The sequence below is a fragment of the Methanoculleus chikugoensis genome (assembly GCF_900095385.1).
GTDB lineage: Archaea > Halobacteriota > Methanomicrobia > Methanomicrobiales > Methanoculleaceae > Methanoculleus > Methanoculleus chikugoensis_A.
In genome coordinates, this window is record NZ_FMID01000041.1 from 1 (window position 1) to 56,662 (window position 56,662).

56 protein-coding genes and 3 tRNA genes (1 of these 59 cut by a window edge) are annotated in these 56,662 nt (G+C 60.9%); 36 read left to right on the forward strand and 23 right to left on the reverse strand.

The genetic code is table 11. The annotated features are described in order from the left end of the window. Window positions 1-126: 126 nt before the first annotated feature. The 3 genes from L21_RS08180 to L21_RS08190 all read right to left on the reverse strand — a co-directional run bounded on the left by L21_RS08180 (window position 127) and on the right by L21_RS08190 (window position 3,730). On the reverse strand, window positions 127-1,347 hold the full coding sequence (locus tag L21_RS08180; protein WP_083608892.1) for a tyrosine-type recombinase/integrase: 1,221 nt from the start codon (window positions 1,345-1,347) through the stop codon (window positions 127-129). 74 nt (window positions 1,348-1,421) lie between these two features. Next, entirely contained in the window at window positions 1,422-2,879 is a 1,458-nt protein-coding gene (locus L21_RS08185; RefSeq protein WP_074369993.1) for a preprotein translocase subunit SecD, read from the reverse strand. Beyond that, complete coding sequence (locus L21_RS08190) at window positions 2,876-3,730, reverse strand: protein translocase subunit SecF (protein WP_074369994.1); 855 nt, start codon at window positions 3,728-3,730, stop codon at window positions 2,876-2,878. The genes L21_RS08185 and L21_RS08190 overlap by 4 nt, the downstream gene beginning before the upstream one ends. Window positions 3,731-4,196: 466 nt before the next feature. Between L21_RS08190 and L21_RS08195 the strand changes: the two genes are divergently transcribed. The 14 genes from L21_RS08195 (at window position 4,197) to L21_RS08260 (ending at window position 14,755) form a co-directional block, all read left to right on the forward strand. After that, entirely contained in the window at window positions 4,197-4,511 is a 315-nt protein-coding gene (locus L21_RS08195; RefSeq protein WP_074369995.1) for a DUF2551 domain-containing protein, read from the forward strand. A gap of 150 nt (window positions 4,512-4,661) precedes the next feature. Then, entirely contained in the window at window positions 4,662-4,835 is a 174-nt protein-coding gene (locus L21_RS14535) for a hypothetical protein (protein ID WP_305954480.1), read from the forward strand. A gap of 3 nt (window positions 4,836-4,838) precedes the next feature. Next, window positions 4,839-5,246 (forward strand): archease, encoded by a 408-nt coding sequence (locus tag L21_RS08205; protein ID WP_074369997.1) that lies wholly within the window; start codon window positions 4,839-4,841, stop codon window positions 5,244-5,246. A gap of 9 nt (window positions 5,247-5,255) precedes the next feature. Next, entirely contained in the window at window positions 5,256-6,692 is a 1,437-nt protein-coding gene (locus L21_RS08210; RefSeq protein ID WP_074369998.1) for an RtcB family protein, read from the forward strand. After that, window positions 6,689-7,267: a hypothetical protein gene (locus L21_RS08215; RefSeq protein ID WP_074369999.1), complete on the forward strand. Its 579-nt coding sequence runs from the start codon at window positions 6,689-6,691 to the stop codon at window positions 7,265-7,267. The genes L21_RS08210 and L21_RS08215 overlap by 4 nt, the downstream gene beginning before the upstream one ends. A 19-nt stretch (window positions 7,268-7,286) precedes the next feature. Next, the gene (locus L21_RS08220) at window positions 7,287-7,721 is read left to right on the forward strand and encodes a DUF2111 domain-containing protein (RefSeq protein ID WP_083608893.1); all 435 of its coding nucleotides are present in this window, start codon (window positions 7,287-7,289) and stop codon (window positions 7,719-7,721) included. A gap of 5 nt (window positions 7,722-7,726) precedes the next feature. Then, complete coding sequence (locus tag L21_RS08225; protein ID WP_074370051.1) at window positions 7,727-8,707, forward strand: biotin--[acetyl-CoA-carboxylase] ligase; 981 nt, start codon at window positions 7,727-7,729, stop codon at window positions 8,705-8,707. Window positions 8,708-8,773: 66 nt separating this feature from the next. Next, window positions 8,774-9,283 (forward strand): biotin transporter BioY, encoded by a 510-nt coding sequence (locus L21_RS08230; RefSeq protein ID WP_074370000.1) that lies wholly within the window; start codon window positions 8,774-8,776, stop codon window positions 9,281-9,283. Beyond that, window positions 9,280-9,951, forward strand: coding sequence for an ATP-binding cassette domain-containing protein (locus L21_RS08235; RefSeq protein ID WP_074370001.1), 672 nt, complete (start codon window positions 9,280-9,282; stop codon window positions 9,949-9,951). Before L21_RS08230 ends, L21_RS08235 begins: the two co-directional genes overlap by 4 nt. Continuing rightward, window positions 9,948-10,646 (forward strand): ATP-binding cassette domain-containing protein, encoded by a 699-nt coding sequence (locus L21_RS08240; RefSeq protein ID WP_074370002.1) that lies wholly within the window; start codon window positions 9,948-9,950, stop codon window positions 10,644-10,646. The genes L21_RS08235 and L21_RS08240 overlap by 4 nt, the downstream gene beginning before the upstream one ends. Beyond that, window positions 10,628-11,281 carry an energy-coupling factor transporter transmembrane component T family protein gene (locus tag L21_RS08245; protein ID WP_074370003.1) on the forward strand — a complete coding sequence of 218 codons (654 nt, stop codon included), beginning with the start codon at window positions 10,628-10,630 and terminating at the stop codon, window positions 11,279-11,281. The genes L21_RS08240 and L21_RS08245 overlap by 19 nt, the downstream gene beginning before the upstream one ends. Window positions 11,282-11,334: 53 nt before the next feature. Continuing rightward, window positions 11,335-13,083, forward strand: a complete 1,749-nt coding sequence (locus L21_RS08250; protein ID WP_074370004.1) for a pyruvate/oxaloacetate carboxyltransferase — start codon at window positions 11,335-11,337, stop codon at window positions 13,081-13,083. 13 nt (window positions 13,084-13,096) lie between these two features. Beyond that, the gene (locus L21_RS08255) at window positions 13,097-14,572 is read left to right on the forward strand and encodes an acetyl-CoA carboxylase biotin carboxylase subunit (RefSeq protein WP_074370005.1); all 1,476 of its coding nucleotides are present in this window, start codon (window positions 13,097-13,099) and stop codon (window positions 14,570-14,572) included. A 73-nt stretch (window positions 14,573-14,645) separates the two neighbouring features. Next, window positions 14,646-14,755 (forward strand) — tRNA-Met (locus L21_RS08260). 230 nt (window positions 14,756-14,985) lie between these two features. Here the strand turns inward: L21_RS08260 and L21_RS13840 are convergent. Together L21_RS13840 and L21_RS14125 are read right to left on the reverse strand one after the other, a co-directional pair. After that, on the reverse strand, window positions 14,986-15,405 hold the full coding sequence (locus L21_RS13840; protein WP_143727246.1) for a GIY-YIG nuclease family protein: 420 nt from the start codon (window positions 15,403-15,405) through the stop codon (window positions 14,986-14,988). Between the two features lie 260 nt (window positions 15,406-15,665). Further along, window positions 15,666-15,824, reverse strand: coding sequence for a hypothetical protein (locus tag L21_RS14125; RefSeq protein WP_178377703.1), 159 nt, complete (start codon window positions 15,822-15,824; stop codon window positions 15,666-15,668). 530 nt (window positions 15,825-16,354) lie between these two features. Here L21_RS14125 and L21_RS08270 point away from each other — a divergent pair. The 3 genes from L21_RS08270 (at window position 16,355) to L21_RS08280 (ending at window position 18,496) form a co-directional block, all read left to right on the forward strand. Beyond that, window positions 16,355-17,203, forward strand: a complete 849-nt coding sequence (locus L21_RS08270; protein WP_178377704.1) for a hypothetical protein — start codon at window positions 16,355-16,357, stop codon at window positions 17,201-17,203. A 168-nt stretch (window positions 17,204-17,371) separates the two neighbouring features. Further along, window positions 17,372-17,917, forward strand: a complete 546-nt coding sequence (locus tag L21_RS08275) for an antitoxin VapB family protein (RefSeq protein ID WP_074370008.1) — start codon at window positions 17,372-17,374, stop codon at window positions 17,915-17,917. A gap of 306 nt (window positions 17,918-18,223) precedes the next feature. Continuing rightward, the gene (locus tag L21_RS08280; protein ID WP_074370009.1) at window positions 18,224-18,496 is read left to right on the forward strand and encodes a hypothetical protein; all 273 of its coding nucleotides are present in this window, start codon (window positions 18,224-18,226) and stop codon (window positions 18,494-18,496) included. Here L21_RS08280 and L21_RS08285 read toward each other — a convergent pair. Both L21_RS08285 and L21_RS08290 read right to left on the reverse strand, forming a co-directional pair. Beyond that, on the reverse strand, window positions 18,453-19,235 hold the full coding sequence (locus L21_RS08285) for a 4Fe-4S binding protein (protein WP_256712779.1): 783 nt from the start codon (window positions 19,233-19,235) through the stop codon (window positions 18,453-18,455). The two genes, L21_RS08280 and L21_RS08285, sit on opposite strands and share 44 nt — an antisense overlap. Before the next feature lie 177 nt (window positions 19,236-19,412). Next, on the reverse strand, window positions 19,413-19,784 hold the full coding sequence (locus L21_RS08290; protein WP_074370010.1) for a tetratricopeptide repeat protein: 372 nt from the start codon (window positions 19,782-19,784) through the stop codon (window positions 19,413-19,415). 120 nt (window positions 19,785-19,904) lie between these two features. Here L21_RS08290 and L21_RS08295 point away from each other — a divergent pair, with 120 nt between their 5' ends. Both L21_RS08295 and L21_RS08300 read left to right on the forward strand, forming a co-directional pair. After that, a complete protein-coding gene (locus tag L21_RS08295) occupies window positions 19,905-20,351 on the forward strand; it encodes a hypothetical protein (RefSeq protein WP_074370011.1) in 447 nt (148 codons plus the stop codon). Between the two features lie 347 nt (window positions 20,352-20,698). Then, window positions 20,699-20,783, forward strand: a tRNA-Leu gene (locus tag L21_RS08300). Between the two features lie 39 nt (window positions 20,784-20,822). On the opposite strand, the gene L21_RS08305 is transcribed toward L21_RS08300, so the two are convergent. Further along, entirely contained in the window at window positions 20,823-21,341 is a 519-nt protein-coding gene (locus L21_RS08305; protein WP_074370012.1) for a flavodoxin domain-containing protein, read from the reverse strand. Window positions 21,342-21,501: 160 nt separating this feature from the next. Beyond that, the gene (locus L21_RS08310) at window positions 21,502-21,693 is read right to left on the reverse strand and encodes a hypothetical protein (RefSeq protein WP_074370013.1); all 192 of its coding nucleotides are present in this window, start codon (window positions 21,691-21,693) and stop codon (window positions 21,502-21,504) included. A gap of 206 nt (window positions 21,694-21,899) precedes the next feature. Here L21_RS08310 and L21_RS08315 point away from each other — a divergent pair, with 206 nt between their 5' ends. Continuing rightward, the gene (locus L21_RS08315) at window positions 21,900-22,580 is read left to right on the forward strand and encodes a diphthine--ammonia ligase (protein WP_074370014.1); all 681 of its coding nucleotides are present in this window, start codon (window positions 21,900-21,902) and stop codon (window positions 22,578-22,580) included. After that, complete coding sequence (locus L21_RS08320; protein ID WP_074370015.1) at window positions 22,577-23,140, forward strand: type 1 glutamine amidotransferase; 564 nt, start codon at window positions 22,577-22,579, stop codon at window positions 23,138-23,140. The genes L21_RS08315 and L21_RS08320 overlap by 4 nt, the downstream gene beginning before the upstream one ends. Here the strand turns inward: L21_RS08320 and mmp10 are convergent. Beyond that, a complete protein-coding gene (gene mmp10 / locus L21_RS08325) occupies window positions 23,128-24,354 on the reverse strand; it encodes a methyl coenzyme M reductase-arginine methyltransferase Mmp10 (RefSeq protein ID WP_074370016.1) in 1,227 nt (408 codons plus the stop codon). The two genes, L21_RS08320 and mmp10, sit on opposite strands and share 13 nt — an antisense overlap. Before the next feature lie 137 nt (window positions 24,355-24,491). Here mmp10 and L21_RS08330 point away from each other — a divergent pair, with 137 nt between their 5' ends. Both L21_RS08330 and L21_RS08335 read left to right on the forward strand, forming a co-directional pair. After that, window positions 24,492-24,752 carry a DUF504 domain-containing protein gene (locus tag L21_RS08330; RefSeq protein WP_074370017.1) on the forward strand — a complete coding sequence of 87 codons (261 nt, stop codon included), beginning with the start codon at window positions 24,492-24,494 and terminating at the stop codon, window positions 24,750-24,752. Window positions 24,753-24,840: 88 nt separating this feature from the next. Beyond that, a tRNA-Thr gene (locus L21_RS08335) sits at window positions 24,841-24,913 on the forward strand. A gap of 330 nt (window positions 24,914-25,243) precedes the next feature. On the opposite strand, the gene L21_RS13845 is transcribed toward L21_RS08335, so the two are convergent. After that, the gene (locus L21_RS13845) at window positions 25,244-25,801 is read right to left on the reverse strand and encodes a hypothetical protein (RefSeq protein ID WP_143727248.1); all 558 of its coding nucleotides are present in this window, start codon (window positions 25,799-25,801) and stop codon (window positions 25,244-25,246) included. 640 nt (window positions 25,802-26,441) lie between these two features. Here L21_RS13845 and L21_RS08345 point away from each other — a divergent pair. Together L21_RS08345 and L21_RS08350 are read left to right on the forward strand one after the other, a co-directional pair. Next, window positions 26,442-29,387 (forward strand): phosphoribosylformylglycinamidine synthase subunit PurL, encoded by a 2,946-nt coding sequence (locus tag L21_RS08345; RefSeq protein ID WP_074370019.1) that lies wholly within the window; start codon window positions 26,442-26,444, stop codon window positions 29,385-29,387. Window positions 29,388-29,389: 2 nt separating this feature from the next. Continuing rightward, a complete protein-coding gene (locus L21_RS08350; RefSeq protein WP_074370020.1) occupies window positions 29,390-30,202 on the forward strand; it encodes a phosphoribosylformylglycinamidine synthase subunit PurQ in 813 nt (270 codons plus the stop codon). Between the two features lie 81 nt (window positions 30,203-30,283). Here the strand turns inward: L21_RS08350 and L21_RS08355 are convergent, their stop codons facing one another. Next, complete coding sequence (locus tag L21_RS08355; protein ID WP_074370021.1) at window positions 30,284-31,486, reverse strand: C45 family autoproteolytic acyltransferase/hydrolase; 1,203 nt, start codon at window positions 31,484-31,486, stop codon at window positions 30,284-30,286. A 45-nt stretch (window positions 31,487-31,531) separates the two neighbouring features. On the opposite strand from L21_RS08355, the gene L21_RS08360 reads away from it, so the two are divergent. Both L21_RS08360 and L21_RS08365 read left to right on the forward strand, forming a co-directional pair. Next, window positions 31,532-32,047 (forward strand): hypothetical protein, encoded by a 516-nt coding sequence (locus L21_RS08360; protein WP_074370022.1) that lies wholly within the window; start codon window positions 31,532-31,534, stop codon window positions 32,045-32,047. A gap of 46 nt (window positions 32,048-32,093) precedes the next feature. Then, window positions 32,094-32,963 carry a DNA-methyltransferase gene (locus L21_RS08365; protein WP_256712788.1) on the forward strand — a complete coding sequence of 290 codons (870 nt, stop codon included), beginning with the start codon at window positions 32,094-32,096 and terminating at the stop codon, window positions 32,961-32,963. Window positions 32,964-33,041: 78 nt separating this feature from the next. Here L21_RS08365 and L21_RS08370 read toward each other — a convergent pair whose 3' ends face one another. Then, the gene (locus L21_RS08370; RefSeq protein ID WP_074370023.1) at window positions 33,042-33,281 is read right to left on the reverse strand and encodes a hypothetical protein; all 240 of its coding nucleotides are present in this window, start codon (window positions 33,279-33,281) and stop codon (window positions 33,042-33,044) included. A 70-nt stretch (window positions 33,282-33,351) separates the two neighbouring features. On the opposite strand from L21_RS08370, the gene fdhF reads away from it, so the two are divergent. Both fdhF and L21_RS08380 read left to right on the forward strand, forming a co-directional pair. Then, a complete protein-coding gene (gene fdhF, locus L21_RS08375) occupies window positions 33,352-35,415 on the forward strand; it encodes a formate dehydrogenase subunit alpha (RefSeq protein WP_074370053.1) in 2,064 nt (687 codons plus the stop codon). Window positions 35,416-35,417: 2 nt separating this feature from the next. Then, window positions 35,418-36,683 (forward strand): Coenzyme F420 hydrogenase/dehydrogenase, beta subunit C-terminal domain, encoded by a 1,266-nt coding sequence (locus L21_RS08380; RefSeq protein WP_074370024.1) that lies wholly within the window; start codon window positions 35,418-35,420, stop codon window positions 36,681-36,683. Window positions 36,684-36,700: 17 nt separating this feature from the next. Here L21_RS08380 and L21_RS08385 read toward each other — a convergent pair whose 3' ends face one another. Next, complete coding sequence (locus tag L21_RS08385) at window positions 36,701-38,584, reverse strand: chloride channel protein (protein WP_074370025.1); 1,884 nt, start codon at window positions 38,582-38,584, stop codon at window positions 36,701-36,703. A 929-nt stretch (window positions 38,585-39,513) separates the two neighbouring features. On the opposite strand from L21_RS08385, the gene L21_RS08390 reads away from it, so the two are divergent. Continuing rightward, a complete protein-coding gene (locus L21_RS08390; protein WP_074370026.1) occupies window positions 39,514-40,386 on the forward strand; it encodes a formate/nitrite transporter family protein in 873 nt (290 codons plus the stop codon). 12 nt (window positions 40,387-40,398) lie between these two features. Then, entirely contained in the window at window positions 40,399-40,902 is a 504-nt protein-coding gene (locus L21_RS08395) for an OB-fold nucleic acid binding domain-containing protein (RefSeq protein ID WP_074370027.1), read from the forward strand. Window positions 40,903-40,990: 88 nt separating this feature from the next. Here L21_RS08395 and L21_RS08400 read toward each other — a convergent pair whose 3' ends face one another. The 4 genes from L21_RS08400 to L21_RS08415 are packed head-to-tail and all read right to left on the reverse strand — an operon-like array spanning window position 40,991 to window position 47,924. Beyond that, the gene (locus L21_RS08400; protein ID WP_074370028.1) at window positions 40,991-42,589 is read right to left on the reverse strand and encodes an ATP-binding protein; all 1,599 of its coding nucleotides are present in this window, start codon (window positions 42,587-42,589) and stop codon (window positions 40,991-40,993) included. After that, window positions 42,567-43,607, reverse strand: a complete 1,041-nt coding sequence (locus tag L21_RS08405; RefSeq protein WP_074370029.1) for a DNA double-strand break repair nuclease NurA — start codon at window positions 43,605-43,607, stop codon at window positions 42,567-42,569. Before L21_RS08405 ends, L21_RS08400 begins: the two co-directional genes overlap by 23 nt. Further along, the gene (locus L21_RS08410; RefSeq protein WP_074370030.1) at window positions 43,604-46,777 is read right to left on the reverse strand and encodes an AAA family ATPase; all 3,174 of its coding nucleotides are present in this window, start codon (window positions 46,775-46,777) and stop codon (window positions 43,604-43,606) included. The genes L21_RS08405 and L21_RS08410 overlap by 4 nt, the downstream gene beginning before the upstream one ends. Next, on the reverse strand, window positions 46,764-47,924 hold the full coding sequence (locus tag L21_RS08415) for a metallophosphoesterase family protein (RefSeq protein WP_074370031.1): 1,161 nt from the start codon (window positions 47,922-47,924) through the stop codon (window positions 46,764-46,766). Before L21_RS08415 ends, L21_RS08410 begins: the two co-directional genes overlap by 14 nt. 130 nt (window positions 47,925-48,054) lie before the next feature. On the opposite strand from L21_RS08415, the gene L21_RS08420 reads away from it, so the two are divergent. Continuing rightward, on the forward strand, window positions 48,055-48,237 hold the full coding sequence (locus L21_RS08420) for a hypothetical protein (protein WP_074370032.1): 183 nt from the start codon (window positions 48,055-48,057) through the stop codon (window positions 48,235-48,237). Continuing rightward, on the forward strand, window positions 48,234-49,412 hold the full coding sequence (pscS, locus tag L21_RS08425; protein WP_074370033.1) for an O-phospho-L-seryl-tRNA:Cys-tRNA synthase: 1,179 nt from the start codon (window positions 48,234-48,236) through the stop codon (window positions 49,410-49,412). Before L21_RS08420 ends, pscS begins: the two co-directional genes overlap by 4 nt. Window positions 49,413-50,060: 648 nt before the next feature. Here the strand turns inward: pscS and thiI are convergent. Next, window positions 50,061-51,239 carry a tRNA uracil 4-sulfurtransferase ThiI gene (gene thiI / locus L21_RS08430; protein ID WP_074370034.1) on the reverse strand — a complete coding sequence of 393 codons (1,179 nt, stop codon included), beginning with the start codon at window positions 51,237-51,239 and terminating at the stop codon, window positions 50,061-50,063. Next, entirely contained in the window at window positions 51,227-52,000 is a 774-nt protein-coding gene (larE, locus tag L21_RS08435) for an ATP-dependent sacrificial sulfur transferase LarE (RefSeq protein ID WP_074370035.1), read from the reverse strand. The genes thiI and larE overlap by 13 nt, the downstream gene beginning before the upstream one ends. Before the next feature lie 114 nt (window positions 52,001-52,114). On the opposite strand from larE, the gene L21_RS08440 reads away from it, so the two are divergent. Together L21_RS08440 and L21_RS08445 are read left to right on the forward strand one after the other, a co-directional pair. Continuing rightward, window positions 52,115-52,741 (forward strand): DUF2150 family protein, encoded by a 627-nt coding sequence (locus L21_RS08440; protein ID WP_074370036.1) that lies wholly within the window; start codon window positions 52,115-52,117, stop codon window positions 52,739-52,741. Further along, the gene (locus tag L21_RS08445; protein ID WP_074370037.1) at window positions 52,738-53,190 is read left to right on the forward strand and encodes a DUF5814 domain-containing protein; all 453 of its coding nucleotides are present in this window, start codon (window positions 52,738-52,740) and stop codon (window positions 53,188-53,190) included. Before L21_RS08440 ends, L21_RS08445 begins: the two co-directional genes overlap by 4 nt. Window positions 53,191-53,214: 24 nt before the next feature. Here the strand turns inward: L21_RS08445 and L21_RS08450 are convergent, their stop codons facing one another. From L21_RS08450 to L21_RS08460, 3 genes are all read right to left on the reverse strand, one after another. Next, window positions 53,215-54,003: a glycosyltransferase family 2 protein gene (locus L21_RS08450; protein ID WP_074370038.1), complete on the reverse strand. Its 789-nt coding sequence runs from the start codon at window positions 54,001-54,003 to the stop codon at window positions 53,215-53,217. Window positions 54,004-54,173: 170 nt separating this feature from the next. Next, a complete protein-coding gene (locus tag L21_RS08455; RefSeq protein WP_074370039.1) occupies window positions 54,174-54,611 on the reverse strand; it encodes a GNAT family N-acetyltransferase in 438 nt (145 codons plus the stop codon). An 86-nt stretch (window positions 54,612-54,697) separates the two neighbouring features. Then, entirely contained in the window at window positions 54,698-56,182 is a 1,485-nt protein-coding gene (locus L21_RS08460; protein WP_074370040.1) for a flippase, read from the reverse strand. A gap of 198 nt (window positions 56,183-56,380) precedes the next feature. Here L21_RS08460 and L21_RS08465 point away from each other — a divergent pair, with 198 nt between their 5' ends. Next, on the forward strand, window positions 56,381-56,662 hold the 5' end (the start) of the coding sequence (locus L21_RS08465) for a Gfo/Idh/MocA family protein (RefSeq protein ID WP_074370041.1). 633 nt of this gene lie beyond the right edge of the window; the window shows 282 of its 915 coding nt (coding positions 1-282); it begins with the start codon at window positions 56,381-56,383; its stop codon lies off the right edge, out of view.

Below are 56,662 nucleotides of genomic sequence, written 5' to 3' on the forward strand. Positions count from 1 at the left end.
TGGAACCGCCGGGCGTCTTCCCCCTCCAGGACAAGCCCAAGTTCTATCGGTTTTGCCATCTTCTTTCCCTCCTGATACGATATAATATCCCGGCGTACATAAAATAAGTTTCTCTTGCCCTCAGGGTTAAATCTCCCCACTATTCTTCATCGCCCGGATCCGTGCATCCACCAACCGCTGCAGCGCCTCCGGGGTAGCGCCCACATCGGCCTGCATCGCGTTCATTGCCACGAGCTGCCGCTGGATCTGGTTGAGCTCTCCTCGTAGGGCGGCGTTCTCTTCCTGGAGCACGTCAAGGCGTCCACCCACGACCGCCGCCGCCACTTCGTCCGCGACCCCGACACAGACGGCCCCCTCTGCCTGCAGGTAGTATTGCCGGAGCTCGTTCTCCGTATACCGGACATAGGCGTCCGTCAGGTAACCGTCGTGTCCCATCATCAGCTCCACCGCATCCAGAGGGATCCGCTGCGCCATGACGGTCCGGAAGTATTTCCGGCACATATGGAGATGGATCTTAAACCGGTTCGTCTTCGGATCCTTCTCATCCAGGCCGACCTTCTCCAGGGCGCCGACGAACCCCTCCCGGACCGTGCTCGCCTGCACCGGGAAGAGCCGGTCGTCTCCCTCGATCTGCTTCTGCATATACTCTTTCCCGTAATGCTTGAGCAGACCGCGGTTCCGGTTCGCTGCAGACAGCATCCAGTCTTCCCGGACGACCAACCAGTCCCGGACCGCCGCCGCAGCCTCCCGGGAGATGAAGGTGGTGCGGGGCTCGCCGTTCTTAGGGATGTGGCCCGGGATCGCGATCCGGGCCGGCTCCTCGTCGAGGTGGAAGTCCGCGAGCGACAACTGCAGGCACTCACCAACCCGCATCCCCGAGCTGATCAGCGTCAGGAAGACCGCCTTCGCCAGGAGAGGCATGTGCGGTAGAATCTTCTGGATCGTCTCCTTGTCGAACGTCGCCTCCTGAGTCCGTGCCCGGCGGCCTTTCGGGCCTCGCCGCTTCACCGTCCGCCACAGGTCGTCGTCCACCGGCACGCCGGAAAACTTGAAGAACTCCTTGACGATGGAGAGCCAGAAGATCGCCGACTTCGGCGGGGTTCTCGATGCATTGAGGGATGCCGCGAACCGCTGCAGATCGATCGCGGGGTTGTGATCCCCGGTGAAGTACTCCTCTGCAAGTTCCTCGTACCGCTGTGCCTCCTCAGGCGTGGCGATCTTGCCTTCCCGCACCGGACCGTAAATAAAATCGAGGTAGCGCCGCACAGCGCTACGATAGTTGGACGCGGATCGAGGGTTGCCCAGGAGAGAAGTGAACTCCTCGATCCGACCGACTCCAGTTCCCATAGATAACAGAGGGGGCAGGGTTATAATACCCTTTTCGATCTGTTATCCGCACTACAGAGGTTGTTGTAGGGTTGTTATTTTGAGAGTATCGCCATGATTATCTTTCCGTACGCGGGCCTGGTGACCAGGATGCCGATCAGGACACCGAGTATGGTGATGATGGCGAAGCCTCTGAGGGTGGAGAGATCCATCAGCGCCAGCGGGAGCATGGCGATGACGACCGTCGCGGCGGCAACGGCGATGATACCGAGCGCCCGCCCGTAGCGTTTCATGTAAAGGTTCGGCGACGGAACACGCCCTTCGTGGAGAACCTCATCGGTGATGATGACAAGCTGGTCGATGCCGGTACCCACCACTGCTATCAGACCGGCGATGGTGGCGAGATCGAGCTGGATGATGAACCGGGCGATTCCGAGCAGGATGATGATCTCCGCAAGGTTGGTCGCGACCATCGGGAGAACGATCGAAGGCTCGCGGTAGCGGTAGTAGACGACGACTCCCACCGTGAGCAGTGCGAGCAGCCCGGCAAGGGCGACCGTCGTTTTGAACTGCTCGCCGAGCGCCGCGGGAACGGAGCCGGAGCCGACGATCTCCACCTTCACCGGCAGTGCGCCGGCCCGCAGGTGGATCTGGAGCGTCATCGCATCTTCAAGCCCGGCGTCGCCGGTGCCGGTGCTCGCGGAGAGCGACCTGACCGGGCCCGACCGGAGCTGTGCCGGAAGGTCCCCGCCGAGGGGAGCACTGTAGACGGTCTCGTTGTCGAGGATCATCACGAGGTTGTGAGCGTTCGGGTTGTTGACCGCTCCGGATTCGATGGCAGCCTCCCGGAAGGCCTCCGCACCCGCATCGGTGAGCGAGAACCCGACGCCCCAGCGGCCATCGTAGTCCTTCTGCGGCACGCCGACGCTGGTGATCTGGTCGCCGTAGAGGACGTGCTCGGTCTCGTTCCCGGTTGTCTGGACCCGTATCTCAAAGAGGCCCTGGGTGCCGACAATCTCCTGTGCCGTCGTCATATCCACGCCGGCGAGCTCTATCCGCACGTACTGCGGGTACTCACTCCCCGTCGGGGTGAGCAGGTTGATCCTCGCATCCTGCATCCCGAGAGCGTTCACCTTCTCGTTCAGGATCCGTTTCACTTCGTCTGCGGTGAACGGCGATACGCCCTTCTGGTAGCCGACGATCGAGGCGCCCGATTGCGCGAAGATCGGTTCGAGGTCGGCACGGGTGACGCTCTTCCGGATCTCGAGATGGTTCGCGTCGATCTGGATGACCTCGGTCTCAAGACCTGTACGCAGGTTCTCAATGAGGTCGCCGACCGATCCGTCGGTCGAGTAGGCCACGACCACGGACTGGAACTCCATCTGCAGCCATGAGCCGCCCTGGAGATCGAGGCCGAACTGGAGGTTCCCTTCAAGCCCTCTCTCCGGGTTCGGGGGGGCGAGGTAGATACCGACGAGCGAGCCGACGACCAGCAGGAGCACCAGGGCGACCCGCCAGTCTTTGACGAGAGTCTTGATGGTTTCGCCGTTCATCTCTTATTCCCCCGGAGGATGTACTCTTTCAGAATTCCGGCGTTCAGCATCCAGGTGTTCATCAGGTCAACAAAGAGCCCGATGAGGAGGACGCTCGCGATCTCGCTGATGATCTGGATCTGTCCCGCCGTGGCGACGACCCACATCGCGGCGATGGCCGCAAGCGTCGTGGTCGTCATGATGATCCCGGTCCTGAACGCGCCGGCGAGTTTTTCTTCGAGTTTCCCCTTGCGCTTCAGGAGGCGCGTCGTCAGCAGGATGTCGCTGTCGACGGAGTAACCTATCAGCATCAGCAGGGCCGCCGTTGTCCCGAGGGAGAGCGGGATGCCGATGATCTGCATGACCCCGGCGGTGATGGCGATGTCGGCGAAGGCCGCGAGGACGACCGCACCCGCCGGCACCACGCTACGGAACGCGATAAGTACCACGACGGCCATGCCGATGAATGAGAAGATCATGGCGAGAAAGGCCTGGCCCTGGAGCGTCTTTCCAAATGTCTCGCCGATCTGGTCTACCTTTGCATCGGGATACCTCTCGTTGATGAGCGCGGTGAGGCTCTGGAACCGGTCATCGCCCATCGGGCCGAACTGGATGTATTTCCCATTGCCGACACCCTCACCCACCGATAGGAGCGGATACCCGGCGAACGTTGCCTCGATCGTCTCTCTGCTGTCGGATGTGAAGACCGTGACCGCCGTTCCTCCCGCAAAGTCGATGCCCGGTGTCAGGGGCAGGCCGGTGGTGAGCATGGTGTAGCCAAGCAAGACCCCGGCAAGGAGGAGAAGGACGAGGGGCAGCGCTACCATCTGCCGCGGAGAGTATTTGTTGATGTCATATCCGGAAAATTCCATGCTGTATAATTGTACGAGTGTGATAGGTTAAAGGGTTACTCCATGGATATACGGTGGAACCCGAGATTCGTCCGGATATTACTGAAATACCCGGTAGGAATGAGTTCCCGGCCGGGCACCGCAGGGGATACTTTATCGGGAGCGTTCCCTCACGCGGTATCGCTCCGACGCATGCACATCCCCGGTCGCACCGGCGACGTTCACGCTTCGGGCGTCTCGTCCACCTCAAGAAGGGGGTGCGGCATATGCGCGCCGTGGAGGCGGGCGGGGAACGGCGGCGGCGCTTAATCGCGATTATTTCCCGTTAAAAGCAGATCAAACCAATAATATCCGAAATCGCGGGAAACGGCGTCACGCGAAACGACATGGCATCATTTCGTCAGACAATTGTCGTCCTCCTGGCAGAATGCCCGATTTAACGAATGAAAAGAAAAGATATATATAAAATCCCGAATCACAAGCACATATGAGATCGCCCGGTGAGCTCAAAAAAGAGATAGAATCTCGACTCAAAGGTTATCTCTCACGTGACCGGGATGGAATCCGGCATGAACTGCTCAACCTCTTCGTCAAAGTAAAATCTCTCACCATACCCCAGATCTACGAGAAATTGCAGGAGCGGTTCTCGGTCAGTTACCACTCCATTGCGTCGATGGTAGGCATCATCGCATCCCGTATCGGCATCCTGCACGTGAGGCGGAACGCGGAGGGGACGAACTCCATCTACGAGTTGAAGGATCAGTACGTGGACGTGGTGGCGAATATCCTCGTGGCGACATAGTTCCCGGAAACCCTACCTCTTTTTTTAGCCCCAGCACCAATATGAGAGACTACCATGCAGAGCGATGTTGGGGAGCCAGGTCGATCACAGGGCATATACGTCACGGAGGATGTTCGATCGTATATCCTCCAGAGGAAACGCGACTTCCGGGTGAGCACATCCTGCAGCGGACCCATTCTCCTGCCGGTATCGGTCAAACCCCCGAAGGCGACCGACCTGCAGGTTTCGATCGGTGACTATACCGTCTACATCTCAAAGTATCAGGCCCGCTACATCGATTCCATCCACAGAGGAATGATTCCTATATTCTACGAAGACTTCTAGATCATGAGCTTCGAAGAACTGGAGCACACCGCCGACGTCCTCATGCGGGTGCGGGGCGCGGACCTGGCCGAACTCTTTGCCGAGGCAGGCCGCGCGATGTTCCACGTGATGTACGGCCCCTGCGAGGAGAGGGGTGTCGAGCGGAGGATCGAGATCGAGGCGGAGAACCTCGAATCGCTTCTCATCGACTACCTCTCGGAACTGCTCTTCGTCACCGAGGTCGAGAACACCGTCTTCTGCACCTTTGACGTCGATCTCCGGGGCACCCGGCTCTCCGCCGTCCTCAGGGGCGAGCCGTTCGACCCCGCGCGGCACTCGGCGGGAGCGCTCATCAAGGGCATATCCTACTTCGGGCTCGAAATCGTTAAAGAAGAAGAGGGCTACGTGGTGGAGATCATCTTCGACATCTGAGTGATTGCCATGCTTACCGGAATCAATAAGATCGGGGACCTCGAATGGGAGGTTCCTATCGGATACGTTCCCGATATGCGGGTGCCGGGGCGTTTTTTCCTCTCCCGGAGACTGGCGGAGACGCTCGAAGAGGGAGCCGTCCGCCAGCTCGCGAACGTCGCGACGCTCCCCGGGATCGTGAAGCACTCGCTTGCCATGCCCGACATCCATTGGGGATACGGGTTTCCCATCGGCGGCGTCGCCGCGTTCGATATGACCGAAGGGGTCATCTCCCCCGGGGGGGTCGGGTTCGACATCAACTGCGGCGTCCGGTTGATCACGACACCCCTGATCGAGGCCGATCTCGCCGGCAAGAAACGGGAACTGATCGAACGGCTCTTCGACGCCGTGCCGACCGGCGTGGGCGCAAAGAGCGCCATGCGGATCTCGAACAAGGACCTCTCCGCGGTCATGGTCGACGGCGCCCGGTGGGCGGTCGAGCGCGGGCTCGGCACCGAAGTCGACCTCGTCCGGTGCGAGGGCGAGGGAGCGATGCCGGGTGCCGACCCCGACGCGGTCAGCGCCAAAGCGCGCCAGCGGGGTTTGCCGCAGCTCGGGACGCTCGGCGCCGGCAACCACTTCCTGGAGGTCCAGGTGGCGAGGGAGATCGTCGACCCCGAAGCGGCGAAAGCCTTCGGGATCGCCGAAGGGCAGGTCTGCTTCATGGTGCACTGCGGCTCACGCGGCCTCGGCCACCAGGTCGCGACCGATCACCTGCGGACGCTTGAGGGCGCGCTTCCGAAGTACGGGATACGTCTCCCCGACCGGCAGCTCGCCTGTGCCCCGATCGACTCCCCGGAAGGCCGTGCCTACTACGGGGGCATGGTCTCGGCCGCAAACTACGCCTGGGCAAACCGGCAGGTCATCATGCACGAAGCGAGGAAGGTCTTCGCACACCTCTTCGGGATCGATTACGACGAGATGCGGCTCATCTACGACGTCGCGCACAACGTCGCGAAGTTCGAGCGCCACGACGTCGACGGGGTCTCGATGGAGGTCTGCGTCCACCGCAAAGGCGCGACGCGGGCGTTCGGCCCGGGAGCGGAGGGCGTTCCCCGGCAGTATGCCGCGGTCGGGCAGCCGGTGATCATCCCCGGGAGCATGGGGACATCATCCTACCTCCTCCACGGCACGACGGCCGCGATGCAGAAGACGTGGGGGAGCACCTGCCACGGCGCGGGGAGAGTGCTCAGCCGGTCGAAGGCCAAGAAAGAGATCCGCGGCAAGGAACTCCGTGAACGCCTCGCGGGAGAGGGCATCCTGGTGCGTGCCCACAGCGACTCCGTCCTTGCAGAGGAGGCCCCTGATGTCTACAAGCCAAGCGGGGAGGTCGTCCGCGTCGTGCACGAGGCAGGCCTCTCGAAGATCGTTGCAAGGCTCGACCCGCTCGGGGTGATCAAGGGGTGACCGGCAGGACGGGGCTGCTCTGGGACAACCCCCTGATCTTCTCGCGCCTCATCGAGGACTGCGGCGGCGCTTGCGAGTCGGTCAACCCGAACATGCTCGCATCTCCCTTCTGGCGCGGGAGGTTTGGTGCGCTCATCATACCGACGGGGTTTGCGAATCCGGCCTACTCGAACCTTCTCCCCGCTCTCCGGGCGGCAGAAGGCCGTATCCGGCGGTTCGTCGAGAACGGCGGCCGGCTGCTGGTCTTCGGCGCGGGATGCTCGCGCACGGACGCTTACGACTGGCTCCCGTTCCCGGTGACCTACTCGTTCGCCTACGGTCCGCGTGCCGTCCGGTTTGCCGGGGAGGGGCCCTTCAACTCCCTTTTTTCGGGGTACGACCTCGACGCCGTCGAGTGCGACGGCTCGTTTCCGTCACACGGCGGCGAGACGCTTGCCGCCACCCCCGATGGCGAGCCGCTCCTCGTCGGGAAGCCGCTCGGCAGCGGGATGATCCTGGTCACCAGTATCCATGAGTACCCGTCGCGTGAATTCCTGAAGGAATTCTCCTGCGATGATAGGGAAACATTATTTTAGATAAACCGTGATGAACAGTATGGATACGGCCATGGATCAATACATCGTCTCTGCGTCTTCGAGCGCGCGCGATCTCATTCCGATCGTGGTATGTATCCACGATCTACTTGGTCGGCTGCCCGTTACGGCACGGTCCCGCGAACGCCCCGGAGTCAGGGTCGAGGACGGAGAGGTGATCGACGAGGCCTACACCGGCCCGATCCTCGAGGAAGTCCTGGCGGAGAATGTAACGAAGAGGGTCAGGCCGCCGAGCGGCCCGTACAAAGGCATCCCGGTGGTGGTGGCGCCGGTAAGGGACGAAGACGGCAGCGCAATCGGCGCAATCGGCATCGTCGATCTGACCGGCATCTTTGATCTGGCGGGTTTTATGGAGCAGAGCACGGTGATCCGGAGACAGGTCTGCGGCGAGGACCCGTGTCCGCTCCCGACCGAGTCGCCTGCAGCGAAAAGGTAATGGACATGAAGGATACGGCAATCAACGTACTGAAGATTCTCGAAGAATCGCCCGGCCCGGTATCGGGGGAACGGATTGCAGAGCAGCTGGGCATCACCCGGTCGGCTGTCTGGAAGCAGATACGCGAACTCCGGAGACTGGGGTATGAGATATCGTCGTCCCGGGCGGAAGGCTACCGCCTCGAGGAGAAGACCAACCGGCTCCTTCCCTACGAGATCAACAAGATGCTCCGCACACGGGTCATCGGGCGGCAGATCCGTCACTTCGAGAGCACCGCCTCCACGGGCTGGATCGCGAAGAAACTTGCCGCCGAGACCGATCCTGAAAAACTGCACGGCATGGTGATCATCGCCGAGGAGCAGACCGGAGGGGTAGGAAGGCTCGGACGCGCCTGGGTCTCGCCTGCCGGCGGCATCTGGATTACCATTCTTCTGAAACCGAAGATCCCGCTCGACCACCTCTTCATGATCACCATGGCCGGGTCGGTCGCGATTGCCCGTGCCATCCGCAAGGAGTACGGCATCAGTGCGCTCATCAAGTGGCCCAACGACATCTTTATCGGGGACAAGAAGATCGCCGGCCTGCTCCTGGAACTTACTGCCGAGGCGGATACCGTGCACTACGCCCTCCTGGGGATCGGGATCGACGCGAACATATCGCTCACCGATCTCTCGCCTCCCCTGAAGGATATCCTGACCTCGCTCCAAGCGGAGGTCGGCCACGAGGTCGATCGCGTGGCGCTGCTTGCCCGGGTTCTCCGGGAGCTCGAACTGCGCTATCAGCAGCTCGAGGACGGCGAATACGACTCCATCATCCGCGAGTGGAAGAGCCTCTCCATGACGATCGACCAGCGGGTGGTCATCAAGACGATCAATAAGACCTTCGCGGGAGAGGCGATCGATATCGACGCCCACGGCGCCCTGATCATCCGGAAGGACAACGGGAAGGTTGAGCGGGTCATTGCCGGGGACTGTTTCCAGTTCTAGCACCTTTGTCAACCACCACATATTTTTTTGGTTGACAGGGTTTTTATCGTCGGCCGTTCAATTAAAATGGTCGATATGATTCACCGGGCCCGTATTCTCGCCTACAGCGGTACATTCATCGCGCTGATCGCCGCCGGGAGCTGGATCTCCATACCACTCCCCCCGGTTCCGCTCACGCTCCAGACCCTTTTCGTCCTGTTATCCGGGATCGTCATGAAACGGTACGGGGCGATCCCCGTCGCTCTCTACGTCCTCCTCGGGGCGGCAGGTCTCCCGGTCTACCACAACGGCACGGCGGGCCTCGGAGTGCTTCTCGGGCCCACGGGCGGGTTCCTGATCGGTTTCATCCCCGCCGCCCTCGTCGCCGGGCTCGCCTACGAACATAAGTCGCCGGCGGCACGGATCGCGGGGCTGATCGCGGCGACCGTTCTCACCTACGCCTTCGGCGTCGCATGGCTCGCCTGCTCGGCATCGCTCTCCCTCTACCAGGCCATCCTGGTCGGCGTCGCGCCATTCGCCGTCGGCGAGGTCGTGAAGGTCGCGGCCGCCTATACCATAGGAAAACGGGTGGCATGATCCGTATCACCGATCTCCGGCACCGGCTGCTCGACGTCCCCGACCTCACAACAGATGCGCGCCATATCGCCGTCATCGGGCCGAACGGGAGCGGCAAGACGACGCTGCTTTCGGTCTGCTCCGGCATCGAGGAGCCCGAAGCAGGATCGGTCCGGCTCCTCGGCCGTCCTCCGTCCGCCGTGAAGGTCGGGTGGGTGGGGGAGTTCCCCGACCGGACGCTCCTCTTCTCCCGGGTCTACGACGAGATCGCGGCGATGCCCCGGTTCCGCCATCTCCCCTGCCCCGAGACGGACAGGATGGTCCGGGCGGCCGCGGGGCAGGTCGGCATCCCGCACCTCCTCGGCAAGAAGATCCCGGCCCTCTCCGGGGGGGAGAAGGCGCTCGTCGCGCTGGCCGCCGCCTGCGCCGGCGACCCCGAGGTGCTCGTCCTGGACGAGGCCGACTCGCACCTGGACGGTATGACGGCGGAGCGCGTCCGGCGCGTGGTGCAGGAGAGCGCCGTAGCCCACGTGCTCTGGTGCACGCAGTCGATGGACGTTGCGGCTACCGCAGACTACGTCCTCTTCATGGAGAACGGCCGCGTCCGGCACCACGGCACGCCGGAGGAGGTCTTCGCCGCGCTCGAGGAGACGTGCTTTTATCCCACGATCTGGAGGGTCTGCCGGTGAGGGTCGAACTTGCGGACCTCGTCTTCGCGCGGGACTCGTTCACCCTCCGGGGCAGCGGCACATTCGACGAAGGCGTGCACCTGGTCAGCGGGCCGGTGGGGAGCGGGAAGTCGACGCTTGCTCTTCTGCTTGCGGGGCTCCTCCGGCCCGAGAGCGGGGCTGTCCGGCGGCACGACGTTCTGTCGACGCAGCTCCTGCTGCAGTTCCCCGAACACCACGTCACCTCTCCGACGGTTGCCGGGGAGGCCGCGTCCTGGGGTCTTATCCCGGATGACGCGCTCAGGCTCGCGGAGTTGTCGGCGCGTGCGGACGACGACCCGTTCCACCTCTCCCGCGGCGAACTCAAACGGCTGACCCTGGCATGCGCGATCCTGCGAGACCCGGATCTGCTGCTCCTGGACGAACCGTTCGCCTCGCTCGACTGCACCGCGAAGAGGAAGGCCTGCAGGATGCTCGAAGAGCGGGATGCCGGCATCACGATTGTCTTCTCGCACGAGCGCGCGGTTCTTCCCCGGGTGGACGCCATCTGGGAGATGGAGGAAGGCGTTCTTGCGGCCCGCGGCAGCGTGCCCGGCGCGATCCCCTCCTGGCGGCACGCTCCGCCGTATCTACGATATGCTCTGGAACAGGGCGCCCGGCCGATGAACATCAGGCTCTCCGACGCCCGGGAGGCGCTATGCAGGATCCGCGGCTGAGGCTTCTTTCCGTCGCCGTCCTCTCGCTCGCCGCGTTCGCGAGCACCGTGGGAGCCGCCGCCGCACTCGTCTGGTGGCTGCTCTTTACGCCGCGTACAGGATCACTCCCCCGGCCGGGGGTGCTGCTGCCGCTCGTTGGGATGGTCGCCGCAACGGCGCTCGTCTCCGCGTGGGGCGGCGGCGCGGGGCTCTCCTACTTCTTCCGGATGACCGTGATCCTTCTCCTCGCGGCGTGGGCATATACGGAGACGGAGGATGGAGAAGTGCTTGCCGTGGCGGTCTGGGCTCTCGGGAACCGTGTGGGGTTCGAGGTCGGGCTCGTCGCCGAGATGGGAATTTCCGGCATTTCCGTGCTCCGTCAGGAGATCGAACAGGTGCGGACGGCGATGGCACTGAAAGGTATCCGGCCGGGCGTCCGTTCTATCGTACCGCTCGCCGTCACCCTCATCGTCACAGAGATCCGGCGGGCCGACGAGACTGCACGGCTGCTTGTGGTACGGGGGTACACGACCGGGGGGAAGATATGTCCCCGCTTCAGGACGGATCCTCTGGACGTCCCCGCCACAATAATGGCCATAATGCCCGCCTTTTTATCGGCTCTACCTCTTCGTGACGTTTTTATATTAGTAGGATGAATTTTTGAGAGGCTTTATCGATATCTTCTCAGCCCTTCGAGGTGTACAATTCGATGTGTGCTGCCAAATCAGATTCACTCAATATCACCGATACCACGCTTAGGGACGCGCATCAGTCGCTCATCGCCACTCGCCTCCGGACTGAGGATATGCTCTCTCTTGCCCGGGCCATCGACGAAGTGGGCTTCTTCTCCGTCGAGGCATGGGGCGGGGCGACCTTTGACAGCTGCATCAGGTTCCTCAACGACGATCCCTGGGAACGTCTTCGGGTGCTGAAGGCAGAGCTCGAGCGCACCCCGATCCAGATGCTTCTGCGCGGTCAGAACCTCGTGGGCTACCGGCACTACCCTGATGACGTGGTGGAAAAGTTCGTAGAGGCGTCGGCGCGAAACGGGGTCGACATATTCCGGGTCTTCGATGCACTGAACGATATCCGGAACATGAAGAAAGCGATGGCGGAGGTCAAGAACGTCGGGGCGCACCTGCAGGGTGCGATCTCCTATACGACGAGCCCCGTCCATTCCGTCGCGACGTTCGTCGATATGGCGGAAGAACTCTACTCGCTCGGCTGCGACTCGATCTGCATCAAGGATATGGCCGGCCTGATCATGCCGCACGATGCCCGCGACCTCATCACGGGGATCAAGAAGAAAGCGGATGTCAAGGTCTGCCTCCACTCCCACTGCACGAGCGGCGTCGCGCCCCTGAGTTACCAGGCAGCGATCGATGCGGGCGTGGATATCCTGGATACGGCGATGTCGCCGTTTGCCCTCGGCACCTCCCAGCCTCCGACGGAGAGCGTCGTTGCAAGCGTCGCCGGGACGGCGCGCGACACGGGCATCGATCTTCTCCCGCTCCGGAAGGTCAGGAACGTCTGCCTGGACCTGCGGGAGAAGTACGACTCTCTCTGCGATGCCATCACGGGAAGGGTCGATTCCGATGTGCTGATCTACCAGCTCCCGGGCGGGATGATCTCGAACCTCGTCTCGCAACTCAAGGAGCAGGACGCGCTCGACCGTCTTGACGAGGTGTTCCACGAGGTTCCCCGCGTGAGGGAGGATCTCGGCTACCCGCCGCTCGTTACGCCGACGAGCCAGATCGTGGGCACCCAGGCGGTCTTCAACGTCCTCATGAACGGGGAGCGCTACCGGAACGTGACGAATGAGGTGAAGGACTACGTCCTCGGCCTCTACGGTCGTCCTCCCGCCCCGATCAGTCCGGAGATCCGGAAGATGATCATCGGCAACGAGTTGCCGATTACGGTTCGTCCGGCGGATCAACTCGCGCCCATCTACGAGCAGATGAAGAAGGAGGCGACGGAACAGGGTCTCGTCAACCGGGAAGAGGATGTCCTCACCTACATCCTCTACCCGAGCATCGCGCCGTCGTTCCTCCGGGGCGAACGCCAGCCCGAGGCGATCCCTGAGAAGGCGGCCGCCGCACCGGCCGGGGTTGCGGAGATCCCCCGCTCCATGGAGGTGGAGGTAGACGGCGAGATCTTCTCGGTCCGAATCGTCACTGTGGAGGGGGGCTCGGTCACGGCTCCGTCGGCCGCCGCCTCGTCGGCCAGGGCTCCCCGCGGGGATGTCGCCGGCGGCGTCAAGAGCAACATGCAGGGCATGGTCCTGAAGTTGATGGTCGAGCGCGGAGGCGCCGTCAGGAAGGGCGATACGCTCATCGTTCTCGAGGCGATGAAGATGGAGAATCCCATCCCCAGCCCCCGCGACGGCACGGTCTCGGAGATCTTCGTGGACGCCGGGGACGTCGTACAGAACGGCGACGTGCTGATGGTCATTGAGTGAGGCTACCAGGGCGATGAAATACTTTGATAAGATCCTGATCGCCAATCGCGGCGAGATTGCCATCCGGGTCATGCGCGCCTGCCGGGAACTGGGCATCGACACGGTCGCGATCTACTCCGAGCCGGACAGCAACGCGCTTCACGTCAAGTATGCCGACGAGGCGTTCTGCGTCGGGGAGGCGCACCCGTCGAAGAGTTACCTCAACAAGGAGCGGATCTGCGATGTGGCTCTGAAGACCGGGGCCGAGGCGATCCACCCGGGCTACGGGTTCCTCGCGGAGAACGCCGGGTTCGCGAAACTGGTCGAGGAAGAGGGGCTGACGTTCATCGGGCCGTCGTGGAAGACGATCGAGGCGCTGGGCTCGAAGATCGGGTCGAAGCGGATGATGCGCGAGGCCGGCGTCCCGGTTCTTCCGGGCACGCCGGAGGGCGTGACGAGCGTCGAGGAGGCGAAGAAGGTCGCCGCCGAGATCGGCTACCCGGTGATTGTGAAGGCGAGCGCGGGCGGCGGCGGTATCGGGATGCACATCGCCGAGAACGAGGGAGAACTCGAAGAGGCGATTGATGCGGGGATGCGGATTGCCCAGTCGGCCTTCGGCGATCCGACGATCTTCGTGGAGAAATACCTCACGAAGCCGCGCCACATCGAGATCCAGGTTCTTGCCGACGCGAACGGGCACACCGTTCACCTCTACGACCGCGAGTGCTCGATCCAGCGCCGGCACCAGAAACTGCTGGAGGAGGCGCCCTGCCCAATCATGACGCCCGCTCTCCGGGAGGAGATGACTGCGTCGGCCATCGCGGCCGCAAAGGCGGCGAACTACAAGAACGTCGGCACGGTGGAGTTCCTGTACGCGAACGGGAAGCACTACTTCATGGAGGTGAACACCCGGCTGCAGGTGGAGCACACGGTGACGGAGTTCATCACGGGGATCGATATGGTGAAGCAGCAGATCGCGATCGCGGCCGGGGAAGACCTCGCGATGGACCAGGAGGATATCGGCATCCGGGGGCATGCGATCGAGTGCCGGATCAACGCGGAAGACCCGCTGAACAACTTCGCCGCGGATCCGGGCAAGATCGTCCGCTACCGCTCTCCCGGCGGCCCGGGGATACGGGTCGACTCCGGCATCCACATGGGCTACACCATCCCGGCGCACTACGACTCGATGATCTCGAAACTCTGTGCTCTGGGCTCCAACCGCGAGGAGGCAATCCAGCGGATGCGGCGGGCGATCTACGAGTACGTCATCCTGGGCGTGAAGACGACGCTCCCGCTCCACTACGCGATCATGCACAACGCCCACTTCATCGCCGGCGACACCCACACGCACTTCCTGCAGGAGGAGCACATCGCGACGAGCCTGCGCCGCTACCTCCACGAGGAGGAGGCGCGGATGCAGACGCTGGCCGCCTCGCTTCGCCATGGGAAACACGTGGCGGCGATCACTGCGGCGGTCGATGTGTATATCCAGAGAAACTCGAAGTAACCCTCCATCCAATTTTTCCGGTGAGCCATAAGGTTTATTTGTCAATACAGCATTGTTATACTGCACTTTGTATGCTGCGGTGGCCTAGTCGGTTAGGGCGCCAGACTCATAGGGTTTTCGAGAGAACGGTGCGTCCAAGCCTGGGACATCTGGAAATCGTGGGTTCGGATCCCACCCGCAGCATTGATTTTTGAACGGTTTGCGGTTCTGAGTTTTGAAAATGTGTTTTTGTTTGAGGTTGTTCCTCTCTCTGGCGACAGACTGAAGACTGCCCCCAAGAAAAGAAACAAATGGAAATAGAATTTTCCGTCACTAAAATCTATAGCATCAAAAAGATGGTTAAAGCAAGCATGATTATTGTCCTGATAGAAGAACCCAACAGAGATGAACCCAACCTCTTCAGAAAAATAAAATTAAAACAGTTTCCCAAATCCGAAGTCGTTGTTTTTCTTCGAACCTCGTTTTGAGGGGCGACCAAATAATCCGAGTGGATCAGGATCTGGATCTTTTACCTTCGCTTTGTTATATCGGGGAGGGGTTCCAAAGATGTTATTGTCCTGATACTGGTGAATTGCTTTCGTTTCGTCACTATCTGCTCTCATCCTAGATCTTGCTGATGACACTCGGGCACCATTGAACGTTTTTCCACTGCGTGCGTGCTCTTGGATTCGTCGATCAGGATCATTTGTTATCCCATGATAGACGGTTTCCCCAAACATCCCCGTTAATTCATAATTATAAGTGTCACGAGGAGCTCTTTTTGTCTTTCTCGGTGCCATCTTTACGCCTAAATAATTCCTAAAGTAGTAATGAGGCATAAAGCTATCCTTCATTAGTGAGAGGAGATAAATGGCACCGCGGATATTTTGTGGAATTTAATGCATCGATGGACTACAAAATAGAACACTTGAACTCCACTCTCTTGGAGTGTCGTATATTACCACGGGGAACAAAGTTGCTGCAAGAGCGGAGTTTGAAAGGGTCTACGGTATTCGAATGGGTGCCCCCTTCCGGCAGAGGTGTTTAGGGATAACCACCAAGATGACCGCTCTCAATCGTATTTCGAATACTGAGAATTTCAATGATAATGTTTTTACTCTCGTGAAACGCCCTTATACTTCCCACCGCTCTTTTTTCCGCTTACAATGCGCCCAGTATCACCATCGCGCTTATAATACGTACCAGAGTGCTCGAATTGAGATTTACCTTTGACCGCTCCCTTCCTGTACCCCTCACCGGTGTTCTTTGCCATGAATACCACCTCATTGGAGGAATTATTTTTGCGCATGATAAATTTTACTATTTTTTCGATATTGAAAATTGTATGAGCTTCTTGACTAATAGAACCTCACACATGATATGGTCTGTATGAGCCTCATCCACTATAAATCGCGAGCGATAGCGAACAACGCAATCATCATGCCGCGAATCGCGATTTCTGGTAAGGCAGGAGTTCGCGTCCGGGCGGGGCCCGCGATGTAAGAGATTAAACGCACCCCAAAGTTCTCTCTACTGTGCGGCGTGCTCAACGGCGCTCGTCAAGATAGCCTACCGGATCACGCAGGCACTCTCCGGCAGTGCGACGCCTACGACTCCAGGAAAGGCGGTCTCTTACCCCCGAAGGTGCAGACGAATGTCTGTGAGTGGTGTCGGACGGAACCTGCCAGAGCGTGAGCACCTATGGGCTGCGATGGCGTTATGTGCGGAACTGATTACGCCTCTAACGCCACTTGAAGCCGCTTTCAGGAAATATTTATCTTTGAAAGGGTGGATTTTTCAATTGTGAACCAATGCTCAAATATCCACGTCTCACTACTGGTAATACTGTTAGTGGCAGCCACAATTGTTACAACAGGCTGCGTGTCCGATATTCAGGTGGATACTTTTGATCCGAGTAATGTTCTCAACCCCTCGAACTTTGATCCAATAAATGATCAAGTGTGTGAATTAGCGAATCGAACTGGGTTTGACGCGGAGATTCTTTTAGAACTGGGCGAGCATTATCCCGAAAGCGAATCTTTTCGGCAGCTCCTTGATTTTCATATTATTGCACTGTTCGAAGAGAAAAACATTGATGACTGCTATAAAGGAACAGCAGACAGTCTAGCCGGCTACATACAGCAGATAGGAACAATAAACGACACATTTTTTGAAGATTACGAGACTTTCCGTGAGAAGGGAGTTCAATTTAACCATGTTGTCCGAACTACAAACGAGCACTTCTCCACTGCAATTCCAGAAATAGACCTGTCTATTGAAAATCACCGGAGTTTACATGGAGTCAAGACGGTAATGACGTATGCACCTGTCATCGACTCATATAACAAGTTATATGAGGCCTCATCAAAGTTGCATAGCGAAGTCGATGAGGACTATCAAAACTTCTATACAAATCTATTTCTTTTTGGTGCAGATATTGCATTTGTCCAACAAAAAGCAGGGTATCACGCCGCTTTCAAATCAACGGGATCGCTTGCAAACACCGTTGGTCTATCTGGGTCACGAGCGGTGCTGGGAGATAAGGGCTATGGACTTTTACTAAGTCAGATCCACTGGATGATACGGGGTGAGTTGCATAAAGGGTGGGAAGATTTGCTCGATATGCTCCGACAGGAGAATCTCATTGCATGATAGTCTACCTGTCCCGCCGTTTTCTCTGGGCTCATACCACAGCACGATCTCACTCATCCGCCCAATCGAACATAATCAAAGTAGAACAGGAAACCATGTATATCATGTATATCATGTATACACAGTATACAAAATGTGCACGTTGGGTGCTGCGTGGTGGTGAGATAAATGGAAACCAAAGTTGAAGAAATGGTGAAGAACTTGTTTGACTGGAAAAATGTTCGGATAAGGGAAGACACCTATACTCGTCTCTCTGCTCTTGGATCGATGAAAGATAGCTTTGATGACGTTATTAACAGATTACTGGACTTCTATGAATTCCCACCGTCAAAGTCTATCGATGACCTTCGGAAGTACGCGGCGCTGCCGGAAGACGCGGAGCATGCAGAAGCCGCTTTCAAACTGCTCGAGGCCATTGCCAGCCTGGGTGATGACATTTCGTTTACATTGGTGATCGACCGACATGACACCTCAGATCTGCCCCTTGATGAAAAAAGGAAAAACATGGCAATTTTCCACAGAAACAAGACTCGGTTTGCGATTGTAAAAACGGCGAGATTGGGGCAGGCCTATGTCTACGTGCCTACTAGATACCCAGATGCGGTGTCTCCTTATCCAGAATGGAAATATCTCGGTAACGTATACGACAAAGACTCATTGGCGAGGGTAATAAAAAATCTCCAGAATTATTATGATACAATGATCATTGAGTAAATCGAAGGGGTCCCACCGGAACAGAGCTCGACAAGCACGTCGATACCGCTGCCCTATTCCAATCCATCGCAGGCATACGATCCGAAAAGGGCGATCCCCTCGACGTGATACCGATCTCTGGGTTTGTCTTTCAGCCACGGTTCGCTGTTGTTCCCACTCCGGAAACACTTTGTTTCCAAGCTGGAAATATCACGGACGGGAGAGAATCCTCGCCGGGAAGAGCCGCTTCATTCTCTTGGCAGCCGCAGCCGTTCCGCCACATCCGGATCAACTTGTTATATATAATTATACAACAACCCTGAGATCATGTCTGCAAGCGCCGGATCCGCCCATTCACCCACACTCGATACGATCAGAATGGTCGAAGACTTCATCCGGGAGCACAGCGGCGAATACCGCCGCCGGGCACTCTGGGAGCGCCTGCCGCGGAAGGTCATGTACCAGACGTTCAAGACGATCATCGAGTACCTCCTGGAGTCGAGTAAGATCGCCATCGATGCACAGGGCAAGGTCTGCTGGATCTACGATCCGGAGTTTACCCGGTGGTACCTGGCCCGTGAAGACCTGCGGATCCGATGAAAGCAGAGCTCTTGCCGACACGAAAGTGAAGGAAGCCTTCGAGAATCACACCCTCACTTCGGGCATACCCTGACACAGAGGCTGCACCGGAGCTTCCGAGCGGTTGAAACATATACTCGGCGCACCGCTCCCGGCGGATCTCGCCGTCGGCGGTGAACGCCGCGGCCGGGCAGGCCTCGACGCACTTCATACAGTTCTTGCAGTCTTCATTCAGGAGAGGGCGCAGGGGGCCTTCCGGTCCCTTGAGAGGGGCGTCCGTGACGATGGCGGTCATGCGGACCCGCGGGCCGAACTCGTCCGTGATCAGGAGGTGGTTTATCCCGTAGTTCCCGAGACCCGCACAGTACGCCGCGTACTTGATTGACATATCAGCCATGAGCGTCTCGCGGTCTGCGTACCAGTACCCGAACTCGCTGCCCTCTGTTGGGACGATCGTGGCCTTGTATCCCTCCTTCTCGATCAGGCGTGCCAGGCGGAACGCAATGACCCGGAGCGTCGCCGTGCCCGCCATCAGGGTATTGGTATACTCGGCCCTGCCCCTCGGCAGGCTCTCGATCGAGCCTCGCGGGACCGCCACGCCGAGAACAATCACCGAGCGTGCATCCTCCATGATCTCCCGCGGGTTGTTGCCCGCGTATTCCGGATCTTCGAAGTTCCGCACGTCGGCAACCCCGAAGAGATCCGCACCCATCACGACGGCGATCTGGTGTAGCTGATTGGTGTATGCGTTCTCGGTCATTCTGGTATTCACCTGTGGTTTCAGGTTTGGCGGCGATTTTGCATATGGGTGCGGGAAGCGAACGGGTAGACCGGAGCATCCTCTACGATGGGCACCCGGTGCTCGAACCGAAGGTACAACCCCCGAACACCGCGGCCGGGAAGGACGGTGCACCCGGTACCGCCCCACGGATTCGTATCACGCATCGCCGACGATGGACTGCACATCCTGCTTCAGCCCGGGATCGTACCTCGTCGCGTTCTCAAAACACGCCGCCGCCTCGTCGGTCTTATTCATGTTCGTCAGGATGACTCCTTTCAGGTACCAGGCCAGCCCGTATTCCGGGTCCAGTTCAAGCGCCCTGTTGCAGCTCTCCATCGCCTCGGCATACTGGTTGTAGTGGTTGTTGTAGTACATCCCCCGGATACACCACGCCTCGGCGTTGTTCGGCTCCGCTGCAACCCGGTTATCGTAATACTCCTGGCTTCCGGCATAGGTGATGCAGCCGCTGGAAAAGAGAATAAGTATCAGCACACAGCAGAGGCCTGCGGCCGGGAACAGGGCCTTCATAGAGCCATATTGAATCCGGCGGCTAATGAACGCTATGCCGTTGCCGGGAGCGAGGGTATCTTCGTGGCCGCCGGCAGCCGGACGGTTACGTTTAAATGAGGAGCCTGAGCCTTATCCTGTATGGAGAGAGGCTCGATAGAGAAGATAGGCGCGGTGTTCGCGGAGATGAACCGCTACTTCGAGGAGAGGTACCGGGAGACGTTCGCGATACCTGAGGATGCCCTGCAGGAGAGGAAGAGCGGGTCGATGCGGATTGCAACCTTTCGGTTCAACTGGGTCTTCGGGGAGGCCGACGGTTACGAATACATGGAATTCTACCGCTTTCATCGTTTTGGAGACGAACATGCCCGGATATGGGAAGACGGCACCGTCGAAGATCTCGATATCCTCGAAACTATGTATGCCTACGATCCGAAGATCCCCGGGGACGAGGAACGAAAGAGGGAGGAGTCGGCGCGAAGGTATGAGAGCCTGCTTGAGGAACTCTCGGAAGCCGGCCTTCTGGAGAAGGTGCCCGGTCACACGGCCATAAACACGTTCCTGATGTTACAAAAGGATGAGGAATAGGATTTCAAACCTCGATCTTCCATCTTCACGGGCGAAGGGAGCACCCAAAGGACGATGCATGCCGTCGTCGGCAACATCCTCGGCGCGTTTGTCGGATACGGCTGGGCCCGGATCTATATCGCCCGCCTCATTGCCGTGAACCGGAAACAGGGCGCAGCGGCCGCCTGAACGGCGGGTCGGCCTCGCCTTTCACTCCCGATATCGGGCGGCGAACCCCTCTTCGCTGCCTTCCGGCAGGAAATACCCGCACCCTCCGCACAAAGGTATTTTATGTATGACAACAGATTAAATGAGGTAAACGGGGCGTGAGAACGCAACCGATGCACCTTCCGTTCGTGCACACCCGTGCGAGGGTTGCCAAGCCAGGTCAAAGGCGCTAGGTTGAGGGCCTAGTCTCGTAGGAGTTCGTGAGTTCGAATCTCACCCCTCGCATTCGTTTTTACGGAATCAGTTTCTTTACCTCCCAATGCGTTAAGGAGTTCCCAGCGCCTGCGCAATACCGCCGGCCCAGGTCTCGACGTCGTCCCAGTTGCGGAAATCGCCCTCGGGGAGGAGCGCACGCCCGGCCGGCAGTTTCCGGATCAGCCGGTGCTGGAGTCCGAGCCTCTCCGGGTCCAGCGCACCGAAGAAGACGTGATGGTCCCGGGGGTGGATGAGCTCCCGGAACTCGCTGATCTCCTTGGGCTCCAGTTCCGGGTCGTCCGGGCTCGTTTTCGACTCCAGTTCAAGCGGGCCGCTGCTGAACAGCCACACCGGCCGTCCGGCAAGGACTGTTCGATCCCGCCGCACGAACTCCGCCGCCTCCTTCATCCAGTGTCCCATATATACGGCACTCCCGACCACGACGGCATCGTAATCCCCGGGATCCGGGGCCGCGTCGACGCTCCGGGCCTCCGTCTGCATGCCGTGCTCCCGCAACTTTTCGGCAATGAACTCCGCAATCTCTTTAGTAGATCCGTACTTGCTTGCGTAGACGACGATAACGTTCATGTGCGCCTGCTCCTGAAGATATCCGAACCCATCCCTCACCTCATAAGCATCGTTACCCGTTCAGACGATTGATGCTCCGGCGATGTGACGGCTCTCCCGCGGTCTTTACTTCCAGAGGAGGGGAGGAGAGAAGAGGAACCTATACCCAATACCCGGGGGCCTACGCCAGCACTTCGTGCCGCTGCTGGCAGCGTTCCTGCAGTTCGTTCCACTCGTCCGGGTGCTCCTCCGCCCACTCGAGGATCGCATGGACAATCCTGCCCCGCGACTCGGAATCCCCCCGGTAGTTTACCAGGATGCAATCAACCACCACTTCGATCTGTTCTTCCTGATGCTGGACGACTTCCGCCATAGTGAAACCTCCCGATACACCCCCGGTGCTCACACCCGGTGAAGATTCGACAGCATATAATCCTGATCCCCCGGGGTGGCGACGGCTGGTAATCGTGCGATTGGCCCGGGAGGCGTGCCGGAACCCGTCTTTTGCCGTCCGGCCGCTTTCGGCACCGCCGCCGCAGGGGTTATCGTGCCCTGAAGGAGAACAATACGGGAATAACCATGAAACTCGGCGTGCTCTTCTCCGGTGGGAAGGACTCCCTCTTCGCCTGCTGGAAGGCGATGCAGAAGGAAGAGGTGGTCTGCCTGATCACGGTCGTCTCCAGGAACCCGGAGAGTTACATGTTCCACACCCCGAACATCCGTCTCGCCGCACTGCAGGCCGAAGCGGCGGGGCTCCCCCTCGTGGAGGTGGAGACGGCGGGGGAGGAGGAGACGGAACTCCTTGACCTTGAACGGGCTCTCCTCGCCGCCAGGGAGCGCTACGGGATCGAAGGGGTCGTCACCGGGGCGATCCTCTCGGTCTACCAGGCGACAAGGGTCCAGCGGATCTGCCGGGAACTGGGGCTCTGGTGCTTCAACCCGCTCTGGCTCGCCGACCAGGAGGCATACATGGAGGAACTCATCGACGCTGGCTTTACAGTCGTCATCCAGGGCGTCTTCTCCTCCCCCTTCGACGACTCCTGGCTCGGGAGGGAGATCGACCGTTCCACCCTCGACGAACTCCGGGCGATCGCCCGGAAGTACCAGGTCACCCTCACCGGCGAAGGGGGGGAGTTCGAGACGTTCGTCACCGACGCCCCCTTCTTTGCTCAAAGGATCGCGATAGAAGAGACATCGAAGGTCTACCGAAACCACAACGGCGTTCTGCGGATCGAGCGTGCGAGGCTGGTGGCGAAGTGATCCTGCTGATCGATCTCTGCTGCCGGGACGGCTCACTCTCCCGGGACGAGTTCGTCGCGCCTGTCGAACGACTGCTCTGCCGGATCGGCGTGCCGTTTGCGACCCGCCACTACACCGCCGTCGGTGCACCGGATCTCGAGGCCGCGGATGCGGCGATCCTCTGCGGCACGACGCTGATGGACACCGGATTCATCGAGCATTCGTTCCGGTGGCTCACGACGTTCGAGCGGCCGGTGCTCGGCATATCCTCCGGCATGCGGGCGCTCGCGGCGGCATTTGGCGGCGGCACCGGGCCGTGCTGCGAGATCGGTATGGTCAACGTCCGGGTGCTCGCGCCCGACCCCCTCTTTGCCGGGCGAGAGGTGTTTTCCGCATATACGGTGCACGAGGACGCCGTGCAGGTGCCCGGAGAGTTCTTACCGCTCGCCGCCTCCGACCGCTGCGTCCAGGCGATCCGGCACCGCTCGCTCCCTCTCTACGGGCTCCTCTTCCACCCCGAGGTCAGGAACGAGTGGATCGTCGAGCGGTTCGTCGGGCTGACCGGCCGTCAGAGCCCGTAGCGGTTGATGGTGTTGATCAGGGCCGCGAACCCCTCCATCTCCTTCTCGAGGACGTCTGTTCGGGTCATGCCCATGCTCGTCTCCGCGTCGGCGGTCAGCATATCAGGGCCGCGCACCACCTCGCGGTCGACGCCGTCGGCGGAGAGGATCTTTCTCGCCTCGGCGTCGTGGACAAACGCCCGGCCGGGGAGGATCACGACGTCTTCGAGCCTTCGGAGGTTCACCCCGGCGAGGTCGTCGGCGGTGATGAGGCAGGCGATCTCCTTTCTGACCGCAACGACCCTTGCGATCGAGCCGCGGATCGAGAGGACCCTCTGGATGAATGGGGCGGCGACGCTCCCGGTGATCACCGTCGCACGCTTCCGGACGCGGGGGAGTTTCTTCAAGAGGTCGGGCTCGTGGAGGATCGCGAACGGCGAACCGATCGAGGGGTCGCCGAGCGGTGTCCCGCTGATCTTCATCGAGAATCGATCGTTGAGGTTGGTGACGAGCTCGTGGAACTCGTCGACGGTGTGGACCTGCTGCCCCTCGATGATGGGCGCGTTCCCGAGGATCAGCCCCTGGTCGGTCCGGTTCGCGAACCGCATCAGGATCAGCCCTTTTGCGCCGCGCTCCTCGAGCCACGCGCAGGTCTCTTCGAGCACCTCACCGTCGTTGACGCCCGGGATGACGACCGCCGCGGCGTAGACGTCGATTGCCCCGCAGAGCCGGTCGAGGACCGCGAGCGAGGCCTCCGGCGTCGGGTCGTGCATCCACTGCCGCCGGAGTTCCGGGTCGGCGGCGAAGACGGTGTAGGAGACCTCGGCAAGGCCGTTCTCGATGAGGTGGTCGGCGATGGCCGGGTCGTCGAACCCCTTGCCACTCGTGTAGCCGATGTGGAGCGGCACCTCCATGCTACCGAGGAGTTCGACGAGGTCGCTGAACTCCGGGTAGCAGCTCGGGTCGCCGCCGCCGCTGATGGTGATCCGGTCGACGTCGTCGCTCATCATCTGGAGGTTTGCGAGCGTCTCGTCGGCGACTGTCCGGAGGCTCTTGAACGCATCATAGCCTTCCCGCACCCCCCGGGTGCAGTAGTCGCAGCCCTTCTGGAAGGGGAGGCAGTATTTGCAGCCGAACGACGTCGTGTCCTTGACGTGTTTGAAGTAGCAGTACGAACAGAATCCCCGGCAGTCGAGGCCGGGCCGGCCCCCGAGATCGACGGTGAGATGCGACATCCTGCTGGTACTTCTGTGCTCCTCTGTTATGAACGTTGCAGACCTCTCCCTCACGGCGCGGGTTCGCGGGGAGAACGGGCGCTGCTCCGGGCGGGCGGCGGCACCTTTATGGCCCGCCGGGGCGACGGAGTCGCGGTATGCGGACGAGCCACCGGCTGCTGCTCCGGTTCTATCATGACCCCGGCTACGACTTCTCCCGGGTCGAGGTCGAGTACGTCGACCGGGGGGCGCCCGGCGACCGCTCGACGGTCCGGGGCGACCGGGTCGTCGCGCTCGATGCGCAGTACCTGGAGGTGGACGCCGGGACGCACATGGCGTGTATTCCGTATCATAGGGTCCGGCGGATACTGTATGACGGTGATGTCATCTGGGAACGCGACTGGCGCGAGCACCGCTAGGTGCGAGTGACGACGCTCCGTCAGGAGCGGAGCGTGAGGAGAATCGGCGCCACCTTTTTTACCGCAGACCGCCCACGATATAAGGTATGCCCCAGTGGCTTAGCTGGCAGAGCGGCTGACTTGTAATCAGCAGGTCCCGAGTTCAAATCTCGGCTGGGGCTCTAAAAAACCAAGATTCTAAGCATTTTCTCAAAAGGAGCTCAGGCCTTTGAGATTTGTTCCCCGATATAACCCGAGGACATTCTGCTGCGCGCTCGAAAAACTGCGCAGTATCGTGTTGATTACTTGTGCGAAAATGTGGTGAAAAGAGAACATCTACCTCGGAGTTAAACGTCATTCCACGGGGAGAACTAATCTTCATATCCAGATGTATAAACCGGATGAATTGAATATATAAATATTCTTAATATCTCCAAAGACAACAACCATTTCTCATTAAACTCTGATTTACTCCGAAATCGACAATCTGATTATAAATGATTTCGAGTCATCTAAAGGATAAAATTGGCTATTCCGTTTAACAGAAGTTGTATTTTTTCATCTGGAATTGTCGCAAGCAACATCCCATCAAAAAATAGCCCTATTCCCAATGTCATTGCGATAAGGTGCCATTTTATGTATTTGTCTAAATAGCTCTCATCGTGAAGTGGGTTTCGCATACCTAAAATGGCTGATTTATAGTCCTTTGGTCTATCGCCCTTATTTATCGGAAAGTCCCCCATTAAAGACGGATAACATCTCTTGAAAAATTCATTATAGGGAATTAAATCGATCGATCTTGCAGTAACAGAAGAATATGCGACGAATAACGCAAGAATTACAGATAAGAGCAAGAGACCTGAAGATAATAAAATGAGCGTTTTTGCGATAATATTGCCAAACGAATTAATATTGGTACCTATCCATAACGAGGCGCCGAAAGATATTGTTGAAGTCCACTTTATATAACTAATAACCTCTGTCCAGTACTTGTCAATATTATCTCTATGTTCCCTCTTGAATTCTTCAACAACTCTAATGTCTTCCTCATGTGGGTCGGTTCGTTCCATACATGTAACATGCAAAAAGTGTCTTTAACATCTAAAAAATCTTTTTAAATACTCTTTGAGGAGGTATCGACGCCCTGAATGAAAAAAGAGAGAGTATCGTTTTGCCGCTTTGCAGAGCGGGACGCCATGTCCACGTACGTCTCGAGAGCAGTCACGAACCTCTCCGACTAATTCTCCCTCATATGCTCGACGAACTCAGAGATCTTCCCTGCAGAGAGTCTGCTTCAACCCGCTCTGGATCCTCATTCGGTCTTTCAATGAATTCTATCGTCGAACTCCTAAACTGTTCGTATTCTTCTTGTTTCATAGATATTCCCAATGTGCAAACTCTCTCCTCACCCTATACAGGCGCCACCGGGTTCGGTGCCAGGCCATTAGAAACAACTATTGAAGCACGTGTTATATAATCACGTATGCTTAAGACAGCCCTCTAAAAACCGCTTTTCGTTATTTGCATTACGTTACTGTTGATCTTTCGCAATCCCTTCTTCTTACACAATCATTTGGTAGAGCGCGTCCTTGGTAAGGATGAGGTCGCGAGTTCGAATCTCCCCTGAGACACGCCATTCTACCTGGTCACACACTCTCCCACCCCCACCCCATCGTAGCTCTTTTCACCAGATCCAACCCATATTTATACATGGCCTCGTACGTCCACCGGATAGAGGTACAATATTCCCGCGATCCACGGCTGCCGACGCGTACCGAGAGGTTCCGCTCACTGGGCTTCCCCCTGCGCGAGCTGCATCTCGTCGATGTCTATACCATAGCGACCGCTCAGAGGGACTTCTCCCCCGAGGAACTCTCGCAGATCGGCGCGCAGCTCAGCAACCCCGTCGTCCAGCGGTACTCCGTAGACCAGCCGACCGAGGCTGAGTTCGACTACGCCATCGAGGTCGGGTTCCTGCCCGGGGTCACCGACAACGCCGGAACGACGGCAAGACAGACCATCGAGGACTACTTCGGGTTCCGGTTCGGCGAGGGGGAGGCGGTCTTCTCGTCGCAGCTCTACCTCGTCTGCGGCGACCTCACGCCCGAATCCCTGGAGAGGCTCACCGCCGCCCTCGCAAACCCGCTCGTCAACCGCGTGCACGTCAGGAGCCGCGAGGAGTACGCCGGGAAGGGGATGGATGCGATCACCCCCTTCGTCCATCTCCACGACCTGCAGGCCGCCGGAACCGTCGACCTCGACCTCCCCGACGCGGAACTCGCTCGCATCGGAAAAGAGGGGATCCTCGACCCCGCAACAGGGGAGCGGCGCGGGCCGCTCGCCCTCGACCTCGCCCAGCTCCACGCAATCCGCGACTACTTCCGGAGGCTCGGGCGGAAGCCGACGGACGTCGAACTCGAGTCGCTCGCCCAGACCTGGAGCGAGCACTGCAAGCACACGATCTTTGCCTCGGCGATGGACGACGACGTCCCGCGGGGGCTTTATAAGACCTGCATCCAGGCGGCCACCAACACCGTCCGCGAGGCGAAGGGCGATGACGACATCTGCGTCTCGGTCTTCACCGACAACTCCGGCGCCATCGTCTTCGACGACGAGAACCTCGTGACCTGCAAGGTCGAGACGCACAACTCCCCCTCCGCCCTCGACCCCTTCGGCGGCGCTCTCACCGGGATCGTCGGGGTGAACCGCGACACCATCGGGTTCGGCCTCGGCGCCAAGCCCTGCATCAACATCTACGGCTACTGCGTCGGCGACCCCGACACCGAACCGGCCCTCTTCCGCGGCAAGAACCGGACGAACCCCATCCTCCCTCCCCGGAGGATCTTCGAGGGCGTCGTCCGCGGCGTCGACGTCGGCGGCAACTGCTCGGGCATCCCGACGCCGCAGGGATGGTGCTACTTCCACGACCGCTACGTCGGTAAACCCCTCGTCTTCGCGGGCACGGTCGGCGTGATGCCGCGCGCCAACAACGGGAGACCGCTCCATGAGAAGCAGGCCCTGCCCGGCGACCTCATCGTCATGGTCGGCGGCAGGGTCGGCAAGGACGGGATCCACGGGGCCACCTTCTCTTCAGAAGCCCTCGACCCCGCGAGCCCCGTGACCGCGGTCCAGATCGGCGACCCGATCACCCAGAAGAAGTTCTCCGACGTCATCGTCAAGGAAGCCCGCGACCTCGACCTCTACCGGAGCATCACCGACAACGGGGCGGGAGGAATATCCTGCTCCGTCGCGGAGATGGCACGGGAATCGGGCGGGTGCCATGTCCTCCTCGACCGCGTCCCGCTGAAGTACCCCGGCATGGCGCCGTGGGAGATCTGGATCTCCGAGTCGCAGGAGCGGATGACGCTCGCCGTCCCGGAGGAGAAGATCGAGGCGTTCATGAACCTGATGAAGAGGAGGGAGGTCGAGGCGACCGTCATCGGGACGTTCACCGATACGGGGAGATGCGTCGTGGAGTACGGCGGAGAGACCGTCATGGACGTCGACCTCGACTTCCTCCACGACGGCCTCCCGAAGAAGCACCTCCTGACAGAGCCCGTGAAGACGGCCTATCCCGAGCCCGACGTCCCGTGCCCCGACCGGCTCGACGACCTCCTCCTCGCGATGCTCAAAAGGAAGAACATCTGCTCCAAAGAGTTCATCTCGACCCGGTACGACCACACCGTCCAGGGCGGCCACGTCCTCGGGCCGGTGCAGGGAGCCGGGCGCGTCCAGACCTGCGCTACGCTGACGAAGGTCGTGCCCGGTTCGATGAAGGGTGTCGGGCTCTCGCAGGGCCTCTTCCCGATGTACTCGGAGCTCGACCCCTATCGCATGGCGCTCGCCGCGATCGATGCGGCGGTCCGGGGGCTGATCGCGATCGGCGTCCCGATGGATACCATCGCGCTCCTCGACAACTTCTGCTGGTGCTCCTCCGACGAGCCCGGGAGGCTCTGGCAGCTCAAGCGTGCCGCGTTCGGGTGCTATGACGGCGCGGTCGGGTTCGAGACGCCATATATCTCCGGGAAAGACAGCATGTTCAACGACTTCTCCGGGTTCGACGCCGACTCGAACCCCGTGAAGGTCTCCGTGCCGCCGACGCTCCTCATCACCTCGATAGGCGTCCACCCCGACGTCATGACCGCGGTATCGATGGACGCGAAGTTCGACGGCGACCTCGTCTACGTCGTGGGGGAGACCGGGGAAGAACTCGGCGGGTCGGAGTACCTCGCGCACCTCGGTATCGAGGGGGGTGCGGTCCCGTCCCTCGATATCGAGACGGCAAAGGTGCGCTACGGCAGGATGACCGACGCCATCACAAAAGGGCTTCTCGCCTCCGCCTTCCCCGTCACCCACGGGGGGCTCCTCGTCGCCCTCGCCAAAGTCGCGATCGCCGGGAGAGTCGGCATGGACCTCGCCGTACCCGGCGGGATGCGCCCGGACACCTACCTCCTCTCGGAGTCGCTCGGGCGGCTCATTGTCACGGTCGCCCCCGGCGACCGCGAAGCCTTCGAGGAGATCTTCGGCAGCGACGCGCACCTCATCGGCCGTGTCGGCGGCGAAACGTTCCGGGTATCGGCAGGAGAAAGAACCCTCATCGAGCAGGCGGTGACGGCAATGGAAACTGCGTACAAAGCGCCTTTCGGGGGGTACTGAGCATGGCTCGCGCAAACAATCCAGGGGCCCTCATCATGAGCGGCTACGGGCTCAACTCCGAGATGGAGACGGCGGAAGCCCTGATGCGGGCGGGCATGGCGTCCGATATCGTCCACATCAACGACCTCATCGCGGGGGAGAAAACCCTCTCCGACTACCGGCTGATGGTCTTCCCCGGCGGGTTCTCCTACGGCGACGACACCGGCGCCGGCAACGCCTACGCAAACCGCGTGAGAAACAACCTCTGGAGCGACGTAAAGGAGTTCCTCGCGGGCGACAACCTCGTCCTCGGGATCTGCAACGGGTTCCAGATCCTCGCGAACCTCGGCCTCGTTCCGGCGTTCGACCGGGACCGTCCCCGCGAGATCGCCCTGATGCCGAACAGGAAGGGCGTGCTGGAGTGCCGGTTCGTCACCCTGAAGCCTGCGGCGGATAACCTCTGGACGAAGGGTATCTCGCACCTCTACTGCCCCGTCTCCCACGGCGAGGGGAACTTCTCCTGTTCGGAGGAGACCTTAAAGCGGATCGAGCGGGAGGGGATGGTTGCGTTCCGGTACTCGCGTGACGACCTCTCCCCCGCCGGAGGGGAGTACCCCTACAACCCGAACGGGGCGCTCGCGGACATCGCCGGAGTGACGTCGGCGGACGGCAAAGTTCTCGGGCTGATGCCGCACCCCGAGCGGGCGATGGAGTTCGTGAACCTCTACGACTGGCCGGTGAGAAAAGAGCGGCTGAAACGCGAGAAAAAACCCCTCCCCACCGAGTCGATGAACATGCAGTTCTTCCGTAATATCGTCGAGTATTTCGGAAAATAACCCAATTGAAAGTCTATCCCGGAGCCTCGATGAGACCCCGGTAAAGGGGTGGAGACGGACCGGGCTCCTTTTCTGCCCTTCTCACACCGAGAACAACCGACCGAGTTCCACCTTCTGCCAGTCCCGGTCCACGACCTTCATCCAGAGCGTGCGGGTCGCCGGGGCAAAGACCACCTGATGATCCGAGGAGTACGGCATGCCCTCGAGCATGCTGTGCCGGAATGTCGCGCCCCCGTTCTCTACCAGCACATCACGGATCTCGACCATCCGTTCGCCGTCGATCGATCCCTTGCTCTCCCCGGCGAGGCGCAGGAGATTGTCGTACCGCGAGGTCGAGTGCTCTGCCGGAGGCGCCGCAAGCCGCCACGACGGGTCCACGAAGTGGTTTGCGGCCGCGATCACGCCCGTACCCTCGCGGCGCTTGATGTCGTAGACGGTCTCCTCGTAGGAGTAGGCCCGGTCCGGTCCTGCCGCGTTCACGATCCAGGCGCAGTTCGCACGGGTGGTCATGATCCCGGCATCGAGCCCGTCCATATCGGAGTAGTCGAGCATCAGCCGGAAGAACTCCCCGATCAGGTCGGGCCTCCCGGCGATCTCGAGGTCACCGCCGGAGTCGACAGCGTTATCGTCGGCGACAAAAAGCCCGGCGCTGTTCATCAGGGTCTCGGGGCGTGCCCCTGCCGGGCCGAACGTCGCGACGCCGTTGCTCCCGTCGGTCGGGTTATAGACCGCGAGGGTGTAGTAGGGGTAGAAGACCGAGAAGACGTCGGGCAGGTCGTAGTTCCGGGAGAGGACCACCGAGCCGTCAGGGGTGTAGTCTCCCCATACCGCCATGAACGAACACCCCCCCTTCGCGCCGTAGGTCACGAGGTAGACGATCGGGCCTTCGTAGAGGATATCTACCTCTGCCGGGGAGAGATCGGACGTCTCCGCGATGCCGGCCCGGATCTCCTTCATGCGCTTTGGCTGGAGCGCCGTTGCCTCCCGGGCGAGCTCGCCGACTTCCTCCTCGGTATACCCCGACGCCGTGAAGTGCGACCGGAGCATCGCGTACTCCGCCTGGAGTTCGTCTTTCATCAGGGCGCCGTACTGCCGTCCCATCTCCCGGTAGGTGCCGGAGAGGACGACGACGTGGTACGATCCCGCCTCGTAGCGTGTGCCGTTGCCGAACGCGGCAACCTGCTTCAGGCCGGTATCGGCAGCCCCCGCATTATCCGAAGAGAGGACGACCGCCGTCGCGGGAACCACGAGCACCAGTGCGATAAGAAGATACAGTAATTTCACGAAGAGGAATCTTCACCCGAGCGAATAAGTCTGCCGAAGTTGTACATGCCTGCTTTTTCGTGCTGCGAGCCGCTCGCCGGCCGCATCGTATACCCTAGCATCCCGGCACGCGATGCCGGCGAAAAGTCTCCCGAATTCCGGTGGCGAAGACCTCCCCTTCCCCGGCATAAAACTATATCATTCCCCCGGGAGAATATCGGCCGGAACCGGGGAGGAGTCGCCACGAAGATCAGGGTCGCCCGCTGTTTTGCAGAGGAGAGCGCCGATACGCCTGCGGTCCTGGAGGTCGAGGTCGACCAGGCGGACGTTCCCTCCGCGGACGAGATTCTCTCGTTTGCCTCCGTTCACGGGAACTTCGTCTGCATCTCCGACCGCATCTTCCGCCGGTTCGAGATCGTCCTCCCGCTGGAGAGCCGCCTTGAGATCCTCAAGGACGCGCTCCTCGAGGTCATACGCCTCGAACCTGAAAGCTCGGAGGGGCTCAACCCCTACGAGGTCGAGGACTTCATCGACGCACTCGAGCGGACGCGGCAGAAAGTGCTCGCCGACGACAACGCCTGACATCGTGTTTCGTTCATCTTTTTTGCCCTGGACCGCGAACCTGAAAGTGATCGGAGTGACAAACAAGGAGAGAGGGGTGGGCGGGCTTGCCGTCAACACCATCCATACCATGGACTGCATCGAGGGTATGCGGCGCCTGGCGGTGGGGTCCGTCGAGATCATCGTCACGTCGCCGCCCTACAACATCGGGAAGGACTACAACTCCTACGACGACAAAAAACCCCGCGAGGACTACCTCGACTGGATCGGGGAGGTCGCCGCCGGAGCGGTGCGGGTCCTCGCCGACGACGGTTCGTTCTTCCTCAACATCGGCGGCAAACCCCGCGACCCCTGGATCCCCTTCGACGTCGTCCAGCGGTTCCGCGCTCACTTCGAACTGCAGAACGTCATCCACTGGGTCAAATCGATCGCGATCGAAAAGGAGGACGTGGGCGACTACGAAAAGATCGCCGGTGATATTGCCGTCGGCCACTACCAGCCGGTGAACAGCACCCGCTACCTGAGCCAGTGCCACGAGCACATCTTCCACTTCACGAAGAAGGGCGACGTGGCGCTCGACAAACTGGCGGTCGGCGTGCCCTACCAGGACAAGAGCAACATCGGCCGCTGGAAGGCAGCGGAGCGCGACCTCCGGGACCGGGGGAACACCTGGTTTATCCCCTACCGGACGATCCGCTCCTCCCGGCCGCACCCGACCAGTTTCCCGGAGAAACTCCCCGAGATGTGTATACGGCTCCACGGGTGCCGGCCCGGGACGCTCGTCATGGATCCGTTCATGGGCATCGGGAGCACGGCGCTTGCGGCCATCGCCCTCGGCGCGGACTACATCGGGTTCGAGATCGACCCCGAGTACCGGGCGATCGCGGAGAGCCGGATCGCCGAAGCACGCCGTGGAAGAGATCAGGGCGAAAACTGACGGACGGCATATCCCCAAAACCCCAACGCGAGACTGATGGAGACCCGCATCGCCTTCGCGCCGACTCCGTCGCGTCACTCAGGTGCCGCCGTTCCCCGCCCGGGTAGGCGCATCTCTCCTCTTCGCCCTCCTTTCCCGCATGCCGCCGGTGACGATCGCTTCGGGCGGCGCCGGCCGGATCTTATCCAGCCCCGGGATCATCGTCTTCTCCTCCGTCGGCGACCCCTTCTTCTCAAACGGACGACCGGCGACAACTTCTCCGCGGCCCGGATCGTCGCGCTGTGGCGAAATCCACCGTCGGCTCCCACCGATATTCATCAAAAAAGTGGCCGCGACCATGTGTATTATATAATCCGGGCGGTATGTAGCCCCTGCCAGAGGGAGAATGATGGAAATCAAGTACGTATCGACGACATGCCCGTACTGTGGCACCGGGTGCGGGTTCAACTTAGTCGTCCGTGACGGCAGGGTCTTTGACGTGGCGCACTGGCAGCGCGCGCCCGTCAACGGCGGCAAACTCTGCCCCAAAGGACGCTATGCCCACGAATTCATCAACAGCCCCGACCGCCTCACGAAACCGTTGATCAAGAAGGACGGCGAATTTGTGGAGACGACCTGGGATGAAGCCTACGACCTGATCGCGGAGAAGTTCGGGTCCTACAACCCCGACGAGATAGCCTGCCTCTCCTCCGCCCGGACATCGAACGAGGAGAACTACCTGATGCAGAAGTTCGCCCGGGTGGTCCTCAAGACCCCGCACGTCGACCACTGCGCCCGGCTCTGCCACGCATCCACCGTCGCGGGCCTCGCGGCGGTCTTCGGGTCGGGGGCGATGACCAACTCGATCAAGGACATCGCCGATTCGAAGTGCGTCTTCGTCCTCGGGTCCAACACCTTCGAGCAGCACCCGCTCATCGGGCGAAGCATCATCCGTGCGAAAGAGAACGGCGGAAAGGTGATCGTGGCCGACCCGCGCTACACCCCGACCGCCCGGCAGGCCGACCTCTACATGCCGTTCATATCGGGCACCGACGTCGCGATCTTAAACGGGCTGATGCAGGAGATCATCAAAAACGGCCGGGAAGATAAAGAGTTCATCCAGAGGCGCACGAAGGACTTCGAGAACCTCAAGGTGGCCGTCATGAAGGATGACTACAGCCTTGAGAACGTCTCGAAAGTCTCCGGCACCCCCGTCGAGAGCCTCAGGACCGCAGCCGAGTGGATCGCGACCGCCGACGTCGCCACGCTCATCTACTCGATGGGCATCACCCAGCACACCGTCGGCGTCGACAACGTCAAATCGACCGCCAACCTGATGATGCTCACCGGCAACCTGGGCAAACCGGGAGCCGGCGTCAACCCGCTTCGCGGCCAGAACAACGTCCAGGGCGCCTGCGACATGGGAGCCCTCCCGAACGTCTACTCGGGCTACCAGAAGGTCACCGACGAAGCGGCGCAGAAGAAGATGAAAGAGATGTGGGGCGTCGAGGATATCGCCGAGGGCAAAGTCGGCTACACCGTCACCGAGATGGTGAACATCCTCGCCGAGAGTCCCGGCGAACTCAAGGCGATGTACATCATGGGCGAGAACCCGATGCTCTCCGACCCCGACCTCAGCCACGTCGAGGAGGGGCTCAAGAACCTCGAGTTCCTGGTCGTCCAGGACATCTTCATGACCGAGACCGCCGAACTCGCCGACGTCGTTCTGCCTGCGGCATGCTACGCCGAGAAGGACGGCACCCAGACGAACACCGAGCGGCGCGTCCAGCGCTGGAAGAAAGCGCAGGATCCCCCGGGCGAGGCGAAGCCCGACTGGCAGATCCTCTGCGAACTCGGGAGCAAACTGGGCTATCCGGAGCAGTTTGCGTTCGAGAGCCCCGAGGCGATCTTCGACGAGGTCGCCGCCGTCACGCCCTCCTACCACGGCATGTCCTACGCCCGCCTCGATCCCGACGGCCTGCACTGGCCCTGTCCGACCGAGGAGCACCCGGGAACCCCCATCCTCCACCGGGAGACGTTCGCCATGCCCGACGGGCTCGGGGTCTTCTCTCCCATCGAGTGGAAACCGCCGGCGGAAGTTCCCGACGCCGAGTATCCGTTCGTCCTCACGACCGGCCGCACGATCTGGCAGTGGCACACCGGCACCATGACCCGGCGGTCGTGGAGCCTCGAGAAGGAGGCACCCATCGGCTGGATCGAGATCAACCCGGAAGACGCGAAACAACTCGGGATCAAGGACGAAGAGGTCGTCCGGGCAAGTACCCGGCGGGGCTCGGTCGATATCCCCGCGAAAGTGACGCCCGAGATCATCAAGGGTGTCATGTTCATCCCGTTCCACTACAAGGAGCATCCGGCGAACAGATTGACTCACAACGCGCTCGATCCCATAGCAAAGATCCCCGAGTTCAAGGCCTGTGCCGTGAAGGTCGAGAAGATTCCAGAGGAGGCCTGAAGATGGCAGAAAAAGGCGATTTGCTCTATGCATGGACGACGGACGACGAACTCCGCGAGAAGGCCGAGACCGGTGGGGCGGTCACCGCGCTGCTGCGCCACGCCCTCGAGAGCGGCATGGTCGACGCGGTCTTTGCGGTCAGGAAGGGCGCGGACGTCTACGACGCGCTGCCGGCCATGATCACCGATCCCGCCGAGATCGGGGGGATCGCGGGATCGCTCCACTGCGGCACCCTGCTCCTCCCCAAGCAGATGCGGCGGTGTCTTCTCGCCACCGAGCCGAACATGAGGATCGCAACCGTACTTAAAGGCTGCGACGTCAAGGCGCTCTACGAGATGGCGAAGCGCAACCAGGTCAACCTGGACAACATTATCATCATCGGCCTCAACTGCGGCGGCACCATCCGGCCGGAGACCGCCCGGATCATCGTCCGGGAGAAACTCGGCCTCGAACCCGACGACGTCGTCAAGGAAGAGATCGACAAAGGAAAGTTCATCGTCGTCACAAAGGACGGCGAGCACGCCTCGGTCTCGATCGACGAACTCGAAGAGGGGGCGGAAGACCTCCTCGGAAAAGAAGGCCTCGGCCGCCGGTCGAACTGCCGCCGCTGCAAGATCAAGATCCCGCGCCAGGCGGACCTCGCCTGCGGCAACTGGGGCGTTATTGGGGATAAAGCCGGGAACGCCACGTTCGTCGAGGTCTGCTCCGAGAAGGGGGCAAACCTTCTCGACGGCGCCCTGAAGGCGGGTGCGGTCGCCACCGAGCCCGCGAACCCGAAGGGCATCGAGATCCGCGGCAAGGTCGAGAACGCGATGCTGAAACTCGGCGACAGGTGGAGGGAACGCTACTTCGGGGCGCTCGGCGAGGGAACGGAGCGCCTGAACAAGATCCGGGAGCAGACGAGCCGGTGCATCAAGTGCTACTCCTGCATCGAGAACTGCCCGATCTGCTACTGTATCGACTGCAGCACGAAGAAGGACTACCTGGTCGAGCCCGGCGTCATCCCGCCGCCGTTCATGTTCCACCTGATCCGGTTCGCGCACATCTCCGACTCCTGCGTCAACTGCGGCCAGTGCGAGGAACTCTGTCCCGTGGAGATCTCGAACTCGGTCTTCCTCCATGCCATCCAGACCGATCTCGAGAAACTCTTCGGGTTCCACCCGGGCGAGGACATGACCCCGCCGGTTCTGGCCCTGGTCGAGGAGACGACGGAGAGAAAGCGCCTCGATGCGACGGGAAGCGACCAGATCTTCGACATCTTCAGGTGACCCGGCTGAAATCTCAACTATCCGCCCTTTTTTTCGTCGCCGGAACTCTTTCCTGCTGCCGTATCCGATTCGATCAGGGTAACGGAACCGGTACGGTGGCGCCTTCCTGCCGACCCTGATGCCTTCTGGGTATAGGCCTTCATAATATCCGTCCGGGTGATGAACCCGGAGAGTTCTCTTGGGTCGTCTGCCGGGACGACGGGCAGGTGATGAATGTCGTGTTCGGTCATCAGATCCAGGGCCTCGCGGAGCGTACAGGCGTGATGCACGGTGAACACACGTGAACTCATGACACCCTCCACCAGCTCGTCATGCTCGCCGTTTATCCGGTTGTCTCTGACATCGTCGAGAGCGATCATGCCGACGAGGCTCCCTTCCTTATCGAGCACCGGAAACCCGGAATGCAGCGTCTCGTCAATCAGGTGAAGCACCCGTCCGGCGGTATCTTCGGGCGACACGGCCACAATCCGGTCGCGGGGCACCATAACATCGCCCACGTGAATATCCTGAAGGATCTCAATCATATACTCGTCGCGATGAGCGGGCGACTGCGAACGGTTCAGCACCTGTTCGCGGAAGATGGTGGACTGGCCGATGAGAATGACCGCCACAGACACGGCGCCCATCGCCGGCACGAGCAGGGAGAAGTCGCCGGTCATCTCCACGACCATGATCATGACCGCGATGGGTGCATGGGAGATCGCACCGAAGAGAGCGATCATCCCGACGATGAAGAAGACCGGCACCGATTCGGCGGGTATGAGCCCGGGAAGGGCGAGGTGCAGCAGGGAACCGAAGGCGCCTCCCGTCGCCCCCCCGATCACCAGCCCCGGTGCGAAGACGCCGCCGCTCCCCCCGGAACCGATGGTGAGCGACGTCGTCAGGATCTTTGCAAACGGGAGGAAGAGCAGCACCCCGACAGGGAGCATGTTATAGAGCGCGAGTTGCGCAAAACCGTATCCGGTACCGAGGCTCCCGAGCCCGACGATTGCCGCTTCGGGAGAGAGGGCTGCAAGAGCGAGGACGAACGTGCCGGTGAGGAATGCCCCGGCGAGGGGTTTGAAATGATTCGGGATCTTCAGGCGGCTGAAGACCTTTTTGAAAATCCTGTTTGTCCCATAGAATGTGTTTATGTAGATCAGACCGACTGCAGTCGAGACCACGCCGAGGAGGATGAAGAACGGGATCTGGGAAACGTTCCAGGAAGTCACCCCGGGGCCGAAGACCGGTTCAAAGCCTTCAACCAGACCGAAGATAGCGTACCCGATGACAGAGGCCAGAAACGCGGGAACGATTGCTTCGGTCTCGAAATCCTGCTTGTAGAGGATCTCCGCAGCGAGGATCGCCCCTCCGAGAGGCGCCATGAAGATCGTGCCGATTCCGGCGCCGACACCGGTGGCGATAGCAAGCCTCCGCTCACGTGTGGAGAGGCCCAGAAGATCGGCGGCGATCGAGCCGAAGCCGGCCGACATCTGTGCGGTCGGTCCTTCACGCCCCGCGCTTCCTCCCGTCGAGATAGTCAGGACGGCAGTGACTGCTTTGACGAGGGGAACGCGCCAGCGCACTTTTTTTCCTCCGTGAAACGCCTTTATCGCCGCATCCGTCCCGTGGCCCTCCGCCTCCGGGGCAAAGGTGTAGACCAGGAGACCGGAGAGAAGCCCTCCGAAACAGATGACGGGGAGGATCATCCAGAGGTGATCAGGAGGGGCCCATTGAGCAATGTCCTGAAGATTCTGCCCTTCCTTCGGGAGTTGGAACCCGACGATCCCTTCCATGAAGAATGCAGTTCCCAGTTTCAGCCCTTCAAAAAAGAACAGAGCGCCGAGGCCGGCAATGAGCCCGACGATGACGGCGATAAGTATAACCCTCCTGTAGGGAGTGACGGTTTCCTCGACCTGCATGGAATACAGGGTATATGTTAGCCCGACATTTATGTAATTTGATTTACTTTGTGCGACAGTATATGGGAAAATATCATGTGCGTCCGCCGGGTTTCCCGGTGCGTCTTCTTCATCGGCATCGCTCCCGGACACCCTGATGGCCTCCCGCGAGAGTGTCCGGGTACCGGTTGCCGCCAGAAGCCCGACAGTGACCCTATAGGACGCGATCTCCAGGAAGAGGGGGCCAAGACCTACAATCGGCGGAGGCCTTGTATATCTGTATCACCGGGAGGAGCATGACATCGGATGGGTAATCGGAGGCACCCATCTCCGGGAGAGGCAGATGATCGCCCCGTTCTTGAGGGGCTGTCAGTGCAAGATCCCGCGCCCGTTGTCCCCGGTGGCGGCTATCGGGACAGAGCCCGGAGAGACGGAGCGCACACACGGGTGGCGATGGGTGCCACGGCATCTTCAGGGCTGTTCAAAAGGAGGCGCGATCCGGAGAGGGGTGGCCTATTAAACCGGAAAAGAAACTATCCTCTCAAAAAACGCTTTAAACCCCCTTCCCACATCCATTCTGGAAGCATATCTCGACGCGCATACATCTACGGCAATTTTACCCGACGCCCGGCACCCCGGTAGAAATACAGGTAGAAAAACGCGGGATCTGCGCGCCCGTCTCCGCACACCAGTCCAAAAACTCGCTTCTAACCCCATATATTCTGCGTGGGCGCGCAAGTAATAGCAAAAGCATCGTTTATCGATATGTGGTGTTTAACGACAGGAATTAACTTAAAGCAGGGATAAACGCCTGAATTTTGGTTATCTTTGCCGCGTACAGCGATCATTTCGAAACCTATTAATAGCACTCTTAAATTACTGATTAACTAGACCTATCCATTCGAATTACTTGATGGTATAGGTAGGACGTTTAGAGAGGTGTATGAAAAATGGTATTCCATCCTCCAGTTGCTATCGTAGCAAAAGCGGGTGACTCCGGGAAGTACAAGGTCGGACTCCCCGCCTGGAACATGGTCCTGCGTGGATTCCTGTCCGGAGCGTTCATCGCCATGGGTGCTGCCCTGGCGACGGTCTGTTCGACCGGCATCCAGGCAACCGACGTCGCGATGCGGTTCGGTGCCGCGAGTCCCGGTATCTCCCAGCTCATTCTGGGTGCCGTCTTCCCTGTGGGGCTTATCATCACAATCATGACCGGTGCCGAGCTCTTCACCGGCGACGCGATGCTCGCCCCCATGGCGGCGTTTATCCACAAGGTCAGCTGGGCAAGTGTGCTCAACCTCTGGCTCTGGGTATATGTCGGCAACCTCATCGGGTCGGTGGTCTTCGCGTACATCATGGCATACGGCCCGTTTGTCAGCTTCGATGCCGCCGGAACCGCAACGCTCACCGCGTTTGGTTTGAGAGCAGTTGCCATAGCAACCGCAAAGACGAGTTACTTCGGTGCTATGGGCATGTGGTCGGTCTTCCTCAAGGGGATCGCCTGTAACTGGCTCGTCAACCTCGCTGTCCTGCTCGGTATCTGCGCCGACGACGCGATAGGCAAGATCGTCGGTATCTGGTTCCCGATCTTCGCTTTCGTTGCCAGCGGGTTCGAGCACAGCGTTGCGAACATGTACTTCATCCCCGCGGGCATCTTCTGCACGGGCATCGACCCCACGAAGGCAGTCGACACGGTCAACTGGGTTGGCATGTGGACCAACAACATCATCCCGGTCACGCTCGGCAACATCGTCGGAGGTCTCTTCTTCGTCGGTGTCCTCTACTGGGTCGCGTTCAGAAAGGAAATTGCAGCCCTTAAGTAACCCTGATTAACGATGCAAATCGGAGATGTCAAAGTGAGGGTGACGGCCGTTGCGCTGGCCGTCTTCCTCTTTTTTGTTATCCTGATCGCGGTGTATGTCTTCTCAACCGGGGATGTATACGCGCTGTATTGGGCGGTTCCGTCGGCTGTCATGCTGCTTCTCATACCCATGGCGCTCAACTACATGAGCCAGAAGCAGTATGCGTCGCTGGTGCCGATGTATGAAGCGGAAGCAAAGAACGCCCGGATACGGGAGATTAACTTAAACAAGCTCGGCCAACCGGTGCGCATAAAGGGCGTCGTCGAGCGGGTCTATTTCCAGTTCCTCAACCGGCCGCAGTACCTCGTCGCCGACCGGACAGGTGAGATATCGGTCAAGATGTTCACCTCGCCGGCAGAAAACGTGCAGAAAGGGGATGTGGTCGAGGTGCTCGGAACCGTCGTCAAACGCTACATCATGACCGGGGATGCGGTCATCAACTGCGTCTCCATACGGAAAATCAAGAACGATCAGTGAACCCGACGCCCGAAGGCGTCAAGCAATTCAGTGAAGGGACGGCGGAAACGGTACGGTTTCCTGCCAGAATCACCTTCGTGTTTGTATTCTAAAACGTCTTTTCAAGCCCGTCGTCTATCGGCGTTGCCGCCGGTTTTTTGTTGAGATCCAGGATATACTCCTCGAAGAGATGGATCCGGGTGCTCACCGGGAAGGGTATCCCGATGGTGCTGATGACCGCTTCTCCTCGCTCAAGCGTCTGAATCTCGGTATCCAGGCGCGAGAGATCCTGTTTTGCGCTGCTTGCTATGGTGTCGCGGTCGCCGCGATCGGAGAGCCCCATCACCACGAAGGTGTTCAACTGGGCGAGAACCCGGGCGTCGATGTTCTTGGGCTGCTGGGTGACCACGCAGAGCCCTACGCCGAACTTCCGCCCCTCCATCGCGGCTTCCCGGAACGTCCGGGTGCTCCCCGAGCCTGAGCCCAGCACCCGCTGCGCCTCCTCGATGGTGATCAAGACCTGTTTAGGCTCCCCCTCGCCCCCGGCCTCCTCGCCCTGGTGGCTGCGCATGATCCTCCGCGTTATGATCGAGAGGACGAAGAGCTCGCTCTGCTCGCTCATCCCGGGGATGTCGATCAGGACGACCTTGTTCTCGTGGAGCGCCTTCAGGATATCCGGGATCGAGGAACCCTGCCTCCGGAAGAAGTCCCGGTTCCGGTTCATCATGCCGGCGATGCGCCGCTGCATCACCGAGAGCGTGCTCGGCGAGAAGTTCTTCAGGTCGTTCGCAATCCGGGGGTGACGGCCGGTGTAGGTCCCGGCGTCGAAGGTCGCGAAATCGGTGCTCTGGAAGAAGTCGATCACCTCGGAGCCGGGCGTGCTCTCGAGCATCTCCACGACCTCGCGCTGGGGCGGCGAGTGCTCGTAGAGGAGGAGGAGATCGGGCGCCCTGAAGTCGTCGTAGTCCAGGTAGAGCTGGTTCAAGTGGTACTTTCTCCTGAACGACTCAGGCCGGGTGGAGAAGACCTCGAGCCCGTCACGGCCGGCCTGGTAGTGCAGGAGCCCCATGGTGGCCTCTCCGCTCGACGACCGCCCCCCCGCTACGTACTCGCCGTGCGGATCGACGATGAGGAGCCCGAACTCCCGCGCCTGCATGCAGGAGGCGCAGAAGACCTTCATGAAGTTGCTCTTCCCCATGCCGGTCGTCGCAAAGACGCCCATGTGCTGACGCATCACCTGCGCGTGGAGCGCCACCCTGACGTCCTTCAAGACGCCCTGGCCGGTCTTCATCACGCCGACCTCGATCTCACCCATAACCTGCCGCAGGAACGCGAAGTCGCGGGACTCCGGGCGCTCCACACGGGAGAACTTCGCAGGGATAGTCCGGGGTTTTCGAAAGGCGCCGTCACCCCCGACGTACCCGAGCGGCATCGCCTCGACGAGGATGAAGACATCCTCTCCTATCCCGTAGAAGTGCTCGGTATGAGGGCGGGTGTCCCACTTCGGGTCGGAGAAGTTGCAGTCGTGGAGGAGATCGGTCACCTTGGCAAAGAACGTCAGCCCTTTGACACTGTCCGTGATCTTCAGCACGTCCCCGAGATAGAGTTCCGCGTCGTGGGGGGCGGCAAACCGGTAACCGAGCACCCGGTCGCCGATCAGGCGGTACTTCGAGGCGTCATCGCCGTTAATATCGGTCAAACTCATCATGATAGTCACCAAAGAGGCCAGAGTAGTCGGTAAAGGTCATGCCGAGCCGGTCCATGTCCCGGATGATGTCCTGGCGGACCTGCTCGACCGCATCCTTCCCGATCTTCGTCGTGAGGTGGGCGTCGAGGAGCGGGTAGGGGTAGCCCGTGACGCGCCCGTCGTCGGCGTAGGCCGCGAGTGCCGAGAAGACCCGTTCGACCATCTCCGCGCTGTAGAACGCGGGGATCTCCACCTTGAACGCCCGCTCTGCCCGCGGGTGCAGCCTTGCGACGTACTGCTCGCCCCGCTGCTTCCAGGTGCGTGTCTCCAGGCGGTCGATCAGGCCTTCGGGGGTGGAGACGCAGAGGTACCAGGGTCCGGGGACGCCGAGGTCGCGTGCAAGCCCCTCCGCCGCCGGGATGATCGGGTGTCCGCCGCCCCAGGTGAGCGACGTCCGTTTCGTCACCGCGGCAATCAGCACGCCCCGGAGGTTGCAGAGGTTCAGGAGTTTTTCGACGACCTCGTCGTGGCTCGCGTGGCGAACCTGGAGCGTGCCGTCGAGGACGATGAGGTCGCCGGCATCGAGCTCCGCGGCCATCTCCGTCGCCGCCCAGAACTCGAGGGTATCCCGTATGACGGCGGTGTTCCGGACCGGGTCGTCGTGGTCGAGGTGCACCTTCGGGGCGCAGTGGAAGCAGTCGTGATAGATCTCGTCGAAGTCCTCGTTCCCCGTCCCGGGGTTGACCGTGACGATCTGGAGAGGCGTCGTCCGGTGGTGGAGGCGTGAACCCCCCGCGTACGAACTGACCGATGCCCGGACGGCGGCAACGGCAAAACTGCCTGCATCGAGGATGACGGTGTTGCTCCCGTCCACTGCAGAGACCGCCCCGTCAAACCTAGACGGGCAGCGGCGGTACGACGATGCATCGAACCCCCCGGCAACCGCGAACCGTCCGGCGAGGTCGGGCGGGGCGCACTCGCGGATTCGCCCTGCGATTCGCCGGATCGCGTCCCGGTAGACGGTATTCGGATCGATCATTCGAACTCCCTGACCTGGCTCGCCTGATCACTGCCCATCTCGACCATCAGCGTCGTCGAGAACTCGTCCTGAACCTCGGTGATGTGGGATATCAGGAGGATCTGGGGGAAGTGGGCCTCCTGTGTCCTGAGCGCCCGGAGAAGGTTGTTTCGCCGTCCCTCGTCCTGGCTCCCGAAGATCTCGTCGAAGATCAGGAACGTGGAGTCGTGCACCTCGTTCACCTCGGCGAGGAACCGGGAGAGCGCCACCCGGAGAGCGATGGCGATATCGTCCTGTTCTCCGCCGCTGAACCGGTCGGCCGGGTAGTCGTCGCCCATATCGTGGACGAGGACGGTGAAGTCGTCGTCGAGCATCACCGTGCCGTAGCGCCCGTCAGTGATCTCCGCGAGCACCCTCCCCGCCTCCTCCTCGATCCGGTCCCTGACCACCTGAAGGAGGTAGTCGGTATACTCCTTGATCAACGACCGGGTCAGTTTCAGCCTCCCGATCTCCTCGGTGAGCGCCTCCTGCTGCCGGAGAAGGTCGTCCGCACGCGAGAGTCTCCCCGTCTCTTTCTCGATATCCATCTTAAGGCCGTTTATCTGGAACGCAGCGGCGGATCGCTGCTCCCGCACCGCGAGAAGATCCCGCTCGCAGTTCGCGACCCGCTCCTCTGCTGCCGTGACCGCCTCTTCGGTGAACCCGAGTCCTTCGACGGCTTCCGCAACCCGGAGCAGGTCGGCCTCCCTGTTCGCGAGGAGGTTCTGCTTCGCCTCCAGCGCCTCAACCAGCCTCGGGACTTCTTCGAGACGGACGCGGAGTTCGAACGCTCTCCTGTGCGCCGTATCAGCTCGGCCGTATTCCTCGCTCTGGCGTGCGAACCGGTCGGGATCGAACGAGAGACGGGCGATTTCATCCCGGATAGCCTGCAGCCTCCCCTCAAGCGCGGTGATCCGTGTGGAGACGTCCTCCAGCTCCTCTTCCAGCGCCGGCCGCCGCAGAAGCCGGGCCTGTGCCTCTGTGTATGCCCGGTAGGACGGCTCAAGCGCCTGCGCCTCGGCCTCCAGGTGCTGCCGGACCGCCGGATCGAACCCGAGCCGGGAGATCTTCGTCTCAACCTCCTCTTTTCGGACGAGGTAGTCCTCGACGTCGGCGATGAGCCGCTGCCGTTCCTCCTGGAGGGCGGGGAGACGGCTGCACTCGCCCCGGAGGGTATCGGCCGATGTCCGCTTCTCCGACAGAGCGCGGATCCGCTCCTTGAGGGCGGCGTGCGCCGCCGGGTCGTACCCCTCCACGCCGAGCGCCCGCATCGCCGCACGGTGCCCCTCCGCCTCGGCGCGCCACCGCTCTCCGACGCTCGCACTCTGCTCATACCGGGACGAATAGAGCGCGTACTGCTCTTTTAAGCGCTGGGAGGCGGTGCGCTGTTCGTAAAGATCCTTCAGCGCGGCAACGAGGCTCTCGCGGTCGGCGGTCGCCTTCGCATACCCGCCCTCGAGATCGGCGAGCGCCTTCTGCATCGCCGCGGCGGCATCTGCAAGATCGCCGACCAATTCCTCGTAATGGTCGCCGAGACCCTGGTGGCACGTCGGGCACGATCCCTCCGGACCGGCGGCAAGGATCTCGGCCCGGTGTTCGGCTAACTTTCGGATCTCCTCGCGGAGCGTCTCCTGCCGTTCGGCGCACGCGCTGATCCGCGAGGTCAGGTACTCTTTCCGGCTCTCCGCGGATTCGATCTCATCTTCGATAGAGCCCATCCCGGCAAGCTGCCGGGCAAGCCCGGCAATCTCGCTCTCGAGAAGACTCATCTCATCGGAAGCCGTGTCGACCTCCCGCAGGCACCGCTCCTCCTGCCGGGCGAGTTCCTGCGCCCGGAGAAGCACCTCCTCGCGGGCCAGGAGGGCGTCGTAGTCCCCGATCTCCACTTCAAGCGCGCGGAGACGTTCGACCTTCTCCTCGATCCCTTCGATCTCCGTCCGGTTCTCCCCGACACGCCGCTCGATCTGGGCGAACCGCTCGTCCATGCGTGCGAGGTCTTCGCGGAGGGTGTCGTACTGCGGCTGGAGTTCTTTCATCGCAGCGATGCGGTCCCGGAGGGCCTGCCACTCCCCGACGTCCCGTTCGAGGCCGACAACCGCCTCTTCGTCCCCTGCAAGCGCGGCGAGTTCTGCCTCGATCTTTGTGCGGCGCTCGCCATACTCCCTGACCTGCCCCTCCGCGGTCTTCGCTTCGAGAGTCAGGCGGTCGGCGAGCGACTTTTCCTCGGCCATTGCGGCCGTCTCGGCTTTCAGGGCCTCATACCGGTCGGCGAGGGGAGCGAGTCCTTCGAGTTCGACCTGCAGCCGCCGCCGTTCGGCTATCTCACCCTCCGTCTCCCGGCACTCGGCACGGAGCCGCTCGATCTCGGCCGCAAGCATCTCCTCTTCCCGCGAAAGGTTCAGGTAACGCTCGCGCACGGAGAGCAGCCGATCGCGCTCCTTCTTCGCACGCTCGAGCACCTCCGCGGCAGCCGTCTCTCTCCCCAGGGCTTTCTCCGCCTCCTCCTCCGACCCGGCGAGATCTGCACGGAGCACCGCAAGGCGGCCGCGAACCTCGTCGGCATCCAGTTCCTGGAGCCGGCCCGAGAGTTCGCGGCAACTCCCTTCCCGGGCATCGACGATCGACTTGAGGTGCTCCATGCTGTCCTTCTTGAGGTAATCGATGCCCAGCACCTGCATGAACCAGTCCTTCCGGGACCCGGCCCTGCTCTCGAGCAGGGCAAGGAGTTCCTTCTGCCCGGCGTAGATGGTGTTGCGGAAATCGCCCGGACCCATCCCGACGACCCGCTGCACCTCCTCTCCCACCTTCTGGACGCTGCTCGCGAGGAGTTTCTGGTTCAGGTAGAGGTTTGCCTCGTGGAGATTTGAAGAGGGGCGGCGTTTGAATCTGCGGACGACGGCGTACTCGTTGCCGCCGACCGAGAAGTCCAGGCGAACCTCGCAGACGTCCTGCGGCCCCGCAAAGGAGCTGACGATGTAGTTCCCGTCGAGCCCCGTGCCCTGCAGGCCGTAGAGGGCGAAGAGGACGGCGGAGACGATGCTGCTCTTACCTGTCCCGTTGTTCCCGACGATCCCCGTTATGCCGTCCTGGAAGACGATCTCCTGGTCGCGGAAGCGTTTGAAGTTCCGCATCCGGAGTTTATTCAGCAGCACGCTCTCCCTCTTTATGGCGCGCGATGACCGACCGGAGAACCTCCGTCCCGGTCTTCTTCACAAACTCCTCGTCGCCGGGAGCGAGGTGCTCCTTCTCCACGAACCGCTCGAACTCGGCGACGTAGTCGATGCCGACGAGCGAATCTTCGTAGAAGATCCGGGACGGATCGTCGACGGCCAGCACCTGCAGTTTGAGGTCCAGTGCACGGTTCCGGATATCCTGGAGCGCCTTCTGGTCGAGCGCGCGGAGCGTCTCGCGGCGTATTCCGTCGAGCGTGACCTGGCAGATCGCGTGGTGAATCTTTTGTTCATGGTTATCGGCAGCATCGAGGATGCCGTCCACGACCTCTCTGGCCGAGAGCCCGTCGCAGTTGATCCTGCCGAGGCTGAACATCGGCGTGCGCGGGAGGTCGATATGCTCGACCTCTCCCGACACGAGGTTCACGGCGAGGCCGCCCTTCTCCTCCGCGATCTCCCCGTAGTTGCAGTGTTCGAGCGACCCGCTGTACCAGGCGTTGTCGGCGACCTGCACCTGGTTGTGGTAGTGGCCGAGCGCGATGTAGTCGAACCGGTCAGAGAGGATGGTCGCGTCCAGTTCGTGTTCGGCGACGGTGTGCAGCCTTTTATCCGAGAGAATGCTCGCAAGACCGTGGGTGACGAGCACGTTCGTGCCGCCGGAAAACTCGATCCCCTCGAACGCCCTCCGGTAGCCTTCCGCCTCGAGCATGTTCGGTATCAGGTGAAAGACCGTATCCCCCAGTTCCACCCGCCGATAGCGGTTGTGGTGGGCGACGTAGAGGTCGCCTGCAGCGTAGCCGCCCCGCTCGAGCACCTCGAACGGCGACGCCGTGTACCGGGTCTTGGCCATACTGTGGTTGCCTGCGACCACGAGCATCGGGATTCCCGCGTCGTGCAGGCGGGAGAGGGCGTCGAGCGCCGTCGTGTAGGCGCGGGTCTTCGGCTTGACCTGGTGGAAGAGGTCGCCCGCGTGGACGAGCGCATCAGGCCGTAAGGCAACGACCCGGTCGACGGCCGCAAGAAAGTTGTCGTAGATGAGTTGTTCGCGCAGGTTCATCCCGGTCTCCGGATCAACCCGGTTAAAAGCCGCTAATCCGAGATGCGTGTCTGCCAGGTGAACGATCTTCATGCCCAATTAGTCTCCGTGTTCCTTGAGTATAAATGCCTGATCTGCGCGGCGTGAATGTGTCCGGTACCGGACCGGTTTCCGGAACACGCGTAATCTAATATATCTCCGCTGATATTTGTATGGTGATCTCGTGTCAAAAAGGGCCGTAGATGCAGTTTTTCAGGCACTATTCCTCCTATCCGACGTCCGGTTCCTGCTCCGGGAGACAACTCCCGGGCACGACCTCGACGAGGCGCAGAAAGCGCGCGCCGCAACAACCCTCGATAAGGTGAAACGGCAGGTTGCAATCCTCGAAGAGGAGTTGATCCGGTGAAGTGCGCGGTCGATATCGAGTCCCGCGACGTCGAGGAGATGTACGTCAACATCGACCCCATTCAGGCGGGTGGGCGGCTCACCGTCGATGCCATGAAGGCAGCAATAGCGTACGGGGACGGTTACTCGGTCTGTGACAACTGCCGGAACCCCCCCAGGCTCGACTATATCAAGAATCCACCCATCGCGCAGTTCCACGCCGACCTCGCCGCGTGGCTGAATATGGACACTGCGCGGGTGGTGCCGGGAGCGCGCCGGGGGTTCCAGGCGGTCGCGAGCACCTACGTGGAGAAAGGCGACCCGGTCATCGTGACGGCGCTTGCCCACTACACCGAGTTCATGGCAATCGAGGGAGCAGGCGGAATTCCGCTCGAGATCCCGAAGGACGGGAAGAACCACATCACCCCCGACGCTGCGGCAGAGAAGATCGAGGCGGTGATCCGGGAGTTCTCGAAGACGCCGCCCCTGCTCTTCGTCGACCACGTCGACTACCAGTTCGGGAACGTCCACGACGTCGCGGCCATCACAAAGGTCGCCCACCAGTACGACATCCCCGTCCTCGTCAACGGGGCCTACACCGTCGGGATCATGCCGGTCGACGGCAAAGCGCTCGGCGCCGACTTCGTGGTCGGGTCGGGCCACAAGAGTATGGCGGCCCCGGCGCCCTCGGGCGTCCTCGCGACGACGAATGAGCACGCGGAGCGGGTATTCCGGACGACGCAGGCGAAGGGCGACGTGACCGGCCGGACGTTCGGGATAAAGGAGGTCGAGATGATGGGCTGCACCCTGATGGGGGTCACCGTCGTCGGGATGATGGCCTCGTTCCCCCGCGTCCGGGAGCGGGTGCAGCACTGGGATACCGAGGTGGCGCATTCGCAGGCGGTCGTTGATGCCCTCCTCTCCATCGAGGGGACGAAGGTCCTCTCCGACTACCCGCGGCAGCACACCCTGACAAGGATCGATACCCGCGAGTCCTTCGATAAAGTGGCCCAGCAGCACAAGAAGCGCGGCTTCTTCCTCGCAAGCGACATGAAGAAGCGGGGCATCACCGGCGTCATCCCCGGCTCCACCAGGGTCTGGAAGTTCAACACCTTCGGGCTGACGGAGAAGCAGATCCGGCATGTTGGAGAGTCGTTTATTGAGATCGCGCGGGAGAACGGGTTGAATATCGTCTGAGAGATATCCCCAAAATCCAATTTTTGAACTGATTTGGGCGGGCCGGGGCGTTATCCGGTCTATCGTGTACCTGAACTCTCCGGGGGAGTTCGCAAGCACCCTTCACTTGCGTAACATTATAGGCAAAAAGTAGAGCAAAGCTCGGTACAGTGGACCGTGAGGATATCGCCACGCACTGCCCCCGCCCCTCTGGGGCGGGGGAGGAGGCCGGAGGCCGGGTGGGATGGGGGCACAGGTATAGCCTTCTGGGGTAGAGACAGGGGAGGGGCGCGTCCCCACCCCCGCGTGGCGATATCCCCTCGAAATCCGTGCAATGAGTGAAGTTGTCCCAAAACCTCTTTGCCGGGAGGGGGACACCCCCTCCCGATCCCTCCCCCGAGTGGCGATACCCGATGGGAAGCCGTTTCACCCTCTTTGCTCAGGATATCGAACTAATGGGGAGAAACCTCAGAGGTAAGTGTTCCGATCGGGGGGGTGCCGGAGAGGTTCAGAATCTTTTCGGGATGACCTCAGTATAAACGAGCAAAGAATGTGTGAGAGCCCCAGGGTTTAGAAGCGCGGTCGGCAAAGCGCAGGGATTCAAGCACCTACTTGTCTGTGATGATACGCGGGGTGCGAATATCACCAGCTGGCGTTGCACCTAATTCATCACCCAACCTCCTCAACCACCCCGTTCTTCGCCCGAAACCGCCGCACCGTCCCCGCCGCCCGTTCCGCGAGACCCTCCGCATCGAACGCCTTCTCGATCTTCATGATCGTCTCCGCGGGCGCCGCCGTCGAGGGGTAGCGGGGGGCGACCGTGCACCCGACGTCTCCCGGGTGGGCCTCGAACGTTCCGATAGCGCGTGCGCGGTCGACGACCTCCTCCTTGTCGAGCCCGATCAGCGGCCGGAGCACCGGGACCGTCGCCGCAGGAGCAATCACCGCCATGTTCGCGAGCGTCTGGGACGCCACCTGCCCCAGGTTGTCGCCGCTGACCAGGGCGGCGACTCGGCGCTCTTCTGCAAGGATGCTCGCCACCCTGAGCATGAACCGCTTGCAGAGGACGCACCGGTAGCGCGGCTCTTTCAGCGCTGTGATCGCCGCAAAGAACGGCTCCATCTCCACGACCAGGAGATCGAGGGAGTGTCCCGGAACCCAGCGAGAGAGCCGGGCGTGATTTTCGAGAACTCTCTTTCTCGCATCCTTACCCCCGAACCGTCCGCCGTGCATGTTGACGTGCACCATCCGGCACCCCCGGCGCATCATCAGCCACGACGCGACCGGCGAGTCGATCCCTTCCGAGAGCAGGGCCATCACCTCACCCTGCGTCCCGTAGGGAAGCCCGCCCGGCCCCGGGATCCTCTCGTCGTAGACGAGGCCGCCGTACTCCCGGGCTTCCACGAATATCTCGTAGTCGGGCGCCGAGAGGTCGACCCTCGCCTCCGGTATCCGGTCGAGGACGGCCGAACCGACCGCCGCAGCGAGCTCCTGGCTGCTGAACCCCTCGACACCCGACCGGCGCGCCCTGACCGCAAACGACATCCCGGGCCCAAGATTCCTCTCTGCGTGCTCGACTGCCGTGGCCGCGAGCCCCTCGATATCCGCCACGGTCACCGTGCAGACGCTGGTGCTCACCACCCCGAAGGTCTTTGCGGCCGCCACCGCGACCCGCCGGGGTTCGTCGCCGTAGATCATGATCCGCCCCCGGTAAGTCTCGATACGGTTGGCGAGTCCCTCGCTCTCCAGCGCAAGGCCGATGTTCTTTGTCATTATCGATATGTACCGCCGTTTCACCGTCTCGCTCTTGAGGAAGATCTCCCCGTACCTGACCATCACCGCTTCCACGAATCCGCACCTCCCTCACGATAGCCCCCGGAGGCTATCGCTACGTCCTCGAACCCGAGTTCCTTCACCGCACCGAGCAGTTCCTCAAGCCTCCGGCGGTGCGCCGGGTCGGCCTCGACCAGGGCCCGGGCGCCGCCGATGCACCGGACCCGGATCGTCCCCGGGATCTCCCGCGCGAGGAGGGACTCCGCCGCCGCGACGAGGGCGAGGCACTCCCGGGTGACCGGCTCACCGGTGGGGATGCGGGTTGCGAGGCACGCGGACGGCGGGCGGATGGGCACCCCGAGTTCTTCTGCAAGGGCCTCGATCTCCGCCTTCCCCATACCGCATTCAGCAAACGGGCTCCTGATCCCGAGTTCGGAGAGCGCCCGCATCCCGGGCCGGGTATCCGCCCGGTCATCGGCATGCGTCCCGTCGACCACCGTCCGGCACCCCTGCCGCCGTGCCTCCGTCACGACCGCCTCCATCAGCGCCCGCTTGCAGACGTAGCACCGTTCCGGCCGGTTCTCCCGGACAGCGGGGATCTCGAGCATATCAAGCGGAACCACGACGTGCGCGATCCCCAGGTGCTCCGAGAGTCTGCGCGCCGCCGCGAGTTCCCCGGGCGGGGTGAGGCCGGTATCGACGCTGATGGCGATCGCCTGGATCCCGTGATGCCGGGCGAACGCCAGCAGAACCGAACTGTCCGTTCCCCCGGAGAGCGCAACCGCAACGGGTTCGTAGGATTTCAGGAGTGTATCAAGCCCGCGAACTCGCGTCATCTGCTCTTCATATGTTCGCTCGTCCTAGATGAATGTTCGCGAATCGCGCCGATTCCCGGTATCTGCACGAAGAGCAAATGATTTTTAACAGAGGCACTCCGAATGTGTACTGATATGGCGAAGAAAACGAGTGCCAAACAGGCAGAACCCATGAAACTCTTCTATATCTTTTACAATCAGGAGCGCTGGGACAACTGGATCAAGACGCTGGAGGAAGCAAATTTCGAACCCGCCGAAGGCGAAGAGGTCTCGGAAGGCGAGCAGATGCTCTTCAGTTTCACCGAGGACATTACCCTCTCGGTCTTGAAGATCATCCGCCTCTACCAGAACGGTCGGTTTACGAAGGAGGAGGCCACGGAGAAACTCGACGACGTCGAACTGATCGTCATGACCGGGCTTCCCGAGGGAGACCTCGAGGATATCATCGGATCGTTCCAACTCTCCCTGCTGGTGCTCTTCACCGCCTGCCGGAAGTACCTCGAGGGCGAGTTCGATAAGGACATCAAGGCGCTCGTGAAGAAGGGCAAGAGTATCGACGAGGAGAACCTCGAGGAGGCGCTCGAGGTTGCAGCGAATATCGGGGCCGCCGTGGTCGACGGTGCTACCTGCTGCGCGAAGTATATCAAGGACAATGTGGAGGACCCGACCCTCTTCGACGAGTGGCTCATCGAGATCGAGACCATGAGCAACGCCATGAAGTCGCTTGCGAAGTTCGACGAGGAGCCCGGCGAGTCGTCGTGATTGCGGATAAGGCCCGGTTCCGGGCGGCACGGAAACTTGAGCGGGCTGCAGGCTTCCGGCTCCCGGACCATGTCTTTTCGGGCGCGTTTCTTGAGTCGCTCGGGAAGGCGATCAACTTCGAGAACCTCGACCGGCGGATGCATGAGCAGCTCCAGGCCTTTTTCCGCGACTTCATGGACTGCAAGTGCAAGAACGCCCCCTTCTGCGGGTGCCCGGAGCGAAAGTTCACCTTGACCATCATCGAGTTCCGGGAGCTGGGGCTCGATCACCGCCAGATCAGCGCCCACCTCCTCGACGAGTACGGGATCGACCTCTACCCTGCCGACATCCTCAGTTTCCTCGAAGACTCCGTCCACATGCTCGAGGCTATCCGGGACGTCGCCGAACTGCAGGGAAGGGAGAAACTCGCGGAGAACGCTATAGAGCACATCAAAAAGATCGAGCACTAGACCCGGCTCCGTTCGCGGTGCCGGTCAAGATCTCTTCTTTCCGCGGTCGATCTCGAAGTACCTGCCGGGAAGCATATACCCGATAAAGTAGTTCAGCCGCAGGGTAACATTCTCCCGGTAGGAGAGGTCCAGACCGTTCATCGGGAGTCCGACAACTGCGCCGCCGAGGACGGACTTACATATCGAGGGGCGAAACCCTTTCCGTCGCCGGAGCCCGGCCCCCAGCCAGCGCCATCTCCGTGAACCGGGAATATCCCGCATCTCATGGTGATGGTTGACGTAAACGGGCAGGATACACCATCTGAGGTTCTTCTCCGCCAGAAATTCGGCATAGAGCGCATCCTCTCCGCTTGAGAAGGCATCAAGCGCGGTGCATGCCAGTACGCATCTCCGGTACGTCACGCAGCAGCCGAATGCCCCGTTGCCCCCGAGCAGCGAGACCGGCCCGGTTAGCGGCCGGATATAATCGTCCGCATACAGCGCACCGATCACTCCTGCATCGGGATACCGTCGATCGGCGGAGGCCTGCAGGACTTCTTCCCAGTCCGGAAGAAGTTCCACATCGGAATCGACAAAGGCGATGAGATCCGTCCCGGCCTCGCGCGCCCCAAGCCTTCTTGCGGCTCCGAGGCCTCTGTCCGACGGGATGACCTCGCAGCCGTACTGTCCGGCGATTGCCGCGGTGCGATCCGTAGAGTGCCTGTCGATGACGATGATCCTGTTCGGGGATCCGTATCTTCGGATAGAGGAGAGTGCGAATTCTAACGTTGACTCGCTGTTCCAGGTAGGAATGATGTAGTCGATGCTTACCATACCGGTGCAGGCCCCCTCAGACAGCGCGGCCTAATGGGTCTTCATCGTGCATCAGGTTTACCCCTGGACAAGACCTCAGGCGGGCAGGGTATGGCGAGTGTGCCGGGGTCGCGACACCACTCGCATGATCTCGGTAAAAACGGGCTGAAAATATCCAGTGCGCCTGGGATCTATCTCGTCCCCGGGCTCCGCATCATGGGGGCGACGTTGCACCCCTCCATCTCCCCGAAGCAGAAGATGAACCGCTCCCTGATACTCTCCGGCAGTCTCGCCTCCGGGATGGGTTCAAAACCGAGGTTCCCGTAGAACCCGATCAGGGGGAGGGTCGAGTGGATGTAGATCGTCTCGGAGCCGCATTCTTCGAGGAGCATCTGCACGACTTCCCTGGCGTATCCATGCCCGCGGTGCTCGTCGAGCGTGAAGACGCAGTCCATCTCAAGGCCGCCCGAGTGAAGGGTACAGCGTGCTGTCGCCGCAAGGGTTCCGTCGATAAAGACGCCGAATATCCTCTCCCGCGCCGGGTCGGCCTTCTGACCGCGGTAGTGCGTCCAGACCTTCTCTGCAAGCGGGAATTCTTCATGCTCCAGTTCACGGACTTCTTTTGCCATCGTCTTCCTCGCGTATGACTACAGATTGCCGCACCCGGGTATTTAATCGAACGGGCAGGAAATACCCCGGCCGTCTGAACGAGCCGTCAGAGCACACCCGGCCAGGGGATGCCGAGGCCCATGATCAGCTCCTTCAGTTCGTCGCGGATGCCCCGATCGGTCTTGAGAAGAACCAGGAGGTAGACCAGCCCGCCGAGCGCGACCGCCCCGAGGACGACGAAGACGTTTGTGAGCGGGATGACGAACGAGTAGATCACGACGACGGTCACCATAACAAGCGCGGCGAGGACGATGTGCCCCACGGCTCCGGGTTCAATCCGCACGCGGATGCTCCGGGAGAGGGCGCGACGGGAGAGCGCCGCGTTCAGCACCATGGTGACGAGTGTCGCAAGCGCCGCTCCGACGATGCCGTATGCCGGGATGAGGAGGATGTTCAGCACGACATTAGCCGTGACCGCGACTGCCGTCACCCGGAACGAGTCCTTCGGCCGGTCGAGGGCGTTCAAGCACATCGTCTGGAGGTACATGAAGACGCTCGCCACTTGGACGAACAGGAGTATCGCAAGCGCCCCCGCGCCGGTGGAGAACGACGCCCCGTAGAAGAAGTAGAGGAGCCGTTCGCCGAGGATCCAGCCCCCGGCAACGACCGGGACCGCGAGGAGGAGCGAGTAGGTGAAGGCACGGGCAAGCGCGCGCTCTACTGAAGCAAGGTCGTCCTTCTTTCCCCAATAACTGATCTTCGGGTAGAGGGTGGTATGGAGTGCTACGGTGGTGAACGTCGCGATCGACGTGAGCTGGAGCGCCACGCGGTAGATGCCGATGTCGGCATCGGTCATGAAGTAGCCGATCATGATAGTGTCGGCGTAGGAGAAGACGAGGTAGCCGCCTGAACTGAGGAACGTCCAGAACGAGAACGCGAAGAGGCTCTGGATGTGAGAGCGGCAAAACGGTGCCAGCTTGAGGTCGAGGAACCGGAAGTTAACGATCCCTGCCGCAAGGAGCCCGGCAACGAACCCCCCGGTGAGGCCGGCAAGGCCGTAGCCAAGGACGATCGCGACGACCTGGATGCCTATCCGGGTCAGGTTATCGACCAGGCTGCCGATCTGGTTGATGCCGACCTTTCCTCTCCCGTAGACACCGTTTAAGACGATGTTCGTGAAGGCGCTGACGACCAGCGCGAGGATCAGCCAGGGTAGCGTCCCTGATGAGGTAAGTTTGACGAGGTACGGCTGCGCGATGAGGAGAAAACTCACCGAGACGACCACCAGCGCCACCCGGAGGAGGGCAAATGCGGTGAAGTACGCGTTCTGGTCCTCGCCCTCGCTGATCCGCTTCACGGCGGCGCCGCCGAACCCCCCATCGCCTATCAGGTTGAAGACGCTGAAGTAGGCAACAAAGAGGTAGTACGCACCCAGTATCGCGGGACCTACCGTGTGGGCGAAGTACATCGTGGAGAGGAACCCGATTGCGGTGAGGGCCAGCGTTGAAGCGAGGCTGATGACGCTCTGGCGCTGGACGGCATCGATGCGCATGACGCGGGCGAGATACCTGGAGGGGCGGAACACGAGCATTGGTTTCGCCGTGAAAGGCTTTATTGGTTGTCAACCATCCCGGGATTTCGGGGGAGGTTGAGCCGGAGCAGGGAGAGCGGCCGTGATGGACAACAGGACACCCCGGGGAGAGGCCGCGATAACGTCATAGCGGAGTGATGCTAACGTATATTACCACTCTCGCAGGAGAAGGCACGTACGGATATCGGCGGTGATAATTTGGACGTAGGGGTAATCGGTATCGGAATGATGGGCAGAAACCATGCCCGCGTGTACTCGGAATTAAAAGCGGTGGACTCGCTCTACCTGTACGACCTCAACGGGAAGGCGGCCAGCGACCTTGCCGGAGCCTTCGAGGCAACGGCCTCCCCGACCGTCGAGGGACTGCTCGGAAGCGTCGACGCGGTGAGCGTCTGTGTCCCGACCCCCTACCATTTCGGGGTTGCGAAACAGGTCCTCGACGCCGGGGTGCCGCTCCTCATCGAGAAACCCATATGCGCA

Coding starts and splice junctions, on each gene's coding strand:
- L21_RS08195 (WP_074369995.1), top strand. CDS start 4,197: ATGAGATCGCCCGGTGAGCTCAAAAAAGAGATAGAATCTCGACTCAAA.
- L21_RS08255 (WP_074370005.1), top strand. CDS start 13,097: ATGAAATACTTTGATAAGATCCTGATCGCCAATCGCGGCGAGATTGCC.
- mmp10 (WP_074370016.1), bottom strand. CDS start 24,354: ATGTCGCATCTCACCGTCGATCTCGGGGGCCGGCCCGGCCTCGACTGC.
- L21_RS08460 (WP_074370040.1), bottom strand. CDS start 56,182: ATGCTCGTGTTCCGCCCCTCCAGGTATCTCGCCCGCGTCATGCGCATC.
- L21_RS08190 (WP_074369994.1), bottom strand. CDS start 3,730: ATGGAATTTTCCGGATATGACATCAACAAATACTCTCCGCGGCAGATG.
- L21_RS08230 (WP_074370000.1), top strand. CDS start 8,774: ATGGTCGATATGATTCACCGGGCCCGTATTCTCGCCTACAGCGGTACA.
- L21_RS08290 (WP_074370010.1), bottom strand. CDS start 19,784: ATGAAGGCCCTGTTCCCGGCCGCAGGCCTCTGCTGTGTGCTGATACTT.
- L21_RS08380 (WP_074370024.1), top strand. CDS start 35,418: ATGGCAGAAAAAGGCGATTTGCTCTATGCATGGACGACGGACGACGAA.
- L21_RS08315 (WP_074370014.1), top strand. CDS start 21,900: ATGAAACTCGGCGTGCTCTTCTCCGGTGGGAAGGACTCCCTCTTCGCC.
- L21_RS13840 (WP_143727246.1), bottom strand. CDS start 15,405: ATGAAGGATAGCTTTATGCCTCATTACTACTTTAGGAATTATTTAGGC.
- L21_RS08210 (WP_074369998.1), top strand. CDS start 5,256: ATGCTTACCGGAATCAATAAGATCGGGGACCTCGAATGGGAGGTTCCT.
- L21_RS08400 (WP_074370028.1), bottom strand. CDS start 42,589: ATGATGAGTTTGACCGATATTAACGGCGATGACGCCTCGAAGTACCGC.
- L21_RS08395 (WP_074370027.1), top strand. CDS start 40,399: ATGCAAATCGGAGATGTCAAAGTGAGGGTGACGGCCGTTGCGCTGGCC.
- L21_RS08450 (WP_074370038.1), bottom strand. CDS start 54,003: ATGGTAAGCATCGACTACATCATTCCTACCTGGAACAGCGAGTCAACG.
- L21_RS13845 (WP_143727248.1), bottom strand. CDS start 25,801: ATGGAACGAACCGACCCACATGAGGAAGACATTAGAGTTGTTGAAGAA.
- L21_RS08180 (WP_083608892.1), bottom strand. CDS start 1,347: ATGGGAACTGGAGTCGGTCGGATCGAGGAGTTCACTTCTCTCCTGGGC.
- L21_RS08455 (WP_074370039.1), bottom strand. CDS start 54,611: ATGGCAAAAGAAGTCCGTGAACTGGAGCATGAAGAATTCCCGCTTGCA.
- L21_RS08245 (WP_074370003.1), top strand. CDS start 10,628: ATGCAGGATCCGCGGCTGAGGCTTCTTTCCGTCGCCGTCCTCTCGCTC.
- L21_RS08275 (WP_074370008.1), top strand. CDS start 17,372: ATGGAAACCAAAGTTGAAGAAATGGTGAAGAACTTGTTTGACTGGAAA.
- L21_RS08350 (WP_074370020.1), top strand. CDS start 29,390: ATGGCTCGCGCAAACAATCCAGGGGCCCTCATCATGAGCGGCTACGGG.
- fdhF (WP_074370053.1), top strand. CDS start 33,352: ATGGAAATCAAGTACGTATCGACGACATGCCCGTACTGTGGCACCGGG.
- L21_RS08225 (WP_074370051.1), top strand. CDS start 7,727: ATGAAGGATACGGCAATCAACGTACTGAAGATTCTCGAAGAATCGCCC.
- larE (WP_074370035.1), bottom strand. CDS start 52,000: ATGACGCGAGTTCGCGGGCTTGATACACTCCTGAAATCCTACGAACCC.
- L21_RS08250 (WP_074370004.1), top strand. CDS start 11,335: ATGTGTGCTGCCAAATCAGATTCACTCAATATCACCGATACCACGCTT.
- L21_RS08330 (WP_074370017.1), top strand. CDS start 24,492: ATGCGGACGAGCCACCGGCTGCTGCTCCGGTTCTATCATGACCCCGGC.
- L21_RS14125 (WP_178377703.1), bottom strand. CDS start 15,824: ATGGCAAAGAACACCGGTGAGGGGTACAGGAAGGGAGCGGTCAAAGGT.
- L21_RS08285 (WP_256712779.1), bottom strand. CDS start 19,235: ATGACCGAGAACGCATACACCAATCAGCTACACCAGATCGCCGTCGTG.
- L21_RS08370 (WP_074370023.1), bottom strand. CDS start 33,281: ATGAATATCGGTGGGAGCCGACGGTGGATTTCGCCACAGCGCGACGAT.
- L21_RS08205 (WP_074369997.1), top strand. CDS start 4,839: ATGAGCTTCGAAGAACTGGAGCACACCGCCGACGTCCTCATGCGGGTG.
- L21_RS08440 (WP_074370036.1), top strand. CDS start 52,115: ATGGCGAAGAAAACGAGTGCCAAACAGGCAGAACCCATGAAACTCTTC.
- L21_RS08390 (WP_074370026.1), top strand. CDS start 39,514: ATGGTATTCCATCCTCCAGTTGCTATCGTAGCAAAAGCGGGTGACTCC.
- L21_RS08345 (WP_074370019.1), top strand. CDS start 26,442: ATGGCCTCGTACGTCCACCGGATAGAGGTACAATATTCCCGCGATCCA.
- L21_RS08280 (WP_074370009.1), top strand. CDS start 18,224: ATGTCTGCAAGCGCCGGATCCGCCCATTCACCCACACTCGATACGATC.
- L21_RS08405 (WP_074370029.1), bottom strand. CDS start 43,607: ATGATCGATCCGAATACCGTCTACCGGGACGCGATCCGGCGAATCGCA.
- L21_RS08360 (WP_074370022.1), top strand. CDS start 31,532: ATGCCTGCTTTTTCGTGCTGCGAGCCGCTCGCCGGCCGCATCGTATAC.
- L21_RS08310 (WP_074370013.1), bottom strand. CDS start 21,693: ATGGCGGAAGTCGTCCAGCATCAGGAAGAACAGATCGAAGTGGTGGTT.
- L21_RS08235 (WP_074370001.1), top strand. CDS start 9,280: ATGATCCGTATCACCGATCTCCGGCACCGGCTGCTCGACGTCCCCGAC.
- L21_RS08305 (WP_074370012.1), bottom strand. CDS start 21,341: ATGAACGTTATCGTCGTCTACGCAAGCAAGTACGGATCTACTAAAGAG.
- L21_RS08385 (WP_074370025.1), bottom strand. CDS start 38,584: ATGCAGGTCGAGGAAACCGTCACTCCCTACAGGAGGGTTATACTTATC.
- L21_RS08220 (WP_083608893.1), top strand. CDS start 7,287: ATGGATACGGCCATGGATCAATACATCGTCTCTGCGTCTTCGAGCGCG.
- L21_RS08295 (WP_074370011.1), top strand. CDS start 19,905: ATGGAGAGAGGCTCGATAGAGAAGATAGGCGCGGTGTTCGCGGAGATG.
- L21_RS08185 (WP_074369993.1), bottom strand. CDS start 2,879: ATGAACGGCGAAACCATCAAGACTCTCGTCAAAGACTGGCGGGTCGCC.
- L21_RS08415 (WP_074370031.1), bottom strand. CDS start 47,924: ATGAAGATCGTTCACCTGGCAGACACGCATCTCGGATTAGCGGCTTTT.